The 56450-nt window shown below is 61.8% G+C and carries 55 protein-coding genes, 3 pseudogenes and 1 riboswitch (1 of these 59 running past the window's edge); of the genes and pseudogenes, 36 read left to right on the top strand and 22 right to left on the bottom strand.

All coding sequences use genetic code 11. The features are described 5' to 3' along the window. From QZ964_RS01725 to QZ964_RS01715, 3 genes are all read right to left on the bottom strand, one after another. Positions 1–1942 carry the 5' portion of an efflux RND transporter permease subunit gene (locus tag QZ964_RS01725; RefSeq protein ID WP_292528263.1) on the bottom strand. Its footprint begins 1295 nt before the window's first position, so only the first 1942 of its 3237 coding nucleotides appear in the window; the start codon lies at positions 1940–1942; its stop codon lies beyond the left edge, outside the window. Beyond that, the gene (locus tag QZ964_RS01720; protein WP_292528262.1) at positions 1939–2925 is read right to left on the bottom strand and encodes an efflux RND transporter periplasmic adaptor subunit; all 987 of its coding nucleotides are present in this window, start codon (positions 2923–2925) and stop codon (positions 1939–1941) included. The genes QZ964_RS01725 and QZ964_RS01720 overlap by 4 nt, the downstream gene beginning before the upstream one ends. Before the next feature lie 110 nt (positions 2926–3035). Next, entirely contained in the window at positions 3036–3284 is a 249-nt protein-coding gene (locus tag QZ964_RS01715; protein WP_292528260.1) for a high-potential iron-sulfur protein, read from the bottom strand. A gap of 188 nt (positions 3285–3472) precedes the next feature. Here QZ964_RS01715 and QZ964_RS01710 point away from each other — a divergent pair, with 188 nt between their 5' ends. The 12 genes from QZ964_RS01710 to xth all read left to right on the top strand — a co-directional run bounded on the left by QZ964_RS01710 (position 3473) and on the right by xth (position 12782). Continuing rightward, a complete protein-coding gene (locus tag QZ964_RS01710) occupies positions 3473–3832 on the top strand; it encodes a helix-turn-helix transcriptional regulator (RefSeq protein WP_292528259.1) in 360 nt (119 codons plus the stop codon). Between the two features lie 9 nt (positions 3833–3841). Continuing rightward, the gene (locus QZ964_RS01705; protein WP_292528258.1) at positions 3842–4042 is read left to right on the top strand and encodes a DUF2892 domain-containing protein; all 201 of its coding nucleotides are present in this window, start codon (positions 3842–3844) and stop codon (positions 4040–4042) included. Between the two features lie 83 nt (positions 4043–4125). Beyond that, entirely contained in the window at positions 4126–4797 is a 672-nt protein-coding gene (locus tag QZ964_RS01700) for a Crp/Fnr family transcriptional regulator (protein ID WP_292528257.1), read from the top strand. A gap of 96 nt (positions 4798–4893) precedes the next feature. After that, positions 4894–6177, top strand: coding sequence for an FAD-dependent oxidoreductase (locus QZ964_RS01695; protein ID WP_292528256.1), 1284 nt, complete (start codon positions 4894–4896; stop codon positions 6175–6177). A gap of 37 nt (positions 6178–6214) precedes the next feature. Next, positions 6215–6373 carry a cytochrome oxidase putative small subunit CydP gene (gene cydP / locus QZ964_RS01690; protein WP_292528254.1) on the top strand — a complete coding sequence of 53 codons (159 nt, stop codon included), beginning with the start codon at positions 6215–6217 and terminating at the stop codon, positions 6371–6373. Between the two features lie 20 nt (positions 6374–6393). After that, the gene (locus QZ964_RS01685) at positions 6394–7965 is read left to right on the top strand and encodes a cytochrome ubiquinol oxidase subunit I (protein WP_292528252.1); all 1572 of its coding nucleotides are present in this window, start codon (positions 6394–6396) and stop codon (positions 7963–7965) included. Between the two features lie 15 nt (positions 7966–7980). After that, positions 7981–9120, top strand: a complete 1140-nt coding sequence (gene cydB / locus QZ964_RS01680) for a cytochrome d ubiquinol oxidase subunit II (protein WP_292528250.1) — start codon at positions 7981–7983, stop codon at positions 9118–9120. Positions 9121–9137: 17 nt separating this feature from the next. Next, on the top strand, positions 9138–9242 hold the full coding sequence (cydX, locus tag QZ964_RS01675) for a cytochrome bd-I oxidase subunit CydX (RefSeq protein WP_292528249.1): 105 nt from the start codon (positions 9138–9140) through the stop codon (positions 9240–9242). A gap of 86 nt (positions 9243–9328) precedes the next feature. After that, positions 9329–9514, top strand: a complete 186-nt coding sequence (locus QZ964_RS01670) for a DUF2892 domain-containing protein (RefSeq protein WP_292528248.1) — start codon at positions 9329–9331, stop codon at positions 9512–9514. 115 nt (positions 9515–9629) lie between these two features. Next, a complete protein-coding gene (locus QZ964_RS01665) occupies positions 9630–11240 on the top strand; it encodes a sulfite exporter TauE/SafE family protein (protein ID WP_292528246.1) in 1611 nt (536 codons plus the stop codon). 67 nt (positions 11241–11307) lie between these two features. After that, on the top strand, positions 11308–11853 hold the full coding sequence (locus tag QZ964_RS01660) for a hypothetical protein (protein ID WP_292528244.1): 546 nt from the start codon (positions 11308–11310) through the stop codon (positions 11851–11853). A gap of 143 nt (positions 11854–11996) precedes the next feature. After that, on the top strand, positions 11997–12782 hold the full coding sequence (xth, locus tag QZ964_RS01655; protein WP_292528283.1) for an exodeoxyribonuclease III: 786 nt from the start codon (positions 11997–11999) through the stop codon (positions 12780–12782). On the opposite strand, the gene QZ964_RS01650 is transcribed toward xth, so the two are convergent. After that, complete coding sequence (locus tag QZ964_RS01650; RefSeq protein WP_292528243.1) at positions 12761–13576, bottom strand: sulfite exporter TauE/SafE family protein; 816 nt, start codon at positions 13574–13576, stop codon at positions 12761–12763. The two genes, xth and QZ964_RS01650, sit on opposite strands and share 22 nt — an antisense overlap. Positions 13577–13694: 118 nt before the next feature. Between QZ964_RS01650 and QZ964_RS01645 the strand changes: the two genes are divergently transcribed. Next, entirely contained in the window at positions 13695–14582 is an 888-nt protein-coding gene (locus tag QZ964_RS01645) for an MBL fold metallo-hydrolase (protein ID WP_292528241.1), read from the top strand. Between the two features lie 5 nt (positions 14583–14587). Here the strand turns inward: QZ964_RS01645 and QZ964_RS01640 are convergent, their stop codons facing one another. Beyond that, positions 14588–15475 carry a tetratricopeptide repeat protein gene (locus QZ964_RS01640; RefSeq protein WP_292528240.1) on the bottom strand — a complete coding sequence of 296 codons (888 nt, stop codon included), beginning with the start codon at positions 15473–15475 and terminating at the stop codon, positions 14588–14590. A gap of 393 nt (positions 15476–15868) precedes the next feature. Between QZ964_RS01640 and QZ964_RS01635 the strand changes: the two genes are divergently transcribed. From QZ964_RS01635 to QZ964_RS01585, 11 genes are all read left to right on the top strand, one after another. Next, entirely contained in the window at positions 15869–16246 is a 378-nt protein-coding gene (locus QZ964_RS01635) for a cytochrome c (RefSeq protein WP_292528239.1), read from the top strand. 47 nt (positions 16247–16293) lie between these two features. Further along, positions 16294–16926, top strand: a complete 633-nt coding sequence (gene queE / locus QZ964_RS01630; RefSeq protein WP_292528237.1) for a 7-carboxy-7-deazaguanine synthase — start codon at positions 16294–16296, stop codon at positions 16924–16926. A 3-nt stretch (positions 16927–16929) separates the two neighbouring features. Continuing rightward, a complete protein-coding gene (locus tag QZ964_RS01625; protein ID WP_292528235.1) occupies positions 16930–17307 on the top strand; it encodes a 6-carboxytetrahydropterin synthase in 378 nt (125 codons plus the stop codon). Positions 17308–17482: 175 nt separating this feature from the next. Beyond that, positions 17483–19444 carry an acyl CoA:acetate/3-ketoacid CoA transferase gene (locus QZ964_RS01620; protein WP_292528233.1) on the top strand — a complete coding sequence of 654 codons (1962 nt, stop codon included), beginning with the start codon at positions 17483–17485 and terminating at the stop codon, positions 19442–19444. A gap of 655 nt (positions 19445–20099) precedes the next feature. Then, positions 20100–21110 (top strand): metalloregulator ArsR/SmtB family transcription factor, encoded by a 1011-nt coding sequence (locus tag QZ964_RS01615; RefSeq protein ID WP_292528231.1) that lies wholly within the window; start codon positions 20100–20102, stop codon positions 21108–21110. Then, positions 21110–22009, top strand: a complete 900-nt coding sequence (gene metF / locus QZ964_RS01610) for a methylenetetrahydrofolate reductase [NAD(P)H] (protein ID WP_292528229.1) — start codon at positions 21110–21112, stop codon at positions 22007–22009. The genes QZ964_RS01615 and metF overlap by 1 nt, the downstream gene beginning before the upstream one ends. After that, complete coding sequence (metH, locus tag QZ964_RS01605) at positions 22006–25728, top strand: methionine synthase (protein ID WP_292528228.1); 3723 nt, start codon at positions 22006–22008, stop codon at positions 25726–25728. The genes metF and metH overlap by 4 nt, the downstream gene beginning before the upstream one ends. A 150-nt stretch (positions 25729–25878) precedes the next feature. Beyond that, positions 25879–26310: a DUF1810 domain-containing protein gene (locus tag QZ964_RS01600; RefSeq protein WP_292528227.1), complete on the top strand. Its 432-nt coding sequence runs from the start codon at positions 25879–25881 to the stop codon at positions 26308–26310. A gap of 47 nt (positions 26311–26357) precedes the next feature. Continuing rightward, the gene (locus QZ964_RS01595) at positions 26358–28451 is read left to right on the top strand and encodes a carbon starvation CstA family protein (protein ID WP_292528225.1); all 2094 of its coding nucleotides are present in this window, start codon (positions 26358–26360) and stop codon (positions 28449–28451) included. Then, complete coding sequence (locus tag QZ964_RS01590) at positions 28417–28644, top strand: YbdD/YjiX family protein (protein WP_292528224.1); 228 nt, start codon at positions 28417–28419, stop codon at positions 28642–28644. The genes QZ964_RS01595 and QZ964_RS01590 overlap by 35 nt, the downstream gene beginning before the upstream one ends. A gap of 145 nt (positions 28645–28789) precedes the next feature. Then, positions 28790–29638 carry a uracil-DNA glycosylase gene (locus tag QZ964_RS01585; RefSeq protein WP_292528223.1) on the top strand — a complete coding sequence of 283 codons (849 nt, stop codon included), beginning with the start codon at positions 28790–28792 and terminating at the stop codon, positions 29636–29638. A 117-nt stretch (positions 29639–29755) separates the two neighbouring features. Here QZ964_RS01585 and ispG read toward each other — a convergent pair whose 3' ends face one another. The 7 genes from ispG to QZ964_RS01550 form a co-directional block, all read right to left on the bottom strand. Beyond that, entirely contained in the window at positions 29756–31054 is a 1299-nt protein-coding gene (ispG, locus tag QZ964_RS01580) for a flavodoxin-dependent (E)-4-hydroxy-3-methylbut-2-enyl-diphosphate synthase (RefSeq protein WP_292528221.1), read from the bottom strand. An 80-nt stretch (positions 31055–31134) separates the two neighbouring features. After that, complete coding sequence (locus tag QZ964_RS01575; RefSeq protein WP_292528219.1) at positions 31135–31548, bottom strand: VOC family protein; 414 nt, start codon at positions 31546–31548, stop codon at positions 31135–31137. Positions 31549–31598: 50 nt separating this feature from the next. Then, a complete protein-coding gene (locus tag QZ964_RS01570) occupies positions 31599–32441 on the bottom strand; it encodes an SDR family NAD(P)-dependent oxidoreductase (RefSeq protein WP_367119191.1) in 843 nt (280 codons plus the stop codon). A 5-nt stretch (positions 32442–32446) separates the two neighbouring features. Then, positions 32447–33817, bottom strand: a complete 1371-nt coding sequence (locus QZ964_RS01565; RefSeq protein ID WP_292528217.1) for a thiamine phosphate synthase — start codon at positions 33815–33817, stop codon at positions 32447–32449. A gap of 14 nt (positions 33818–33831) precedes the next feature. Next, the gene (locus QZ964_RS01560; protein ID WP_292528216.1) at positions 33832–34620 is read right to left on the bottom strand and encodes a thiazole synthase; all 789 of its coding nucleotides are present in this window, start codon (positions 34618–34620) and stop codon (positions 33832–33834) included. Between the two features lie 9 nt (positions 34621–34629). Continuing rightward, positions 34630–34773: a sulfur carrier protein ThiS gene (thiS, locus tag QZ964_RS01555; RefSeq protein ID WP_292528215.1), complete on the bottom strand. Its 144-nt coding sequence runs from the start codon at positions 34771–34773 to the stop codon at positions 34630–34632. Then, positions 34748–35806, bottom strand: a complete 1059-nt coding sequence (locus tag QZ964_RS01550) for an FAD-dependent oxidoreductase (RefSeq protein WP_292528214.1) — start codon at positions 35804–35806, stop codon at positions 34748–34750. The genes thiS and QZ964_RS01550 overlap by 26 nt, the downstream gene beginning before the upstream one ends. Positions 35807–35823: 17 nt before the next feature. Next, positions 35824–35946, bottom strand: a riboswitch (TPP riboswitch). Positions 35947–36121: 175 nt separating this feature from the next. Between QZ964_RS01550 and QZ964_RS01545 the strand changes: the two genes are divergently transcribed. Then, a complete protein-coding gene (locus QZ964_RS01545) occupies positions 36122–36727 on the top strand; it encodes a hypothetical protein (protein WP_292528213.1) in 606 nt (201 codons plus the stop codon). Between the two features lie 15 nt (positions 36728–36742). Here the strand turns inward: QZ964_RS01545 and QZ964_RS01540 are convergent, their stop codons facing one another. Both QZ964_RS01540 and QZ964_RS01535 read right to left on the bottom strand, forming a co-directional pair. Beyond that, positions 36743–37126, bottom strand: coding sequence for a cell division protein ZapA (locus tag QZ964_RS01540; protein ID WP_292528211.1), 384 nt, complete (start codon positions 37124–37126; stop codon positions 36743–36745). Position 37127: 1 nt separating this feature from the next. Next, positions 37128–37451 (bottom strand): DUF4164 family protein, encoded by a 324-nt coding sequence (locus QZ964_RS01535; RefSeq protein WP_292528209.1) that lies wholly within the window; start codon positions 37449–37451, stop codon positions 37128–37130. Positions 37452–37680: 229 nt separating this feature from the next. Here QZ964_RS01535 and gap point away from each other — a divergent pair, with 229 nt between their 5' ends. Together gap and pgk are read left to right on the top strand one after the other, a co-directional pair. Next, positions 37681–38688 carry a type I glyceraldehyde-3-phosphate dehydrogenase gene (gap, locus tag QZ964_RS01530; RefSeq protein WP_292528207.1) on the top strand — a complete coding sequence of 336 codons (1008 nt, stop codon included), beginning with the start codon at positions 37681–37683 and terminating at the stop codon, positions 38686–38688. A 72-nt stretch (positions 38689–38760) separates the two neighbouring features. Next, positions 38761–39954, top strand: coding sequence for a phosphoglycerate kinase (pgk, locus tag QZ964_RS01525; RefSeq protein ID WP_292528206.1), 1194 nt, complete (start codon positions 38761–38763; stop codon positions 39952–39954). Positions 39955–40053: 99 nt separating this feature from the next. On the opposite strand, the gene QZ964_RS01520 is transcribed toward pgk, so the two are convergent. Further along, positions 40054–40338: a PsiF family protein gene (locus QZ964_RS01520; RefSeq protein WP_292528205.1), complete on the bottom strand. Its 285-nt coding sequence runs from the start codon at positions 40336–40338 to the stop codon at positions 40054–40056. Between the two features lie 32 nt (positions 40339–40370). Next, positions 40371–40535, bottom strand: coding sequence for a hypothetical protein (locus QZ964_RS01515; protein WP_292528203.1), 165 nt, complete (start codon positions 40533–40535; stop codon positions 40371–40373). 656 nt (positions 40536–41191) lie between these two features. Here QZ964_RS01515 and QZ964_RS01510 point away from each other — a divergent pair. After that, positions 41192–41960, top strand: a pseudogene (locus tag QZ964_RS01510) (IS630 family transposase); the annotation flags it as partial. Positions 41961–42197: 237 nt separating this feature from the next. On the opposite strand, the gene QZ964_RS01505 reads toward QZ964_RS01510, so the two are convergent. The 4 genes from QZ964_RS01505 to QZ964_RS01490 form a co-directional block, all read right to left on the bottom strand. Continuing rightward, on the bottom strand, positions 42198–43808 hold the full coding sequence (locus QZ964_RS01505) for an outer membrane beta-barrel protein (protein ID WP_292528201.1): 1611 nt from the start codon (positions 43806–43808) through the stop codon (positions 42198–42200). A gap of 330 nt (positions 43809–44138) precedes the next feature. Continuing rightward, on the bottom strand, positions 44139–45125 hold the full coding sequence (locus tag QZ964_RS01500; RefSeq protein WP_292528200.1) for an HAD family hydrolase: 987 nt from the start codon (positions 45123–45125) through the stop codon (positions 44139–44141). Positions 45126–45158: 33 nt separating this feature from the next. Next, on the bottom strand, positions 45159–45536 hold the full coding sequence (locus QZ964_RS01495; protein WP_292528198.1) for a DUF4345 domain-containing protein: 378 nt from the start codon (positions 45534–45536) through the stop codon (positions 45159–45161). A 76-nt stretch (positions 45537–45612) separates the two neighbouring features. Beyond that, positions 45613–47172: an arylsulfatase gene (locus QZ964_RS01490; RefSeq protein ID WP_292528197.1), complete on the bottom strand. Its 1560-nt coding sequence runs from the start codon at positions 47170–47172 to the stop codon at positions 45613–45615. 200 nt (positions 47173–47372) lie between these two features. On the opposite strand from QZ964_RS01490, the gene QZ964_RS01485 reads away from it, so the two are divergent. Both QZ964_RS01485 and QZ964_RS01480 read left to right on the top strand, forming a co-directional pair. Further along, positions 47373–49691 (top strand): tetratricopeptide repeat protein, encoded by a 2319-nt coding sequence (locus QZ964_RS01485; protein WP_292528195.1) that lies wholly within the window; start codon positions 47373–47375, stop codon positions 49689–49691. Between the two features lie 429 nt (positions 49692–50120). Continuing rightward, complete coding sequence (locus tag QZ964_RS01480) at positions 50121–50651, top strand: YcxB family protein (RefSeq protein ID WP_292528193.1); 531 nt, start codon at positions 50121–50123, stop codon at positions 50649–50651. Positions 50652–50682: 31 nt separating this feature from the next. Here QZ964_RS01480 and QZ964_RS01475 read toward each other — a convergent pair. Beyond that, positions 50683–51348: pseudogene (locus tag QZ964_RS01475) on the bottom strand (IS6 family transposase). A 115-nt stretch (positions 51349–51463) separates the two neighbouring features. Further along, positions 51464–51628 (bottom strand): DUF2905 domain-containing protein, encoded by a 165-nt coding sequence (locus tag QZ964_RS01470; RefSeq protein WP_367119190.1) that lies wholly within the window; start codon positions 51626–51628, stop codon positions 51464–51466. Positions 51629–51831: 203 nt separating this feature from the next. Here QZ964_RS01470 and QZ964_RS01465 point away from each other — a divergent pair, with 203 nt between their 5' ends. The 6 genes and pseudogenes from QZ964_RS01465 to QZ964_RS01440 form a co-directional block, all read left to right on the top strand. After that, positions 51832–52206: a hypothetical protein gene (locus tag QZ964_RS01465; RefSeq protein WP_292528192.1), complete on the top strand. Its 375-nt coding sequence runs from the start codon at positions 51832–51834 to the stop codon at positions 52204–52206. 285 nt (positions 52207–52491) lie between these two features. Further along, positions 52492–52989 (top strand): MarR family transcriptional regulator, encoded by a 498-nt coding sequence (locus tag QZ964_RS01460; RefSeq protein ID WP_292528190.1) that lies wholly within the window; start codon positions 52492–52494, stop codon positions 52987–52989. A gap of 561 nt (positions 52990–53550) precedes the next feature. Beyond that, positions 53551–53798 (top strand): annotated as a pseudogene (locus tag QZ964_RS01455) (hypothetical protein); the annotation flags it as partial. Positions 53799–55183: 1385 nt separating this feature from the next. Continuing rightward, positions 55184–55489 carry a hypothetical protein gene (locus QZ964_RS01450; RefSeq protein WP_292528188.1) on the top strand — a complete coding sequence of 102 codons (306 nt, stop codon included), beginning with the start codon at positions 55184–55186 and terminating at the stop codon, positions 55487–55489. A 54-nt stretch (positions 55490–55543) separates the two neighbouring features. After that, a complete protein-coding gene (locus QZ964_RS01445) occupies positions 55544–56206 on the top strand; it encodes a hypothetical protein (RefSeq protein ID WP_292528186.1) in 663 nt (220 codons plus the stop codon). A 97-nt stretch (positions 56207–56303) separates the two neighbouring features. After that, a partial coding sequence (locus QZ964_RS01440; RefSeq protein WP_292528282.1) for a transposase occupies positions 56304–56450 on the top strand: 147 nt, incomplete at its 3' end.

The raw sequence follows: 56450 nt of genomic DNA, 5'->3' as shown, positions 1-56450 counted from the left end.
GCGCCCTGCGCATATAGTAATGCCGCACCAGACCGTTAAAGTTGAACGGCGCGGCCGTCCCCGCATAGGACTGAACCGAGGTCAGCTCGGGAATGTCCTTCAGGCGCTCGGCCGCCGCCGTCAGCACCCGATCCGTTTCTTCAAGCGAAGCGCCGCGCGGCAAATCGACGACCACCGCGATCTCAGACTTGTTGTCGAACGGCAGGAGCTTCACGCGCACCGTCTTCGTCACGAAAAGCCCCATGGAGAGAAGCGTCGCGAGACCGACGCCGATCAGAAACCGTTGTGACCGCTTTCGACCTTTCAGCAAGGGCGTCGCGACGCGGACGTAGAAATTGCCCATGGCGCCGCGTTCATGCGCATGGTCGTCGCCGTCGCCGCGCTCCTGCTCGAAACGCTTACCGGCGATCTTGAGCAAGAGCCATGGCGTAATCGTCATGGCGACGAAAAAGGAAAACACCATGGCGAGCGAAGCGTTCGCGGGAATGGGGCTCATATAGGGCCCCATCAGACCCGAGACGAACATCATCGGTAGTAGCGCCGCGACGATGGTGAGCGTCGCGACGATGGTCGGATTGCCGACTTCAGCGACTGCTTCGACGGCCGTGTCGATCAGGCTGCGCGAGCCGCGCATATGCCAGTGGCGCACGATGTTTTCGACGACGACGATCGCGTCGTCGACCAGAATGCCGATGGAGAAGATCAGCGCAAATAGGCTGACGCGATTGATGGTATAGCCCATCAGCCATGAGGCGAAGAGCGTGAGCAGGATGGTCGTCGGGATGATGACGAAGACGACGACGCCCTCGCGCCATCCCACCATCACCACGATGAGCGCGACGATCGAGACGGTCGCCAGCGCCAGATGGAAGAGCAGTTCATTGGCTTTTTCGGTGGCGGTCTCGCCATAGTCGCGCGTGACCGCGATTTCGATGTCGTCGGGGACGATGCGGCCTTTGACCGCCTCGAGACGATGCATGATCTCATCGGCGACGATGACGGCGTTGGCGCCCTTGCGCTTAGCGATGGCGATACTGACGGCGGGATGCTTATCGAGACCGCCCGCTGCGTTACGGGTCATCGTCCAACTGCGCCGGTCGGGTTCGGCGGCGCCGACCCGCACGTCGGCGACGTCCTTCACATAGACCGGCCGTCCATCCCTAGTGGTGAGCAGCAGCAGCCCGACGTCGGGCACGCCTTGAAGGGTCTGGCCAGCGACGACAGGCACAGCGTGATTATCTTCGCGAAACGCGCCGACCAGGAAAGAACGGTTGGCGTTGGTCAGCTTGTCGATGAGCTGGTTGAGCGTCACGCCATATTGCGACAGGCGCTCAGGATCGGGCTCGACGCGGATCTGGTTGGGACTGCCGCCGACGATATAACTCAGGCCGACGTCGTTGACCTTGGTGAGGTCGTGCTGCAATTCCTCTGCGACCTGATACAGACCATTGTCAGTCCATCGATCGGCGCGCTCGGGCTTAGCGGATAGCGTCAGCACGACGATCGCGACGTCGTCGATGCCGCGGCCGACGATCAGCGGCTCGGGAATGCCCTTCGGCAATTCGCCGATATTGGCGCGTATCTTGTCGTGGATGCGCAGCACCGCGTTGTCTTGCGGCGTGCCGACGAAGAAGCGCGCCGTGACCACCACATTGTCGTCGCGCGTCTGCGAATAGACGTGTTCGACGCCGTTGACCCCCTTGATGATGTCTTCAAGCGGGCGGGTGATGAGTTCAATTGCGTCTTCCGCCTTATAGCCGTTCGCCGACACCATGATGTCGACCATCGGCACGGAGATCTGTGGCTCCTCTTCGCGCGGGAGCGAGCGCAAAGCGATCAGCCCGACGAGAATCGAGGCGATCAGCAGCAGCGGCGTCAGCGGCGAATTGATGAAGGCGCGCGTCAGCGTTCCCGAAATGCCCGGGCGAAACTCTTCGCTCATGGCGTCGAAACCACGTCGCCGTCGTGAAGACCGGAAAGTATCTCGACGCCGTCGCCGCGCGGCTCGCCCAGCTGCACGACGATCTCCTCGCCGGAGGCGAGGCGGACAAAATCCACGCCGGCGCGACGATAGACCGCGGCGCGCGGAATGATGATCGTGTCGCGCTTGCCGGTCGTGACGTAAACGCGCGCCCGTTCGCCGACGAAATAATCGCCAAGGCCCTCGACGTCGACGTCGGCGATGACGCGGCCGCCCTGAATTTCGGGATAGACGATGCGCACGCGCCCTTGCTTGCGTTCGCCGCCCGCTTCTTCATGCAGGCCGCGCGCCCCGATCTCGACCTTGTCGCCGGCGCGCATGAAGCGCGCGTGGCGCTCGGGCAATTGCAGACGCAAAATATATTTGTCTTCGGCGATCGTCGCGATGGTTTCGCCAGGCATCACCACGCGGCCGATGGAAGCCGGAATGGTGAGAACGCGTCCCGGTCCCGGCGCGCGCACCGAGCCCTCAGCCGCCTGTTGTTCGATCACGCTGCGATCGGAGCGCAGCGCCGCAAGATTTCGTTCGCCGACATCGAGTGCGGTTTTCGCCTGGTCGAAGAGCGCCTTGGTATAGACTCCGCGCCGAAACAGCTCCTGCGCACGGCCGAAATCGGCCTGCGCCTTGTCGCGCTGCGCCTGCTGCGATTGAATGCGCTGATCGAGGGCCTGCATTTGCAGGAAGAGTTTCTGATCGACGACCGAGGCGATTTCGGCGCCGCCGGCGACGTCATCCCCCTCTTTAATCTTGAGCGCGCTCACCGTGCCGCCGATGCGCGCCCGCGCGGTCAATTGATGCGCAGGCTCGACCGAAGCGACGACGGCCTTGACGTCGTCCACCGGCGCGACGCGGACCGTGACCTCTCCGGCATTCGCGCCCAAGGCATATGCCAGCGCTGCGAGGAGCGCCGTCGGCGCGAGATATGAGCGGCCCATCTGTCTCATGGGCTCAGTTATATGCGCAAAACATAAATTAGCAATAGCGAATTTAATGTCTGACGTCGGTATGCAAAGAGGGGCGCACCGCCCCTCCTGGTTCGCAACCTGACTGACAGTCAGCCCCAAAGATTGCACCAGCCGCGCGCGCTGACGGGACCGCTCACTACGCTGCAACCCGAGGGCGGGTTGAACCAGGAGCAGTTGGCGCAGCTTTGCCGGCCGTTCGGCGCCCCGCGATAGGCGGCGGCGGCTTTGCTCGATTTCGCATGCGCTGAGGAAGGAGCGCCAAGACAGGCGCCAGCCCCCGCCGCCGCGCCCAATATCAAAAGCAATGAGCGACGCGTCGGCGCGCAAAATTCAACCATCTTCGCCTCCCTGGCCAATTCGCCCGATCCTGGACGATTCGTTTAAATTAGTTTTCCTTAATATACCGAGCGCCGCCTTCGGAATGAATGCGACATATCGCTCTTGGCGACTTTGCTGTTGGCGGCTTGCTGTTACGCCCGCGCGGGCTTGCTTGACATTTATATTCAATAATCGTAATTTAGATATCATGAATGTAAAACTGCTAGAGCTCGCGCCGAAAGCTGCGGAAGCCGAAAGCTTTCTCAAGGCCCTGGCCAACCGCCATCGGCTGATGGTGCTATGCCAGCTGCACGGCGGCGAGCTGTCGGTGACGAAGCTGCAGGAGGCGATCGGTCTCAGCCAGTCGTCGCTCTCGCAGCATCTTGCGCGGTTGCGCGAGGACAAGCTTGTCAAGACCCGCCGCGAGTCGCAAACGATCTACTATTCCCTGGCCGACGGCAACGTCTCGCGGATCATTGGGCTGCTCTATGAAATGTTTTGCGCCGAGCAGTGCGGCAAGCCGGCTAAACCGCGCGCACGGGCCAAATTGAAGGAACTCACGCCATGAGCATTCGTCATGAGCATTGATCGCATTGTTATGGCCTTCGCCGGGACCATGGTCCTCCTCAGTCTGCTCTTGGCCCAGTTGTTTAGTCCGTGGTGGCTCTTGCTCACCGCTTTCGTCGGCGTCAATCTGCTGCAGGCGGCCTTCACCGGCCTCTGCCCATTGGCGATTGCGCTGAAGCGCTACGGCGCCAAATCAGGCGCGGCCTTCTAGACGTCATCGACATACAGCTGCGTGCGTTAGCCATGCGCGGCGCGCTCAAGTGAAGACTTTGGATCGTTAGCGACGAAGGGCAGATGATGCCGTCCGATTGGGTCGACGAAACGCCCTCCTTGCGCAGCCTCGACGCCGCGACGAAGGCGCTCCTGCGCGACGCGGCCGTGCGCAAGCACATACCGCGCGGCGCCGTGCTGTTTCGGCCCGGCGATCAATGCGCGCAATTTCCGCTGATCGTTTCAGGCTCGGTGCGCGTGCAGCGGGTGACCGAATCGGGGCGCGAGATCGTGCTCTACCGCGTTGGCGCGAATGAAACCTGCATCCTGACCACGGCCTCGCTGATTTCGGACGACGCCTATGCCGCCGAAGGCGTCGCCGAGACCGACGTTGTCGCCTATGTCGTGCCGGCCGATCGCTTCAGCGCGCTGATGAATGTGTCCCAAGATTTTCGCGCGCTGGTGTTCGATGGTTACGGCAAGCGGCTCGCCGAGCTGATGTCGCGCATCGAGGAGATCGTCTGCACGCGCATCAACGTCCGGTTAGCTGAACGTCTGCTCGCGCTGCGCGACGCGCGCGACAAGATCGCCGCCACACAGCAGGCGCTCGCCGCCGATCTTGGCACGGCGCGCGAGGTAATCGGCCGCACGCTGAAGACCTTTGAGCGCTCAGGCTGGGTGAAATTGTCGCGCGGCGGCGCTGAAATCGTCAATCTCGCGGCATTGCGCTCGCTCTGCGACGCACAGCGTGACTAAGTCGCGGACACGCGCGCTACGATCACGCATCTCAGTGTTAGCAGCGCACCGTCAGCGCAAAAAAACTGTACGCGCAACGCGCGGGGAGGAACGTAAATGGCTCATATCGTCATCATGGGCGCGGGGATCGGCGGCGTCGCCGCAGCGATCGAAGTTCGTGAGGGACTTGCAAAGCAGCATCAGGTAACGGTCGTCTCCGAACTTGAGAACTTTCAGTTCACGCCGTCCAATCCCTGGCTCGCCGTGCAGTGGCGCAAACCCGAGGAGCTCAAGGTTCCACTCGCGCCGGTGTTCAAGCGAAAGAACATCGCGTTCATCCCCGTTGGCGCGAAGCGCGTTCTGCCTGACGAAAATCGGCTTGAGCTGACGAATGGCGAGAGCGTCACCTATGATTATCTCGTCATTGCGACTGGTCCGAAGCTCGCCTTCGAAGAAGTGCCAGGGCTCGGGCCTCACGGCGGCCATACGCATTCGATCTGCACGCTGCAGCATGCCGAGACCGCATCGAAAGCCTATGAAGAATTCTGCAAGGATCCCGGCCCGATCATCATCGGCGCGGCGCCCGGCGTCTCCTGCTTCGGTCCGGCCTATGAATACGCCATGATCCTTTCGACCGATCTGCGCCGGCGTGGCATACGCCACAAGGTGCCGATGACCTATATCACCTCGGAGCCTTATATCGGCCATCTGGGGCTAGGCGGCGTCGGCGATACGAAGGGGATGCTTGAATCGGCGTTCCGAGATCGCGACATCAAGTGGATCGTCAACGCCAAGACGACCGCGATCGAACCTGGGCTTCTCAAATGCGCCGAGCTTGACGACCTGGGGCAGGTCAAGAAAGAGCACGAAGTGGCCTTCAAATTCGCGATGATGATGCCGGCGTTCAAAGGCGTTGACGCGCTTACGGGCGTCGAGGGGCTTGTCAATCCGCGCGGTTTCGTCATCATCGACAAAAATCAGCGCAATCCCAAATACCCGAATGTCTTTGGCGTCGGCGTGTGCGTCGCGATCCCGCCTGTCGAGGCGACGCCGGTGCCGACCGGCACGCCGAAGACCGGCTATATGATCGAGTCGATGGTGACGGCGACGGCGCATAACATCGCCGCGCTGATCGCGGGGCGCGACGCGAAAGAAGAAGGCACGTGGAACGCGGTTTGCTTGGCGGATTTCGGCGACAGGGGAGTCGCCTTCGTCGCGAAGCCGCAAATTCCGCCGCGTAACGTCAACTGGTCGAGCGAGGGACGGTGGGTGCATCTCGCCAAGGTCGCTTATGAAAAATACTTCCTTCGCAAGGTCCGCAAGGGACAGAGCGAGCCCGTGTACGAGCGTTACATCATGAAGCTGCTCGGCATCGAACGGTTGCGACGAGCCTTGTCATAAAGGGCGCGGGCGGCCATGCAATGCTGGGGGAGAGTCCATGCGGATACGACCCTTGGGGCGCGAGATCGTCGTTGCGCTTGCTTTCAAGCTTGTGGCGCTCATCGCGCTCTATGTCCTGTTCTTCGGTCCTGCCCATCGCATCAAGGTGACGCCGGCTGAGATGGCGGAAGCGCTTTCCGTCGCGGCGCCGCGCTGACATCCGTCAGGAGTTTCCAAATGTTCGAACTCGACGTCGTCACGCTCTCGCGCCTGCAATTTGCGCTGACGGCGATGTATCACTTCCTGTTCGTGCCGCTGACGCTCGGCCTCGCGTTGCTGCTCGCCATCATGGAAAGCGTCTATGTGATGACAGGGCGCGTCGTCTGGCGCGAGGCGACGCAATTCTGGGGCACGCTGTTTGGCATCAACTTCGCCATGGGCGTCGCCACCGGCGTCACCATGGAGTTCCAGTTCGGCACCAATTGGGCCTATTACTCGCATTATGTCGGCGACATTTTCGGCGCGCCGCTGGCCATCGAAGGTCTGATGGCGTTCTTTCTAGAGGCGACCTTCGTCGGGCTGTTCTTCTTCGGCTGGAAGCGCTTAAGCAAGGTGCAGCATCTCGTCGTCACCTGGCTCGTGGCGCTCGGCGCCAATTTTTCGGCGCTGTGGATTCTCGTCGCCAACGCCTGGATGCAGAACCCGGTCGGCGCCGCGTTCAATCCACAAACGATGCGCATGGAACTCACCTCTTTCGCCGAGGTATTGTTCAATCCGGTTGCCCAGTCGAAATTCGTTCACACGGTCAGCGCCGGCTATGTCACCGGCGCGATGTTCGTCATGTCGATCGGCGCCTATTACATATTGAACCGTCGTCACCTTGCTATCGCCCGGCGCTCGCTAACCGTCGCCGCAAGTTTCGGGCTGGCTTCCGCGCTCTCGGTTGTCGTGCTCGGCGATGAGAGCGGCTACACGGCGGGCGAGAACCAGAAGATGAAGATCGCCGCGATCGAGGCGATGTGGGAGACGGAGCCCCCGCCGGCGTCCTTTACGGTCTTCGGCTTTCCCGATCTCAAGAGCGAGACGACGAAAGACGAGATCCGAATCCCCTGGGTTCTGGGGCTGATCGCAACGCGTTCGCTCGACAAGCCTGTAGAAGGCGTGAAGGCTCTTGTCGAACGGGCCGAGACTCGCATCCGCAACGGCATGGCCGGCTATCAGTGGCTTGCGAAAGAAGGCGGCCGTCCCAACGCCGCGGTTCCGCCGGAACTCGAAGCCTCTATGCGCGACGTCGGCCATTCGCTGCTCGTCAAGCGCATCAGGCCCGATATCGAGAATGCGACCAACGCGCAGATTCATGAAGCTGCGCTTACGACGATTCCCGACGTGCCGGTGCTTTTCTGGTCGTTCCGCATCATGGTGGCGCTGGGGTTCTATTTCATCGCGCTGTTCGCCGTCGCGTTCTATCTGTCGAGCAAGCGCCGCTGCGGGAAGCCATGGTTCCTGCGCCTGACGATGTATAGCCTGCCGCTGCCCTGGGTCGCCGCCGAACTCGGCTGGATCGTCGCCGAATATGGACGGCAGCCGTGGATCATCGACGCGACGATGCCGACCTTCCTCGGCGTCTCGAATGTCCCTGCGTCGAATGTCGCGGCGAGCCTAGCTGCCTTCGTCCTGTTCTACAGCGCGCTCGCTATCATCGATGTCGCGCTGATCGTCAAATATGTCCGCATCGGCCCGCAGTCGGAAGAGCCTCACTCCTCGGGCGCGCCGGCGCTTCCGGCGCCGGCGTCGGCCAAAAACCTCTAAAGAAAGGCCGATGCAATGCTCGACTATATGACGCTTCGTCTCATCTGGTGGGCGCTGCTTGGCGTACTGCTCGCGGGCTTCGCCGTCCTCGACGGTTTCGACATTGGCGTCGCCATGCTGCATCCCTTCATCGCCCGCAGCGACGCGCAGCGGCGTGTGACGCTGAACACGATCGGTCCCGTCTGGGAGGGCAATCAAGTCTGGTTCATTCTCGGAGGCGGCGCCGTCTTCGCCGCTTGGCCGCCGCTCTATGCGGTGTCCTTCTCCGGATTTTATCTCGCGATGCTGCTTGTCCTCATCGGCTTCATCCTGCGGCCCGTCGCCATCGTATTTCGCGGCAAGAGGGAAGAACGCGGCTGGCGCGAGACCTGGGACTGGCTGTTCTTCGTTTCGGGCGTTGTCCCCGCGCTGATCTTCGGCGTCGCCTTTGGCAACCTTCTGCAGGGCGTTCCCTTTCATTTCGATCAGACGCTGCGCGCGACCTATGAGGGCGGCCTTCTCGGCCTCCTCAATCCCTTCGCTTTGCTCTGCGGCATCGTCAGTGTGACGATGCTCGCAATGCAGGGCGCCGCTTGGCTCAGCGTGAAGAGCGAGGGCGATGTCGCCGTCCGCGCCCGCCGATATGGCGCAATCGCCGCGATCCTGCTTGTTCTGCTGATCTCGGTGGCGGGACTATGGACGTTGTTCGGCGTCGAAGGCTATCGGATCGCCGGCGCGATCGACTACGCGGGTCCCTCCAATCCGCTGGCGAAGACAGTGACGCGGGAAGCCGGCGCCTGGCTCGACAACTACCGCGCATATCGCTGGATGATCGCCGCGCCCGCCGCCGCTTATGCGGGCGCGCTTGTTGCGGCGCTGGCTTTCGCCTTCGCGGCAAGAAGGATCGCGCTTCTCGCCAGCAGCCTGTCGGTCGCCGGGGTTGCGGCGATGGCGGGCTTCAGCATGTTCCCCTTCCTGCTGCCGTCGTCCACTCAGCCGAGCCAAAGCCTGACGGTTTGGGACGCCTCGTCCAGCAAAGCGACTCTTTCGCTCATGCTTGTGGCGGTGATCGTTTTTCTGCCGATCGTTCTCGCCTACACGAGTTGGGTCTACTACGTGCTGCGCGGCGCAGTGAGCGAGGCGGCGATCCGTCGCGGCGACGACTATTATTATTAAGCGGGAGGAAGCGCGGCATGTGGTATTTTTCCTGGATATTGGGGCTGGGGCTCGCCTGCGCCTTCGCCATCCTCAACGCCATGTGGCTCGAACTCGACGACGACGACGACAGGCAAAAATAGACGGCCGCGCGTTAAGCGACATAGTCGCTGAGAGCGTTCACGCAAAGCGATAGGCTCGCATGGCCGCATCAGGAAGGGAGACAGTCATGGAAGCCAATATCGGAAAGACCGATCGGATCATCCGCATCGTCGCCGGCCTCTTGTTGCTCAGTCTCGTCTTTGTCGGTCCGCAAACGCTGTGGGGTCTCGTCGGGCTGATCCCGCTGGCGACGGCCTTCATCAACTTCTGCCCTGCCTACAAGCTTCTAGGCATGGATACGCTCGGCAAATAGTTCGGGGAAAGAGCTTGCAAAATTCGCGCGCCGGCCACGGCGCGGGTAAGATCGCAAATGCGGCCGGCGCTGTGCTGGGCGCGATTCGACGCCGGCGGCGAGCGTTAAATCATAGATGAACCAAACGGCGATCACCTTTCACGCGCGCGGCATGCATTGCCACGGCTGCGAACATGTCATCGAAGCGGCGATCAGAAAGCTCGCCGGGGTGCGTAGCGTCTCGGCGAGCTATCCGACGGAAACGATCGTCGTTGACTATGACGCCGATGCGACGAATTTCAGCGCAATCCGCGAGAGTGTCGAGCAGAACGGCTATCGCGTCGTTCTGACCGAAGACGCGCAGCGCCGGCGTTCGCCTTTCATCAGATTGGCGATCATCGTCGCGGCGCTCGCCGGACTCGCCGCGCTTATCCTCTTCGACACGCGTTGGATCAGCGCTGACGGCGAACCCGACATCGCCCAGCATATGAGTCTTGGTCTGCTCTTCCTTTTGGGGCTGCTGACCGGGTTCCACTGTGTGGGAATGTGTGGCGGCTTTGTCGTCAGCTACGTAACTGCCGATGCGCGCGCCGGGCGCTCGTCTTTCGTCTCGCACCTCGCCTATGGCGCGGGAAAAACTTTGTCTTACGCGACGATCGGCGCCGCCTTCGGCTGGCTCGGCGCCTTCATCGCGTTCACGCCGATGTTGCGCGGCCTTGCGGGAGCTGCGGCAGGCGCGTTCCTCATCGTTTTTGGGCTCAATATGCTCGGCCTGTTCGCGCCGCTGCGCCGCTTTCGGTTCGGCCTGCCGCGACCGCTCCAGAACTGGGTGAACCGAGAGGCGAGCGGACGTCACCGGCCTTTCGTGATCGGCCTGCTCAACGGGCTGATGATCGCCTGCGGTCCGTTGCAGGCGATGTATGTGATGGCGGCGGGAACGGGCAGCCCGGTCGAAGGCGCGAAGACGTTGTTCGTCTTTGGTCTGGGGACCTTGCCGGTGATGCTCGCCTTCGGCGCCTTGACGACGGTGCTTTCAAGCGCCGTGACCCACCGCCTGCTGACGGCCTCGGGCGTGATTGTCGTCGCGCTCGGCGCGGTGATGATCAATCGCGGACTGATCCTCACCGGCTCGGGCGCCGATCTCGCGTCGCTGATGACGAGCTGGCGGCGCCCCGCCCCCGTTGAACTTCCGCAGTCGCAAGAGGCCCCCACCGCACCGAAGACGCAAACGATCGAGATGGAGGCCAATGGCCTTGGCTTTACGCCCAACCGCTTCACGCTGCTGCGCGGCGTGCCGGTGAAATGGGTGATCAACGCGACGGAAGTGACAAATTGCAACCATCGGATTGTCGTTCCATCCTTGAAACTCGAATTTGACATCAAGCCAGGACGGCAGACCATCGAATTCACGCCGGAAAAGGCAGGCGTCATTCCGTGGAGCTGCTGGATGGGCATGTTGCGCGGCGAGTTCGTCGTCGCCGACACGCCGCTGGCGACCGCCTCTCAGCAAACCGAACCTGTCGCCGCGGGCGTTCCGTGCGCGCCCCATTCCACGCAGAGCGCGCCGGCATCCGCCGCAGCACCAACCTATGCCGTGCGACGCGGCGATACGCTGCGCGCCATCGCAAAGCGGCTCTATGGCGACAAAAAGCGCTGGCGCGACATCGCCGCCGCCAATCCGTCGCTCAATCATAAGAAGTTGCGCCAAGGGCAAATCATCAATCTGCCCGCCGGCGCGCAGCCGTGACGATTCGTCTCGCGCGCGGCGCCGCGTCGCGCGCTACGCTTGCCGCGGTCAAAAGGAGGGGGAGGCCATGAGCAGAAGATTGCTTTTCGCCGCGGCTTGCGGGCTGACATTCTTCGCCGCCGCCGCAATCGCCGGCGACGACGACCATCGCGAGCATATGAAGCATATGGACATGGACCATATGAAAATGTCGCCGAAAATGAGCGACACGCGCCAGGAGGTCGATCTTCCGTCGCCGATGCGCGCGCACATGCTCTCCCATATGCGCGGCCACGCCGAGGCCGTCGCCGAAATTCTTGCGGCGCTCGCCAAAGGCGACGGCGCGGCGGCCGCAAAGATCGCCGATGCGCGTCTCAGCCTGGCGTCTCCTGGCGCGGCCGCGTGCAAGCCGAACGCCAAGAGCGGCGAACTAGGCGAAATGCCGGCGATGATGGCTTCGCACATGCCCGACGAGATGCGCGGGCTTGGCCTGACGATGCATGAGCAGGCGAGCAAATTCGCGCAGGAGGCGGCGAAGATCGGGCCCGGCGGCGACATGCGGCCGGCGCTTGCCGAATTGTCGCAAGTCATGCAAGCCTGCAACGCCTGTCACGCCGCCTATCGCCTCGACTAGCGCGGGCGTGCGGCGCTAGAGCGCGCTCGCGAAAAAGTGGACGCCGGTTTTTCGCGCAAAGCGCGCTCTAAATTTATGTGAACGATCACGTCATCTGGATTTGGGCGAATTCGCCCAAATCCAGCGTGATCTGGGAGCCGGCCGTGCGCATCGTGACTTGGAACGTCAATTCCGTCAGGCAGCGACTCGCGCCGCTTCTCGCTTTCCTGCGCGACGCGGCGCCAGACGTCGTTTGTCTGCAGGAAACGAAGTGCGAGGATCACGCTTTTCCTCGGCTCGAAATCGAAGACGCCGGATATAATGTCGCCGTCCACGGGCAGAAGGGCTTCAACGGCGTCGCGCTGCTTTCGAAATCGCCGCTTCAGGACCTGACCCTCGGCCTGCCCGGTTTCGACGGCGAGGCGCAATCGCGCTACATCGAGGCGATCATCGAAGACGGCGCCGGCGGCGTCATGCGCGTCGCCTCCATCTACGCGCCGAACGGAAATCCGCCGCATACGCAGAAGTATTCTTATAAGCTTGCCTTCATGGAGAGCCTGACGCGCCATGCGGAGGCGCTGCTGCGGCTTGAAGAGCCGACGGTTCTCGCCGGCGACTACAATGTCATTCCGGAAGCGCGCGACGTCTATGAAGCGTCGGCATGGATTGGCGACGCATTATTTCTTCCGCAGACGCGGGCCGCCTATCAGCGCCTGATCAATCTCGGCTACGCCGATGCGCTGCGCGCCACGTCGGACGAAGGCGGGCTCTATACATTTTGGGATTATCAGGCCGGCGCCTGGCAGAAGAACAAGGGTCTGCGCATCGATCACCTGCTGCTCTCGCCGCGCGCCGCCGACCGGCTGGCGGACGTGGAAATCGTCAAATCGATGCGCGCCGGCGACAAGCCCTCCGATCACGTCGCGATCTACGCCGATTTCGCCGCATAGTCGAGAATGCCGAGGTCGGCGCCGCTGCGCCAGAGCACGTATAGCGCGACCGCCAATATGACCGTCGCGAAGACCGCGTTCAACGCGCCGCGCATTTTTGACAGGCGTCGCGCAACCGCGGCGCCGACAAGACCGCCGAATGCGCCGCCGATCACCAGCGTTCCGGCGAGCTCCCAATCCACCAGGCCTGAATAGGCGTAGTTCGCCGCCGTCGTCACCGCGAAGGCGGCGACCGCGACAAGCGACGAGCCGATGGCGTTGAGGATCGGCATGTCGGACGCGAACATCAGCCCCGGCACGATCAGGAAGCCGCCGCCGATGCCGAAGAAGCCGGAAAGCGCGCCGGCGGTCAGGCCGGCGCCGACGAGCCGGGGGAAATTCTCGCGATTGAGCCTGACGCCCGGATAGCCCGGCGCGCCCCGGCGGCGAAGCATCAGATAGGATACGACGATCATCAACAATGCGAAGAGCGCGAGCAGCTTCTCGCCATTCATGATCTTGCCGAGAGTCGATCCGGCGAATGCGCCGGCGATCCCGAAAAGCGCAAAGATCGACGCGCAGCGCCATTTGATCGTGCGCGCCCGCGTATGGTTGGCGAGGCTCATCAGCGCGTTGACCGCGACCGCCGCCGCGCTTGAGCCGATCGCGACATGCGGATTTGGAACGCCGACGAAATAGACGAGAAGCGGCACGGCCAGAACGGAGCCGCCGCCGCCGACAAGACCAAGCGTAAGGCCGACGAGGCCCCCGGAAATCAAACCGAGCACGGCCTCGAGGGGCAGAGCCGTCAGCATGTCGCGCGTTCCTCATACAATATTAGATATTGCTTATTTAGGTATATCGCATATATACGATGCGGCGCAAGCCCGAAGAACCGGGAAGCGCTTGAGCGCAGCAATGAAGGAGAGAGCGATGCCGCAAGCGCCGTCGGTGAAGGGCTTTTTCGACGAGGCAACCAGCACGATCACTTATCTTGTCAGCGACCCCGCCACGAAGCGGGCGGCGATCGTCGATCCCGTGCTCGACTACGACCCAGCGAGCGGCGTCGCCGATTCGCATTCGATCGACGCAATCCTCGCCGAGGCGGCGCGCGAAGGCTTATCAATCGACTGGGCGCTCGAAACTCACGCGCACGCCGACCATATTTCCGCCGCCCAGATCGTCAAGGCGGCGACGGGCGCCAAGATCGGCATCGGCGAACACATCGACAAAGTCCAGAAGCTGTTCAAGCCGGTTTTCGACGCGCAGGATGTAGAGGCTGACGGCGGCGGCTTCGATCGCCTCTTCAAAGACGGCGAGCGGTTCAAGATCGGCGAGATCGAATGCGAAGCGATCTATACGCCCGGCCACACGCCGGCCGACGTGTCATATAAGATCGGCGACGCCGTCTTCGTCGGAGACACGCTGTTCATGCCCGACTATGGGACGGCCCGAGCGGATTTCCCGGGCGGCGACGCACATGCGCTTTACCGGTCGATCCGCCGCATTCTTTCGCTCCCCCCGCAGACGCGGCTCTTCATGTGTCACGATTACAAAGCGCCTGGACGGGATGTCTACGCCTGGGAGACGACGGTCGGCGAAGAGCGCGCCGAAAATGTGCAGATCAAGGACGGCGTCAGCGAAGAAGAATTCGTCGGTGGTCGACAGAAGCGGGACAAGGCGCTTGACGCGCCGCAGCTGCTGCTGCCCTCGATTCAGGTCAACATTCGCGCCGGCAAGTTTCCGCCGCCGCACGCGAACGGCGGACGTTTCTTGACGATTCCGGTAAAGCTCAAAGGCGCAGCGGCGCGCGCCGGCTGACGAATTCAGTTGCGTTCGCGAAGATAGCCCTCGAGCATGGCACCCGCCGTCCTGCGGTCGGCTTCGCTCGCGGAATTCAGCGCTTCGGCGTGCAAATCGACGATCCATCGATCGCCGGCCGCGCCGCCTGCCGCGTCTCGCGCCAGCGTCAGATACATCAGCCCGCGCGCGCGCTCCGGCTCGCCATTCGCCTCGCCGGTGAACATCATCCGGCCGAGCAGCGCCTGCGCCTGCGGGTGCCCCTTGCGCGCCGCCAGCTCCAGCCAGTTCACGCCCTGCCGGAGGTTCTTCTTCACCCCGGCGCCTTCGAGATACATGCGCGCCAGATCGTACTGCGCGTCAGCGTTGCCGAAATAGGTCGCAGCATAGCGGAACAGATCGAAGGCGCGGTCGAGATCGGGCTTGATCTTTGCGCCTGGCACGCCGTCGCGCAGATAAACGCCGACGGCGACAAAGGCGCTTGCCGCCATCGACCGTTCGCGCGGATCAGGTTCGTCGTCGGCGTAATGATCGACAATTTGCGAGAAATATTCATAGGCCTTGGCGTCGTCGCGAACGACTCCGTCGCCCTCGGCGTACATCCGGCCCAGCTTCCATTGCGCCAGCGGCTCGCCGCCCTCGGCGGCGTAGCGCAGCGCGGCGACGGAGGTCGCCGGGTCGCCGGCATGGTAGCTTTCCAGACCCGCGCGCAACGCCGCGCGGGGATCCTTGAACATCGGGAGAGGCTGTGAGCCGGCCTTCGCGGTCGCGCGCGGCGAATCCAGCGCGGGCGCAGGCGCCGCAAAGGCCGTCAGGAGCAAGCCCAGGCTCGTCGCCAAAAGGCATATCGGCAACGTCACCCGCCCGCTGCGCCGAGAGGTTGACATCAGCCCCTTATGAATAGCAGCGACCATAATGCTCCGACTTTCCTCAACCTGAAGGACGCCCGACGTCTCAAGGCCGTACGCCAGCCGCCACCGCTGATCAGCGAGAGGGAAAGAAGGAACCTGCGGCCGAAAGCGAAATCTTTCGGCGCTTGTCTCCGCATCTCGAATGAGCTTGTGACACAAGCACCTTAGCTCAGCTTTTGTGTCTGAAAAGGGGCTAGCGTAATGTCAGCTGCGGGGCAGCCGCTAATCTATTTAAGTGTTGCAATCGGATCACATAGCTGTTGCAGAAATGCCGCGCCGGCTCTCGGCGCGCGCGTCCTCCTGACGCAAGCTTCCGTCCAGGCGCGGCATATCCCCCGGCTCGCGCTTGTGCTTTCATGCGAGTCGAATCGACCGCTCGCGTTTCAAGGAAACCACATGCAGCTTCGACGCCTGACGCTCGCAACGGCGCTCGCCGCAGGCAGCGCAATATTCGCAACCTTCGCCCTTGCGGCCGGGGACGCCCCTCGCGGCGAGGTGATCGCGAAGCGGTGGTGCGCGTCGTGCCATGTGGTGACGTCGGACCAGGCCAGCGCCTCTGCCGACGCCCCATCCTTCTTCGACATCGCCCAGCGTCGGACGGACAAGAAGAAGCTGAGCCATTTTCTGATGGATCCGCATCCGCCGATGCCCGACATGCATCTGTCGCGCAAGGAGATCGACGACATCGTCTCCTATATCCGCAGTCTCGACCCGCGCCCGCAGCCGCCGCTCGAGCCCGACGGGAAGGACAACGAGCTTCCCAAGAAGGGGTAAGCGCCGGTCTCGCTTTACGCCGCAAGGCGTCCGCGCTAGAGCGGGCAATGGCCTATATCGTCAAGGAAGCCTTTAAAACGCTGCAGGGGGAAGGCGTTAACGCGGGCCGCGCCGCAGTCTTCTGCCGCTTCGCCGGCTGCAATCTGTGGAGCGGGCGCGAAGAGGATCGCGCCGCTGCGCAATGCCAGTTTTGCGATACCGACTTTATCGGCTTCGAAGGCGAAGGCGGCGGCAAGTTCGCGGACGCGGCGGCGCTTGCCCAACATCTGGCTTGGCTGTGGGGCGAGGCCCGCGAGCGGCGCTTCGCGGTGCTGACTGGCGGCGAGCCGATGTTGCAGATCGACGAGGCGCTGATCGCCGCGCTTCACGCGCAAGGGTTCGAGATCGCCATTGAGACGAACGGCACGCTGCCCGTCATCCCGGAGATCGACTGGATCTGCGTGTCGCCCAAGGCCGGCGCCCCGCTGGCGCAGACGAGCGGCGCGGAGTTGAAGCTCGTCTTCCCTCAGCAAGGGGGCGACCCCGCCGCCTATGAGCGCCTCGACTTCGAGCATTTTCTGCTGCAGCCCATGGACGGGCCGAATGTTTCGCGCAATACGGAGGCCGCGGTCAGCTATTGCCTGGCGCATCCGCGCTGGCGTCTGTCTGTGCAAACCCACAAGGCGATCGGGGTGAAGTGAGAAGTGTCGACGTTCGAGATCTTTCGCGAATTCTATTTCGAGGCGGCGCACGCCCTTTATGATCCCGAGGCTCCGGAGGGCGGCAAATACCGCAATCTCCATGGCCATTCCTTTCGCGTCCGCGTCACTTTGCGCGGCGAACGTACGTTTGAAGAGGAATGGGTGATGGACCTCGGCAAGCTTGGCCGCAGGCTGGCGGCGCTGCGTGAACGCCTCGATCACTCTTTTCTCAACGACCTCGAAGGGCTGGGAAAGCCGACGCTCGAAAACCTCTGCGCCTATATCTGGCGCGACCTCGCGCCCGAACTGCCGGGCCTTGCCGAGGTCGGCGTCTTTCGGGACAGCTGTTTCGAAGGGTGTGTGTACCGCGGCACCTGGTAGGCTGTTTTTCTCGCGCTGCAGCGGGGTTGCGGCCCGATCCGCGGCGCATCGCCGCTATTGCGCAAGGGCGACGCGGTCTCTACGCTTGAGCGCTCATTTTGTGCAAAACGCCCACCGAGGCGGCGGCGACGACAGTCCGCACCAAAAAGAGTGGGGAGCGAGGGATCCTGAGGATATGGCGAACAACAAAGTCATTACCGCCGACGAGGCGATTGCGCTCATTCGCGACAATGACGTCGTAACCACCACGGGCTTTGTCCAGAGCTGCATTCCCGAAGCCCTGCACGCCGCTTTGGAGAAGCGCTTCGTCGAGAGCCAGCATCCGCGCGACCTCACGCTGATCATGACGGCCGGCGCCGGCGACTCCAAGGGTCTCGGCACGGGGCGCTTCCATCACGAGGGGCTGCTGCGCCGGGTGATCGCCGCCAATTTCGGCCGCATGCCGAAAGTCGCTCAGGCGGCGCAGGAAAACAAAATCTGCGGCTACAATCTCCCGCAGGGAGTCATCTCGCAGCTCTACCGCGCCTGCGCCGCAGGCCAGCCGGGGCTCTTCTCCAAGGTCGGCCTTTACACCTATGTCGATCCGCGCTTTGGCGGCGGCAAGGTGAACGACCGCACCAAGGAGGACATGGTCAAATATCACAACATCATGGGCGAGGAGTGGCTCTTTTATATCGCCACCAAGATCGACGTCGCGTTCATTCGCGGCACCTCGGCCGATCCTTCCGGCAATATTTCGATGGAGCGCGAAGCGCTCGTCCTCGACAATCTCGCTCAGGCCATGGCGGCCCATAACAATGGCGGCCTCGTCATCGCGCAGGTCGAGCGCATTGTCGAACAGGGTTCGATCAAGCCGAAGGACGTGCATATCCCGGGCATTCTCGTCTCGGCCGTCGTCGTCGCCGATCCGCCGGAAATGCACCGCATGAACTACGGCGTGATCCACAATCCGGCGCTTGCGGGCGAAGTCCGCGTGCCGGTCGAAAAATTCGCCAAAATGCCGCTCGACGAGCGCAAGGTCATCGCGCGCCGCGCCAGTTTCGAGCTGCCGCCGAACGGCGTGGTGAATCTCGGCGTCGGCGCGCCGGAAGGCATCGCCGCCGTCGCCAACGAAGAAAAGATGACGCCCTACATCACGCTGACAACGGAAGCCGGGGCCATCGGCGGCGTGCTCGCTTCAGGTTCGAGCTTCGGCGCCGCGACCAACGCCGACGCGATCATTCAGCAAAACCAGCAGTTCGACTTCTATGATGGCGGCGGTCTCGACATGACCTGCCTCGGCATGGCCGAGTGCGACCTGCAGGGCAACGTCAACACCTCGAAATTCGGGGGACGCCTCAATGGCTGCGGCGGCTTCATCAACATCAGCCAGAACGCGCGCCTCGTCGTTTACGCCGGCACCTTCACCAATGGCGGACTGCGCGTGGAAATCGCCGACGGCAAGGTGAACATTCTGCAGGAAGGCCGGAACAAGAAGTTCCTCAACGCCGTCGAGCAGATCACCTTCTCCGGCAAATTCGCGCAAAAGCGCAAGCAGCCGGTCTATTACGTCACCGAACGCTGCGTATTCAAGCTCGTCGACAAGGGCCTTGAACTGATCGAGTTCGCGCCGGGGATCGATATCGACAAGGACATCCTCGCGCATATGGACTTCAAGCCGATCATCGAACACCCCGAATTGATGGACAAGCGCATCTTCATCGACGAGCCGATGGGGCTGCTGGGCGACCTCATCAATCTCAACATGTCCGATCGCGTTACCTATGATGCGGACCGCAACATTCTGTTCGTCAATCTCGAAGGCTGGCACGCCCGCACCAAGAAGGACATCGACGATCTGCGCAAGACGCTGATCGAGGCGTCGGAAAAAGTCGGGAAGCGCGTCAACTCCGTCGTCAATCATGACGGCTGGAAAATCAACGAAGCGCTTTACGACGATTACGCCGAAATGATCGACGATATGAGCCAGCACTACTATCTGACGACAACCCGTTATGCGACGAGCGCCTTCGCGCGCTTGAAGATGAAAGAGGCGCTGTCCAAGCGCGGTTTGCAGCCGCATGTCTTCGAGCGGCGCGAGGCTGCCGAGAGCTTCCTCGAAGTCGTCAGCAAGGAAGAAGAGAAGGCGCCGGCGTAAGCCGGCGGCTGCGGACGGCGTGTGATCACGCTGCTTTTGGGCCGGAATCGCCCAAATGCAGATCATGTGATCGATCTTAAAGGCTTAGAACTCCTTCGGGCTCAGCTTTTCGCGAGCAGCGCTCTAACCGCGTCGGCGGCGCCGCCCGTCCGCTCAAATTAAATCGGTCGGCTCAAAATAAATCAGGCCCCGTGGCGCGGAGGCTCACGGGGCCGTTTGCTCCTCGAGCGGAAGCAAGTCTGGATTGTCCAGTCTGGGTTCGGGCACCCGACGCTTGGCCTTCGCTACGGCCGCCCGGCAGGATGTCGGAATATTTGGGGGATGGACGGATCAAGCAGCTGCTCTTGCCCGCCCAGTGACCGGAACCAAACGCCGGTCAACGGTCTGACCCGGTGGCGTCATGCTCCTCTCGCAACGATGTTGCTCGGTTCGGCCTGACAACAGGGGCGTGTAGGCCGGTCCTGGATCGCAATCGCCTCGAGGTCCCGCCCGAGCGAGCCTGCCGATCATGCTGTCCGATCGACAGGTGCGATGCAGGTGAAAGCATGAACCCGCTTTCCCATCCGGTCAAGCGCCACGTCGCCGAAAACGCTCACGTCAGTTGCGCCCCGATGATTTGACGTATATAGATATCTTTATGTCTAACGGAGATACCATGAAGCCCGCGGCTAAATTGTCCCTCGAACCGACGCTTGCGGCGCTGAACGCCGCTGGAGAGGAGACGCGCCTGCGGCTCCTGGCGTTGCTCGCCCAATCCGAGCTGACGGTGAGCGAGGTCGTGGCGATCCTGGGCCAATCTCAGCCGCGCGTCTCTCGCCATCTCAGGCTTCTCGTCGAGGCGGGCCTGATCGAGCGCCGTCGCGAAGGAGCCTGGGCCTTCTTCCGCCTGTCGCCGGCCGGACCTGCCGGGGCCCTTGCGCGCGCAATTGTCGGCTGGCTCGAGGCAGACGACGCCCTTCTCGCCGGCGACCGCGCCCGGCTCGCGCAGGTGCGCCAGGCTCGCGCCGAGAACGCCGCCCGCTATTTCGCCGCCCACGCCGCGGAGTGGGACCACATTCGCGCGCTGCACGTTCCCGAGGAGCGCGTCGAAGAGGCGATGCGCGACGTCGTCGGCGACGCGCCGGTGCGCAACCTTCTCGATCTCGGCGCCGGCGCCGGCCGGATGCTGGAGCTCTTCGCCCCCCTGGCGGAACGCGCCGTCGGCGTCGATCTGTCCTCCGCCATGCTTGGCGTCGCGCGCGGCCGCCTGGAAGAAACCGGATTCAGCAATGTGCAGCTGCGCCAGGGCGACATTTATGCGCTGCCGATCGAGCGCAACTCCATCGACCTCGCGGTCATGCATCAGGTTTTGCATTTTCTTGACGATCCCGGCCGCGCCCTGCGCGAGGCGGCGCGGGTGCTCGCGCCCGGCGGCCGGTTGCTCGTCGTCGACTTTGCGCCCCACCACGAAGAGACGCTGCGCGACAACCACGCGCATCGCCGGCTCGGCTTCTCCGACGCTGAAATCACCGGATTGCTGGCGCAGGCGGGACTCGAAGTCGTTCAGCGTCGCGAACTCGCGCCCGACGCAAATGAAGGCGCCAAGCTCACCGTTTCGCTGTGGCTCGCGCGCGATCCGCGCGTCATCGCCGATCCTATTCCCGCAACTTCTTACGAGACAGCCTGATGTTTAACGCCCTTCATCCTACGGCGTCGCAGAATCAATATGCGATCTCCTACGAATTCTTTCCGCCCAAGACGCCGGAGATGGAGACCCAGCTCTGGCAGACGATCAGTCGGCTTGCGGCGCTGAAGCCGCATTTCGTTTCCGTCACCTATGGGGCCGGCGGCACCACCCGCGAGCGCACCCATTCGATCGTCGCGCGCATTGTGCGCGAAACCGAAATGAAGCCTGCCGCGCATCTCACCTGCGTTTCCGCCGCGCGCGAGGAAATCGACGCGATCCTGCGCGACTATTGGGACGCGGGCGTTCGGCATATTGTGGCGCTGCGCGGCGATCCGCCGACCGGCGTGGGCTCCAGATTTGAGGCGCATCCGAAAGGCTACGCGACGTCAACCGATCTCGTGAGCGGCATCCGCCGGATCGGCGACTTCGAGATTTCGGTCTCGACCTATCCCGAAGGCCATCCGGAAAGCGCGTCGATCGAGCAGGATCTCGACGCGCTTCAGGCGAAGGCCGACGCCGGCGCGACCCGCGCCATCACGCAATTCTTTTTCGACAATGACGTCTACTTCAGATTCCTCGACAAGGCGCACGGGCGAGGGATCGCCATTCCGATCGTGCCCGGCATCATGCCGATCCGTAATTTCAAGCAGGTCGCGGGCTTTGCGCAAAAGGCGGGAGCAAGCGTTCCGCGTTGGCTCGCCGAGCGCTTCGACGGACTGGACGACGACCCTGAGACCCGCGCGCTCATCGCCGCGACGACGGCGGTCGAACAGGTGATGAGCCTGGCGCGCGCCGGCGTCAACGAATTCCATTTCTACACCAATAATCGCGCCGACCTCGTATTCGCCATTTGCCATTTGCTTGGCGTGCGTCCCGTTCGTGAAAGGGCCATCGCATGATGTTCGACAAAGCTTACGGCCCGAATATCCTGGAGGCTTTGGAAGCGGCGGCGTCGCGCCGCATTCTCATTCTTGACGGCGCGATGGGCACGATGATCCAGCGCCACAAATTCGAGGAAGCCGATTTCCGCGGCGCGCGTTTCAACGACCACGGCAAAGACCTGCGCGGCAACAATGACCTGCTGACGCTGACCCAGCCCGACGCGATCAGGGCGATCCATGTCGCCTATCTTGAGGCCGGCGCCGACATCATCGAGACCAACACGTTTTCATCGACGACCATCGCTCAAGCCGACTACGGGCTCGAGCATCTCGCTTTCGAACTCAATCGCGAGGGCGCGCGGCTGGCGCGCGCGGCAGCCGATGAAGTCGCGGCGAAGTCCGGCGTGCACCGTTTCGTCGCCGGCTCGCTTGGCCCAACCAATCGCACCGCGTCGATTTCTCCCGACGTGTCTAACCCGGGCTTCCGCGCCGTCACCTTCGACGAGCTGCGGGCGGCCTATAAGGAAGCCGCGCTCGGCCTCATTGAGGGCGGCGCCGACATCCTGCTCGTCGAAACCGTCTTCGACACGCTGAACGCCAAGGCCGCGCTCTATGCGCTTGAAGACGCGTTCGATGAGGTTGGCAGCCGCTTTCCAATCATGATTTCGGGCACGATCACCGATCTCTCGGGCAGGACTCTGTCCGGTCAGACGGCGGTCGCCTTCTGGAATTCGGTGGCGCACACCAAGCCCTTTTCGATCGGTTTCAACTGCGCGCTCGGCGCGCGCGAAATGCGCCAGCACATCGCCGATATCGGCCGCGTCGCCGACACGCTCGTCTGCGCTTTCCCTAATGCCGGCCTTCCGAATGAATTCGGGCTTTATGACGAAAGCCCGGAATATATGGCGGAACTCGTCGGCGAATTCGCGACCGCCGGTCTCGTCAATGTTCTTGGCGGCTGCTGCGGAACGACGCCGGACCATATCGCCGCGATCGCCGGCGCCGTGAAAGGCGTCGCCCCGCGCGCGATTCCGGCGATCGAGCCGATGCTGCGTCTCTCTGGCTTGGAGCCCTTCACGCTGACGAAGGACATTCCCTTCGTCAACGTCGGCGAGCGCACCAACGTCACCGGTTCGGCGAAGTTCCGCAAGCTCATCACCAATGGCGACTATGCCGCGGCGCTCGACGTCGCGCGCGATCAGGTGGCGAATGGCGCGCAGGTCATCGACGTCAATATGGACGAAGGCCTGCTCGATTCCGAGCGCGCCATGGTGGAATTCCTCAATCTCGTCGCCGCCGAACCCGACATCGCCCGCGTGCCGGTAATGGTCGATTCCTCAAAATTCGCCGTGATCGAAGCCGGCCTGAAATGTCTGCAGGGCAAGGGGGTCGTCAATTCGATCTCGATGAAGGAAGGCGAAGAGAAATTCATCGCCGACGCGCAAAAGGTGCGCCGCTACGGCGCGGCCGTTGTGGTCATGGCCTTCGATGAAAAGGGCCAGGCCGACACGCTCAAACGCAAGACCGAGATTTGCGAGCGGGCTTATAAAATCTTGACTGAAAACGTCGGCTTTCCGCCTCAGGACATCATCTTCGATCCCAATATTTTCGCGGTCGCGACCGGCATTGAGGAGCATGAAAACTACGGCGTCGATTTCATCGAAGCCACACGCGTCATCAAGCGCGATCTGCCGCATGTGCATGTGTCGGGGGGCGTGTCGAACCTCTCCTTCTCATTCCGCGGCAATGAGCCCGTGCGCGAGGCGATGCATTCGGTGTTCCTCTATCACGCCATTCAGGCGGGCATGGATATGGGCATCGTCAACGCCGGCCAGCTTGCGGTCTATGGCGAGATTGATCCCGAGCTGCGCGAGCTTTGCGAAGACGTGGTCTTGAACCGCCGCAAGGACTCGACCGAGCGACTCGTCGAACTCGCTGAGAATTTCAAGGGCGCGGCCGGCAAGACACAGGAGCGGGACGCCGCCTGGCGCAACAACACCGTTGAGAAGCGTCTTGAATATGCGCTCGTCAACGGCGTCACCGATTACGTCGAAACGGACGTGGAAGAGGCGCGTCAGCGCTCGACGCGGCCGCTCGACGTGATCGAAGGACCGTTGATGACCGGCATGAATGTCGTCGGCGATCTCTTCGGCTCAGGCAAGATGTTTCTGCCGCAGGTCGTCAAATCGGCGCGCGTCATGAAACAGGCGGTCGCGTATCTCATGCCCTTCATGGAGGCCGACAAGAGCGAGCGCTCCACTGCCGGCAAAATCCTTCTAGCTACGGTGAAGGGCGACGTGCACGACATCGGCAAGAACATCGTCGGCGTCGTGCTCGGCTGCAATAATTTCGAGGTGATCGACCTTGGCGTCATGACGCCTGCCGCGAAAATTCTCGAGACGGCGAAGAGAGAGAAGGTCGACCTCATCGGTCTTTCAGGCCTCATCACGCCGTCGCTCGATGAAATGTGCTTCGTCGCCTCTGAGCTTGAGCGCGAAGGCCTCGACACGCCGTTGCTCATCGGCGGCGCGACGACGAGTCGTGTGCATACGGCGGTGAAGATCAGTCCCAACTATCGTCGCGGCCAGGCGGTCTATGTCACCGATGCGAGCCGCGCGGTCGGCGTCGCGCAGGCGCTCGTCTCCGACAAGACGCGCCCCGATTATGTCGCGCAAACGCGCGCCGAATATGAGCGTGTCGCCGACGCCCATGCGCGCGCGCAAGCCGATAAACTGCGCGTGCCGCTCACGCAGGCGCGCGCCAACGCCTATAAAATCGATTGGGCGGGCTTTGAGCCCGTTCGCCCGTCCTTTACCGGCGCGCGCGCCTTTGCGAGCTATGACGTCGGCGAACTGGTTCCCTACATCGACTGGACGCCTTTCTTCCAGACCTGGGAATTCAAGGGCCGCTATCCGTCGCTGCTCGACGATCCGGAGCGCGGCGAAGCGGCGCGCACGCTTTACGAAGACGCCCGCGCTATGCTGAAGCGGATTGTCGAGGAGCGCTGGTTCACGCCGAAAGCCGTCATCGGCTTCTGGCCAGCGAATTCCATCGGCGACGACATCGCGCTCTACAACGGCGAGTCGCGCAACGAGCGGATCGCGACGCTGCACACGCTGCGCCAGCAATTGCAGAAGCGCGACGGCAAGGCCAATCTCGCGCTGGCTGATTTCGTCGCGCCGAAGGAAAGCGGCAAGGCGGATTATGTCGGCGCCTTCGTCGTGACCGCCGGCGCGGAAGAAGAGAAGATCGCGGCGCGCTACGCCCGCGCCAACGACGACTATGGCTCGATCATGGTCAAGGCGCTGGCCGACCGCATCGCTGAAGCCTTCGCCGAGCGCATGCATGAGCGTGTGCGCAAAGAGTTCTGGGGCTATGCGCATGAAGAAGATTTCTCGCCCGAGGCGCTGCACGCCGAGCCCTATGCCGGCATCCGCCCGGCGCCCGGCTATCCGGCGCAGCCCGACCACACCGAAAAGGCGACGCTGTTCGAGCTGCTCAATGTCGAAAAACGCACGGGCGTAAAGCTCACCGAAAGTTTCGCCATGACGCCGGCGGCGACCGTCAGCGGTCTTTATCTCGCGCATCCTTCCGCGCATTATTTTGGCGTCGCCAAGATCGAGCGCGATCAGGTTGAGGATTACGCACGCCGCAAGGGCATGGAGGCGCGCGAAGCCGAACGCTGGCTCGCGCCGATTTTGAACTACGCGCCTTTGGCGGCGGAAGCGGCGGAGTGACGCGGAATTCCCCGTCATTCCCGGCAGGCCGTAGGCCTGACCGGGAATCCAGAGTCCATTCAAGAGTGCTGACTAATTTCTGGATTCCCGATCGCTTCGCTTGAAGCGAAGTGTCGGGAATGACATGGGGGCTGTTCAAACGGAGCTGGCATGACGGGCGCCTCGCACGATCCATACGATCTTGAGCGCTTCGTCGCGGCGCAGGAGCCGGTTTACGAAAAAGTTCGAGCGGAATTAGAGGAAGGCCACAAGCGCAGTCACTGGATGTGGTTCGTCTTTCCGCAGCTCGAAGGGCTTGGCGCGAGCGCCATGGCGCGGCGTTACGCCATTCATTCGCTGGCCGAGGCGGCGGCCTATCTCGCGCATCCTCTGTTGGGCGTCCGGCTCAAGGAGTGCGTTGGAGTCATCAATCGGGTCGAAGGCCGCAGCGCATATGAGATATTCGGCCATCCCGACGATCTGAAGTTTCATTCGTCGATGACGCTTTTTGCGGCGGCGGCGCCGCAAGAGCCGCTTTTTCCCGAGGCTCTGCGCAAATACTTCGACGGCCGCCGCGATCCCTTGACCCTCACGAAATTATAAGTTTCGTTGAGCCGCCGCGCCGGGCGTCGGCGCAATCCGGGGGCCTTATGTCGATCACAAACATCGCCGACCGCCGTCACACGTTGAAGCTGCTTCCCTGGGCGCTCGTGTTCGCCCTCGTGCTGTTCTCGCTTTACACGCTCGCGGTCTCGCGCGGCGAGAACGTCAACGCCATGTGGCTCGTCACGGCGGCGATCGGCACCTACGCCATCGGCTATCGCTTCTATTCGCGCTTCATCGCCGAGCGGGTGCTGGGGCTCGATGTGCGTCGGCGCACGCCCGCGCTTCGCCGCAACGACGGGCTCGATTATGTGCCGACCGACAAATGGGTGCTGTTTGGCCACCATTTCGCGGCCATCGCCGGCGCCGGACCGCTCGTCGGGCCCGTGCTCGCGGCGCAAATGGGTTATCTGCCGGGAACATTGTGGCTGTTGACCGGCGTCATCTTCGCCGGCGCCGTGCAGGATTTTCTCGTCCTGTTCATTTCGACGCGGCGCGACGGGCGTTCGCTCGGCGATCTCATCAAGACCGAGATGGGCCGCGTGCCCGGCGTCATCGCCATGATCGGCATTCTGACGATCATGATCATTCTGCTCGCGGTGCTGGCGCTCGTCGTCGTCAAGGCGCTCGCCGACAGTCCCTGGGGCGCGTTCACCGTTTTCGCGACGCTGCCGATCGCGGTCTTCATGGGCGTCTACGGCCGCTATCTGCGGCCCGGCCGCATCGGCGAAATGTCGGCGATCGGCTTCGTTCTGCTGCTGTTGAGCATCGCCTTCGGGCGCACCGTGTCGGAGAGCGCGCTTCTCGCGCCATTCTTCACCTTCAAGGGCGAGACGCTCGCCTTCATGCTCATCGGCTATGGCTTCGTGGCTTCGGTTTTGCCGGTGTGGCTGTTGCTGGCGCCGCGCGACTATCTGTCGACCTTCCTCAAGATCGGCACGATACTGTCGCTGGCGATCGGCATTTTCATCGTCTGGCCAGACCTCCAGATGCCGGCGATCAGTCGCTTCATCGACGGCACGGGGCCGGTCTTCGCCGGCAGCGTCTTTCCGTTTCTGTTCATCACTATCGCCTGCGGCGCAGTGTCGGGCTTTCACGCGCTCGTGTCCTCCGGCACCACGCCGAAAATGATCGCCGACGAGACCCAGACTCGCTTCATCGGCTATGGCGCGATGCTGATGGAATCCTTCGTCGCGATCATGGCGCTGATCGCCGCGAGCGTTCTGGAGCCCGGCGTCTATTTCGCGATGAACAGCGCGCCGGCGCTGATCGGTGCGACCCCGGACTCCGCTGCGGCCGCCATCTCCTCCTGGGGCTTTGCGGTGACGCCGGAAACGCTGTCCGGCGTCGCCGCGGAAGTCGGCGAGAAGACGATCTTGTCGCGCACCGGCGGCGCGCCGACGCTCGCCGTCGGCATGGCGCATATTCTCTCGTCCGCCATCGGCGGCTCGGCTGCAAAATCTTTCTGGTATCATTTCGCCATTCTCTTCGAGGCGCTGTTCATCCTCACCACGATCGACGCCGGCACGCGCGTCGCGCGTTTCATGATCCAGGATCTCTTCGGCGCCTTCTTCCCCGCCTTCGGCAACACAAGGGCCTGGGCGCCGAACCTCGCCGCGACCGCTATCGCGGTGAGCGGCTGGGGTTATTTCCTCTACCAGGGGGTGATTGATCCGCTCGGCGGCATCAACACGCTATGGCCTTTGTTCGGCATCGCTAACCAGATGCTCGCAGCGATCGCGCTGACGCTGTGCGTCGTTGTGCTCTATCGGATGAAGCGCGAACGCTATGCCTTTGTCGCCATCGCGCCGACGGCGTGGCTCTATATCTGCACGCTGACGGCGGCGTTCGAAAAGATCTTTCACGAAGATCCGCGCATCGGCTTTCTGGCGCATGCCAGAAAATTCGCAGCCGCCGCCGATAAGGATCAGTTGCTGGCGCCCGCGAAGACGCTCGCCGAAATGCAGCGCGTCATCTTCAACGACTATGTCGACGCGACGCTTTGCGCCATCTATGTCACGCTGGTTCTGGCGATGCTCGGCTTCGCCATCCGCGCCATTCACGCCGCGCGCGCCGCGCAACATGTCACCACGCGGGAGACCGAGGATGAATTGCACGATCTGCAGCCTGCCCGGGCTTGATCTCAATCGCCTCGCGCGGAAGCTGCGCGACGGCGCGAGACTGATGGTCGGCCACGGCGATTACGACGCCTATGTCGCGCATGTTGGCGCGCAACACGACGGCGCGCCGATCATGACGCGCGACGAATTTTTCCGCGCCCGCGAGAATGCGCGTTTTGGCGCAAGCGGCGAACGCGCGTTTCGCTGCTGTTGATCCTGCCGTAAGGCGCACGCCACCCTCCCCTTGAAGGGGGAGGTCTGCGGTAGTGACAAACAAATCGCTTAAACTCTTCACCCCACCCCGAAACGCTTCGCAGTTCAGCCCTCCCCCTCAAGCGGAGGGCGGGGTAAGGTGCATCATGTCTTCCCCGCCGGAAACGTGCGCCGCGCTTCTCGCGCTTCTCGACTGGTATGTCGAGAGCGGCGTCGACCTCGCGCTCGATGAGGCGCCGCACGACCGCTACGCAGACGGCGCGCGCGCGAGCGTTGCATCGCTCGCCGAACCAGCCGACCCGGTGGCGACGCCCTTGCCGCAGCCGTCAGCCGCCGAACGCCCGCGCCGCGCAGCGGCGCCGATCGTCGCGCCCGACGAGGCCGTTCGCGCCGCGGAGGAAGAAGCGGCGAACGCGCGCGATCTCGATGACCTCGCCGCGCGTCTCGCCGATTTTCCGCATGCGCCGTTTCGCGACATGGCCCAGCATTTTCTTTTCGGCGCCGGCGCTCCGAGCGCTCGGCTTGTCGCTTTCGACGCCGCGCCAAGCGCGACCGAAGAAGCAAGCGGCGAAGCCTTCAGCGGGCTCTCGGCGAAACTCCTCGACAATATGCTCGCGGCGATCGGGCTCGATCGCGCAAGCGCCTCGCTCGCCTATGTCTCGCCATGGCGACCACCCGGCGACAAAGCATTGACGCCGCATGAAATGGCGATCTTCGCGCCTTTCGCGCGCCGCAGGGTCGAACTGGCGCGTCCCGAAGTTATTTTGTTGTTCGGCGACGCGCCGGCGCGGGTCATGCTCACGACGAAGGAGCCGGTCGGCAAGCTGCGCGGCAAGACGTTTGAAGCGCGCTGCAGCGCGCATATCGCGCGCGCCTTCGTATTTTCCAGTCTCGACGCGATGCTAAAAAGCGCGGCGCTGAAGCCCGCCGCCTGGCGCGATCTGCGAAGGGCCGCTGAGGCGCTGGAATCGGCGTCAAACGGCGCGCAGCTTTGACATTTCGCGCGTCATGCCCGCGCTTGTCGCGGGCATCCACGTCGTCATCGCGTGACTTTGCATGGATGGCCGGGACAAAAGCCCGGCCATGACGCGCGAGAGAGACGAGGGGTTTGCCTACTCTGCCGCTTCGCCCTTCTCGCCGCCGGCGAAGCGGCGAATGACGTAATCGTCGACGATTCGGGTGAACTCTTCAGCGATGCCCTCGCCGCGCAATGTCATCGCCTTCTTGCCGTCGATGAAGACGGGCGCCGCCGGCGTTTCGCCCGTGCCAGGCAGCGAAATGCCGATGTCGGCATGTTTCGACTCGCCGGGCCCGTTCACGATGCAGCCCATCACCGCGACATTGAGCGTCTCGACGCCAGGATAGTGCATGCGCCAGACCGCCATGCGCTCGCGGATATGCGCCTGGATGTCGCGCGCCAGTTCCTGAAACACCGTCGAAGTGGTGCGCCCGCAGCCGGGGCAGGCCGCGACGAGCGGCACGAAGGTGCGAAAGCCCATGGTCTGCAGAATTTCCTGGGCGACGCGCACTTCGAGCGCGCGGTCGCCGCCGGGTTCGGGCGTCAACGACACGCGGATCGTGTCGCCGATCCCGTCCTGCAGCAGCACGCCAAGCGCGGCCGCGGACGCGACGACGCCCTTCGAGCCCATGCCGGCCTCGGTGAGCCCGAGATGCAGCGCGTAGTCGCTGCGCGCCGCGAGCATGCGATAGACCGCGATGAGATCCTGCACCGCCGAGACTTTGGCGGAAATGACGATGCGGTTCTTGGAGAGGCCGATCTCCTCGGCGCGCCGGGCCGACATCAGCGCCGAGCGGACCAGCGCCTCACGGGTCACGGCGCGCGCGTCGAGCGGCCGGTCCGAGGCGTGGTTCAGATCCATGAGATAGGTCAGGAGCTCCTGATCGAGCGAGCCCCAATTGGCGCCGATCCGCACCGCCTTGCCATGCTTGGCGGCGAGCTCGACGATCGAGGCGAATTGCTTGTCCCGCTTCTCCTTGAAGCCGACATTGCCCGGATTGATGCGGTATTTGGCGAGCGCCTCGCCGCAGGCGGGATGATCGGCGAGAAGCTTGTGGCCGATGTAGTGGAAATCGCCAACGAGCGGGACGTGGCATCCCTTCTGGGCGAGCTTTTCGAAAATGTGCGGCACTGCCGCCGCCGCCTCGTCGCGGTCAACGGTGATGCGCACCAGCTCCGACCCCTGCTGCGCCAGCGCCAGAACCTGCGTCACGGTCGATTCGATATCCGCCGTATCGGTGTTGGTCATGGACTGCACGACGATCGGCGCGCCGCCGCCCACCACCACGGCGGCGTCGCCGGCGCCGATCGCGACCGGGCAGGTGCGATGGCGGGGCGCCGGCTCAGCGGCGACCGGATCGGGCAGGCGGGTCTCTTGAGCGGCTTCGTTCATAGGGTCGCTTTGGCGGTCGTTCGGACGCCGATAGGTCGCCTGTAACGGGTTTGAGGTCAAGCGCCCCCGCTCTGCCACGCTTACGCGGTCGGTTCGGGTTTCGGCGTCATCCAGGCGACAAAAGCGCCGCCCGGCTCCTGCAGCACCGCCATACGGCCGACCCCGGGAATGTCGAAGGCGTCCTTGCAGATCGTGGCGCCGGCGACCTTGGCCTTCTGCAGCCGCGCGTCCACGTCGTCGACGCCGATATAGGTCAGCCAGCGCTCCAGCACGCCCTCGAATTCCGGGCCTTTCGTCTCGAATATGCCGCCGACGCGCGCGCCCTCCGAGCTGATGATCCAGTACCTGAAACCTTCCATCGGCATCGCCTCGAAACTCCATCCGAGACATTGGCCGTAGAATTTCTTGGCCCGCTCGACGTCGTGGACATTGAACTCGTTCCAGCAGACGACGCCGTGTTTGGGCGCCGCCTCACATTCATTGGCGTTCGGCATGGCCTTTTCCTCTTCTGTTCCAGCCGGTCGAGAGAGACCGCCGACGTCCATTATTTCGGCAACAGCCCCAGCCGGCGCGCCATCAGCCAGTCGACGAGCCGGGCCGGCAAAAGGCTGCGCAACGTATAGTCAGTAAAGCGATTCCGGACGACGGGAATACGAACGGGCGGGCGCGGCGCCGTCAGCGCCCGCAACACGGCCTCGGCCACGACCTCCGGCCCGGGAGCGCGGCGGCCTGCTTCGACGAGCCATTTCAGCATTCCCCTGCCCGGCGCCGAATAGGCCGTGCCTTCGAGCATGGCGAGATCAGTCTGCGCCGCCTTGTCCCAGATCGGCGTCGCGATCATCCCCGGTTCGATCAGGATCAAGTCGACGCCATAGACCATCAGCTCCCGGCGCAGCGCGTCCGACATGCCCTCGAGCCCGAATTTCGAGGCGTTGTAAGCGCCCAGAAACGGCGCGGCGACGCGTCCCGCGACCGAGCTCATATTGACGATTCGCCCCGGCGGCCCCGTTCGTGCGGCGCCCGCGCCAAGCAGCGGCGCGAAGGCCTGAATGACCTGAAGCTGGCCGATCAGATTGACTTCGATCTGGCGCCGCAAATCCTCGATCGGCAAATGCAGCAGCGGGCCGGGAACGGCGATCCCGGCGTTGTTGACGAGACCAGCGAGCATTCTGCTCCCCAACCGAGCCTCGACGGCATTTGCGGCCGCCGCAATGGCACCGGCGTCGGTCACGTCGAAGATCAGCGGGATGATTGCTGCGCCGTGCTGCGCAGCAATTGTGGCGGCGTCAGCTTCTTTTCGCACTGCAGCAAAAACCATATAATCTTTTTGTACCAATAGTTTGATGCAGGCTGCGCCGATTCCCGTCGCGGCGCCCGTCACGACCACAGCCTTCAAACTCTTTCTCCCAATGCGGCGACGAGACGAGCGAGCGCCACGCGCGTTTCGCCGTCGGCGCGGCCGTCGACCTTCGCGCGGCGGAAATGACGCTGAAACGCCTCGACCGCATGGACCGTCTGCGCGTCATAGACGCCGGTCGCTTCGACGCCGTAGCCGTAAGCGGCGAGGTCGCGCTGGAGCGAAGCGACTTTGGCGCCCTCGTCGCCGAGCGAGACCGTCGTTGCGCCTTTGGACAAAGCGTTCTCGACAATGCGCCCCACGCCCCGGCGGGCGAGTTCCTCCCAAGGAAAGAACTCGCCCGGATCGCGCTTGCGGCCGGGGGCGATGTCTGAATGCGCCAGCACGCGCTCAGCGGAAATCGCGTGGCGCTGGCAGATGTCGCGGGCGAGCATCGCCGTAGCCTCGATTTGCGCCGCCGGATAGGGGCGGGGGTCGAGGTAGCCGGGATGAACGATTTCGATGCCGATCGACGCGGAATTCATGTCGGTCTCGCCGGCCCAGAAGCTTATTCCCGCATGCCAGGCGCGCCGCGACTCGGGCACGAGCTGCAGAACGCGGCCATCCTCCTCGACGACATAATGCGCCGAGACCTCCGAGCGGGGGTTGCAGAGCAAAGCGAGCGCCGATTCCCCGGTTTGCATCCCCGTATAATGGAGCACCAGCGACGAGATCGGCCGCAGACGCGCGCCATGATTGGGCGAAGGGCATATTCTCGCGCCGGCGTAGTCCGGCTCGAAGAAGCCTTCGCCGTCGCGCCAGGGTTGGGTGGCGGATATCCATTCGTGCGTGCGCGTCTCCGGTGCGGCGCTGCGCAAGATGTCGGTGACGACGCAGGCGCTGTCCGCCCCCGCGGCGAGGGCGGCGACGGCGCGTTCCGGCGTCAGTCCGCCGATCGCGACCAGAGGCGTCTCGCCGATTTGCGCCTTCCAGGCGCCGAGCCGGGCGAGCCCCTGCGGCGCAAATTCCATCTGTTTCAAAAGCGTCGGATAGATCGGCCCGAGCGCGACATAGTCGGCGGCGATGGACAGCGCCCGGTCGCGTTCGGCTTCGTCATGGGTCGAAACGCCGATCCTGACGCCGGCGCGGCGCAGCGCCGCAACATCGGCCCCGTCGAGATCGCCCTGGCCGAGATGGACGAAATCGCAGCCTTCGTCGATCGCGAGCCGCCAATAATCGTTGACGACGAGCTGCGCCCCGTACTGCGCGCAGATGTCCCGAGCTGCCGCAATTTGCGCGCGCGCCGCCGGCTCATCCCGATCCTTCACGCGCAGCTGCACGAGCTTGACGCCTTGCGGCAACAGCCGGGTCAGCCAAGCCGCATCGTCGACGATGAGATAGAAGGGATCGAGCTTCAGCGCCGCCACTGCCCCAGTGCCCCTCAGGCCAGTCTGTCGAAGGGACGGCCGATGACGGGCGTCGACGGCTCCGCCATGTCGCGCGGGGTCATCGGCTCGGCGAGGAAGCCCTCCCGGCCCGCTTCGATCGCGAGGGCGAAGGCGTGCGCCATCCGGACGGGGTCGCCGGCGCGCGAAACCGCGGTGTTGAGCAGCACCGCGTCGTAACCCATCTCCATGACCAACGCGGCGTGGGACGGCGCGCCGATCCCAGCGTCGACGATGAGCGGCGTGTCGGGGAAATGCGCGCGCAGCGCCCTTAGTGCGAAAACGTCGTTGACGCCGCGCCCGGAGCCGATCGGCGCGGCCCAAGGCATCAGCACGCGACAGCCGGCGTCCAGCAGCCTTTCCGCGACGACGAGATCGTCGGTCGTATAGGGGAAGACCTTGAAGCCGTCGTCGGCGAGAATGCGCGCCGCCTCGACAAGTCCGAAGACGTCGGGCTGGAGCGTGTCTTCTTCGCCAATGACTTCGAGCTTGATCCAGTCGGTCGCGAAGACCTCTCGCGCCATTTGCGCCGTCGCGATCGCCTCCCTGGCGGTGCGGCAGCCGGCGGTATTGGGGAGAGCCCGTACGCCGATGTCGCGGATCAGGCTCCAGAACGCCTCGCCCGCCCGCGCTCCGCCGGCCTCGCGTCGCAGCGAGACGGTAACGACTTCACAATTTGACGCGCGAATGGCCTCGGCGAGGAGCGCCGGCGACGGATAGCGCGCCGTCCCGAGCAGCAGCCGCGAAGACAGCGCGACGTCGTAAAGCCTCATGGAGTCATTCATCAGGCGCGCTCACCCGCCCTGTCTCGGCGTCACGATCTCGACAGCGTCGCCCTCGCGAATCGGCGTCTCGGCCCGGTCCTTGGCGCGCACAAATTCCTGGTTCAAGGCGGTACCCACCGTCTTTTCGTCATAACCCAGTTCCTGCAGCAGCATTTGCAATGTCGTGGCGCGGACGTCCTGCGGTCGCCCGTTGATTTGAATGAGCATCCATCACCTCTGGGAAATACCCGTCGTTCACGACGACCTCAGCAGCGCGGCGCGCCAATGCCGGCGCGAGCAGGAACCCGTGGCGGTAGAGCCCATTGATATAGAGTGTGCGATCCCGTTTCAAAAGACGTGGCAGATTGTCGGCGAACGCCGGCCGCAGGTCCGACCCGGTCTCGACGATCTCGGCCTCGGCGAAGGCCGGATGGATGGCGAAAGCCGAATTGACGAGTTCTACGAGAGAGCGCGCGGTGACCCGCCCGCGCTCCTCATTCTCGATCATCGTCGCGCCGACCATGAACACTCCCTCGCCGCGCGGAACGACGTAAACCGGCCGGCGCGGGTGCAGCATGCGCACCGGACGCGCGAGGGCGATCTCTTGGCTGCGCAACATCAGCATTTCGCCTCTAACGCCGCGAAGTCCGCTCAGCGCGTCGCGCGCCGCGAAGCCGCGGCAATCGACGGTCCAGTCCGGAGTGGTCGCCAGCCCCGCTCCGTCCTGCCCAAAATGGAAATCGACATTCGGCATTTGCGCGAGACGCTCGGTCAGCGCGGCCATCGCGGCGCGGGGATCGAGATGCGCTTCTTTGGGAAAAAACAACGCCGCCTCGAAACGCCCGGCGATATCCGGCTCGAGCGCAGCAATTCCAATTGCGTCCAGCGTTTCGAAATGGCGGGTGCGCCGCGCGAAGTCGAAAAGCTCGACGCGCTCGCGCCGGGGCGCCACGACAAGGCTGCCGGCGACCGTCGCGACGCCGATGTCGCGCGACCAGAAGTCGAGAGCTTCTTCGCCCAGCGTCGCCACCAGGGGTTCGGCGTTTTCCAGTTCGCACCAGGGCGCGATCATGCCGCCGGCGAAGCGCGAGCACCCTAGGCCCGGCGCCGGTTCGCGCTCGACGATGTCGACGTCAACGCCCTTGTGCGCAAGCGCGTAGGCGGCGCAAAGGCCGGCGACGCCGGCGCCGATCACGCGGGCGCGCATCAACGGCGCCCATCTACGAATTTTGCCGTCACCATCCCTCCGCCAGTCTCAACTGGATCAGGTTCGAAGGGTCGCCGCGCCCGCGCCTCGCGACGCGTCTGCGGCCTCTCAGCCCCAAAGCGGCGACCCTCGATCGCGACGCCCGGCGGGGCTCCCCCGGCGCGCTCAGGCTCGCGCGAAACCGCCGCGGCAGTCAAGCGCTGCGCTGGGCTCTCTTAAATCCGCTTCCGCACGCCGGCACTTGCCAGAAATTAGTCGATAGACCAGTTTGAGCAAGAAAAGCGCATGGAAAGGCGCTGCATAGGGAGAGAAATCATGAATTTCCGTCGCAAAACGGCCAGCAGCACGCGCAGGACCTTGGCCCTGCTTGGCCTGCTCGCCTCCACAATCTGGCTTGGCGCAACATTCGTCGCGCCCGCCGCTGCGACGCAGCTTGGTCAATATTTTCCCCTTCCGAATTCGCTAAGCATGAGCGGCGTTCCCCGCGACGCGCTCCTGAAAATTCAGTCGAAATGGCTGCAGAACGGCCTCGACAATCTCAAGAAGGCGCATGGAGAAGCCGAAGCGGCGCTGGAAAAGGCGAAGTCCGGCGCGGCCGACCAGGCCGCCGCCGCGGAAGAAAACCTCAAGAAAATCGATGGGATGATTGCGGAGACTCAGGAAGAACTAGCGCTTTCCGACAACAATGATTCGTCGCATGAGATTCAAGCCGAGCGCAAACGCAAGTTGCTGCTTCATCTCAATCAATGGATCAATGAACTCAATCGCCTCGCGACGGAGCAGATGAAGATCGCGATCATGAAGGACGGCGCCGAGGCGATGGCGGCGCAAAATCGCAATTATCAATTGTCCGAGCAGGCGGACAATCTAGAAAAAGCCAAGCGCGACCCGAGCTTCGAGGATTGGGGCACGACGAAGTAATCTTCAGCAGGCGTTCTAGAGAATATCGTCCACCGACGCGGCTGGCCTCGACAAATCGCCGTCGAGCTTTGCGAGCCGGCGCGTCGCGTCCTTGAGCGCCTCGGACGCCCGCGCCGACAAGGCGTCGTTCGCCTTGCGCGCGTCGTCGAGTTCGGCGCGCAAGGCGGCCACGTCCGCTTCCATGGCCCGCGCTTTGGCGCATGCGTCGGTCGTCTCGTCGGCCATGGCGAGCGCGGCCATCACGATAATGCGCTGCTCGCCGATCTCGCCGAAGTTCTCGCGCATCGACTCGATCTTGCCTTCCAGGTAACGCGCGAGCTCTTCGATGCGTTGCTCCTCGCCGTCCTCGCAGGACATGCGATAGGTGCGGCCGGCGATGACGACGACGACGGAGGCCATGTCAATCCTCGCGCGCCGGCGCGGCGACCGCCGCGCCGAGCGCGGCGGCGACGCCTTCGCTCGCGGTTTCGAGGCGCCGCAACACCTCGTCGCGACTTTTCTCTAATGCGTTCTGCCGCGCAAGCGCGGCGTCGAGGTCGAGCGCGAGGCGCGAACGGTCGTCCTGCATGATGGCGAGTTCTTCTTCGAGTTCGGCGCTGGTAAGCTCGTCTTCGAGTTTGGCGGCGACAGTGCGTTCCAATTGAGCGATCGCCATCTGCAACTCGGCGACGGCGGTCTCTACCCTCTTGGCGTTTTCGTCGTCGCGCTTATCTGAATGGTTCATCGCCGGTCGCAGGAATGGCAAGGCTTTTGGGCGTGGCGAACCCCGCCGAGCGATTCGCCTGCCAGCCTGTTCCTAGCATGATTCAGGCAATTCGAAACCGCTCCGAATGGCGCACCCTCGGCGCGTTGACAGGGGGGCGCGAGGTGCTATCACACGCCAGCCTCCAGAGCCCCGCAGGCTCCATGGGCGAGGGCCGCGTAGAGTTCCTGCGGCGCAAGGAGAATTCTCAATGACGGTGAGAGTGGCGATCAACGGTTTCGGGCGTATTGGCCGCAATATCCTGCGCTACATTATCGAGACGGGGCGCACGGACCTCGAAGTCGTCGCCATCAACGATCTCGGTCCGGTCGAAACCAATGCGCATCTGTTGCGATATGATTCGGTGCACGGCCGCTTTCCGTATGAAGTGAAAGTCGCCGGCGACACGGTCGACGTCGGCCGCGGCCCGATCAAGGTGACCGCCATCAAGAATCCGGCGGAGCTTCCATACAAGGACCTCGAGATCGACATCGCGCTCGAATGCACCGGCCTCTTCACCGCGCGCGACAAGGCGAAGCTGCTCCTCGACGCCGGCGCGAAGCGCGTGCTGGTCTCGGCGCCCGCCGACGGCGCCGACATAACGGTCGTCTATGGCGTCAATCACGACAAGATCACCAAGGATCATCTCGTCATCTCGAACGCCTCCTGCACGACGAACTGCCTCGCGCCGGTCGCCAAGGTGCTGCATGAGGCGATCGGCATCGACAAGGGGATCATGACGACGATCCACGCCTATACGGGCGATCAACCGACGCTCGACACGATGCACAAGGATCTCTACCGCGCCCGCGCGGCGGCGCTGTCAATGATTCCGACCTCGACCGGCGCGGCGAAGGCCGTCGGACTGGTGCTGCCCGAACTCAACGGCAGGCTCGACGGTTACGCCATTCGCGTGCCGACGCCCAATGTGTCGGCGGTCGATCTGAAGTTCCTGGCCAAGCGGGCGACGACGAAGGACGAGGTCCACGCCGCGATCAAGGCGGCCGCCGACGGTCCGCTCAAGGGCGTGCTCGGCTATACGAGCGAGAAGCTAGTGTCGATCGATTTCAACCACAATCCGCTCTCGTCCTGCTTCCATCTCGACCAGACCAAGGTCATGGACGGCAATCTCGTGTCGATCCTGTCGTGGTACGACAATGAATGGGGCTTCTCGGGTCGCATGACCGATGTGGCGAGCGCGATCGGAAAGCTTCTGTAAGCTTCACGCCAATATGCCGGCGCGGACCTGAAGCTCCGCGTCTCTTTTTCGAGCCGCGAATGGACGTTTCATATGACCGCCTTCCGCACTCTCGACGACGCCGACGTAAAGGGCAAGCGCGTGCTGTTGCGCGTCGATCTCAATGTGCCGATGGAGGATGGTCGCGTCACCGACGCGACGCGTATCGAGCGCGCGCTGCCGACGATCAACGAGATCGCTGAAAAAGGCGGCAGGGTCGTTCTGCTTTCGCATTTCGGCCGGCCGAAGGGCCAACGCGTCGACGAGGATTCGCTGCGTCAGGTCGTCCCGGCGCTTGAACATCTGCTCAAACGCAAGATCGCCTTCGCCGACGACTGCAAGGGAGAGGAGGCGGCGCGAGTCGTCGCCGGGCTCAAGGACGGCGACATTGCGCTGCTCGAGAACACCCGCTTCCACAAGGGCGAAGAAAAGAACGCCGCCGACTTTGCCGACGCGCTCGCCAAGAACGGCGATATTTTCGTCAGCGACGCCTTCTCCGCGGCGCATCGCGCCCACGCCTCGACCGAAGGAATAGCGCATCGGCTGCCGGCCTACGCCGGCCGCGCCATGCAGGCGGAACTCGAGGCGCTGCAATCGGCGCTCTCAAATCCCCAACGCCCGGTCATGGCGATCGTCGGCGGCGCGAAAGTGTCGACGAAGCTCGAACTCTTAGGCAATCTCGTCGCGAAGGTCGATTATCTCGTCATCGGCGGCGGCATGGCGAACACTTTCCTTGCGGCGCAGGGCAAGGCCGTCGGCAAGTCGCTGTGCGAACATGATCTCGCCGGGGCCGCGCGGGAGATTTTGGCCAAGGCGGAAAAGGCAGGCTGCAAAATCATATTGCCGATCGACGCTACGGTCGCGCAGAAATTCGAGGCACACGCGCCGTCGCGCATCGTCTCGGTCGATCATGTCGGCGACAACGACATGATCCTCGACGTCGGCCCGAAATCGATCAGCCAAATCGAGTCGCTTCTCGCCGAGTGCAAGACGCTGGTGTGGAACGGCCCGTTTGGCGCGTTTGAACTGCCGCCCTTCGACGAAGGCACGAACGCCGTCGCGCAGACGGCGGCGAGACTCGCCGTCGAGGGCAAGCTGCTCGCGATCGCCGGCGGCGGCGACACCGTGGCGGCGCTCAATCAGGCGCATGTCGCGCAGGAATTTTCCTATGTGTCGACGGCCGGCGGCGCCTTTCTCGAATGGCTCGAAGGCAAGACGCTGCCGGGCGTCGCCGCGCTCATGCGGTAGTCGTCCGGCTCGAAGCATTCGATCGCAATATCCCCACCCATTGGTCGCGTCGCGTTCAGCCGCGCAGCGCTGGAACGCGTGTTCGGCAACGCCTGCGTATTATTGAGCGTTCGGCCGCGCGGTCGCGTCCTTGATGCATTTCTTCTTGAAGCTCGCCTTGGCGGCGCCCGCCAGTTTCTTCTCGCCCGCGGCGGCTTCGCAAGATGCGGCGGCGGCGTCTCTCTCGCACTTCTTCATGAAGCTGTTCAGCGCCGAGCCATGCAGCTTTTTTTCGGTCGCCCGGGCGGCGCAGTCCGGCGCGGCCGGCGCCGTTTGCGCAACGGCAGCGGCGGACCATGCAACCCCGGCGGCGAAGATCATATAGGCCATTGTCCGTCTCAACATATTCTTGTCCTCAGATGCGCGCGCCGACACGGCTAAAAGAGCCAAAGCAGCGCGACCAGCGACGCCATGCCGATGGCGTCAAACACTATGCCCTCCCAGGTCGGTCCGATCCAAGTTCCCAGCGTGAGAAGGCCAACGCCAGCGACGAGGGCAATAAATGATCCCTGGATTCCGCGGCGAGTCGGGGGTTCGGCCATGAGTCCTCTCCATCATTGCGAGATGGCGATAGGCGGCCTCCCAGCGTCGCTGTCGTAAATCCGCGGACGCCTCCATTGTTAAGAAACCCGCGATCCTAATCCCGGCGGCGGGCAAGCGACAGAAAATCGCCCGCCGCTAGCTAGAACGGAGGGCGGCAAGCGCTCGCTTAGTTAGGAGCGCATCTGGAAAGGGCAAGCGTCGGCGCGCGCGCTCATCGACGGGCGTCCCAGCGGCGTCGTTATGAGACGAATGAAATTTCAATAACTTCTTCTAAAACAGTGGCGGGCCGCGCCGGACGAAAATGAGCACTACTGCTACGCTATAGCACGATAAGTCGATGGGCTTCGAAAAGCGGAGAGCGCAATCGGCACTTCTGCGCCGTTTTCACGCTGACGAACGGGGGAGAAGCGCCATGTGTGGACGGCGCTCCCTTGGCAAAGTCTTTTTGGACTTCTGCAATGCTGGTCAGCGCGGCCATATGTTCGACCTGTTGGTGCGGCGCTCATGTCCGCTGGCTGGCCATAATGCCTTCCGTGAAGACGGGTCCCGACCAAAAGCACGCGCTTCGAAGCGCTCTGGCGCAAGTGGGTTTTCTCGTCTTCCGGTTTCGACCGGTGGGATGCGTTATAACCAATCCCATTGAGCATGACTCGGGATGGCTTTCCAAATCAGCTTTGGATTGATTCAACATGGCGAACGAAGGAGGTTTGCCATGCCCATACCGCTTCGGGCTGATTTTGATGCGCAGGTAACGCGTGCCGCCGCCAAGCGATCGAAGGACGGTTCGCAGGCGCGACGGCTTCTGCCGCTGGCGGCGATTTACGACGCGGCGACGCGAACCGAAGCGGCGAAGGTCGGCGGCGTGACGCTGCAGATCCTTCGCGACTGGGTGGTGAAGTGAAGTTCAACGTGCAAGGCCCGGACGGCCTGGTCGACCGCAAAGCGCCGGGGCAGCCATCCCGGCTCAACAACGCGCATCGAGCGGCTCTCGCCGCGATCATTGAGAGCGGGCCGACTCTGGCGATCCACGGCGTCGTGCGTTGGCGAATTATCGATCTCTGCCAGTGGCTGTTCGAAGAGTTCCGCGTCTCGGTCGCCAAGCAAACCTTGAGTCGGGAACTGCGAGCCATGGGCTATCGCAAGCTTTCCGCCCGTCCGCGCCATCATACGCAAGCCGACGACGCAATCGAAGATCTTAAAAAAGTTTCCCGGCGCGTGTGGCGGACATCGCCAAGGACAAAGGCGTCGATCCGGCCAATATAGAAATCTGGTTCGCCGATGAGGCGCGCATCGGCCAGAAAAACAAGATCACCCGGCGTTGGGCGCGTCGCGGAACACGCCCATCGGCGCCGCATGACCAGCGCACCGCCTCGACCTATATTTTTGGCGCGATTTGCCCGAAGGACGGCAAGGGCGCCGCGCTCGGCGGAGAGCCGTCCACAACATCATAAGCGGACTTTACGGCGCCTGTCGGGCAGCATGAACCTCATGAAGTCGCGTTGGGGTTTTCAGAATAAATGAGGAGCTTCAACGCAAGGTCGCCCGGCAAGCCTTTGGCGACAATCGTCCATTAGATCGCAGCAATATCATGAGTGCCGACGACAACAGTTCAATTCGGCGGCGAGTCCTAAGCGTCATAGGCGGCGTGGGGCGCGCTGGCTCTAAAAGCGCATGCCCACGCCTGTAACCGGGCCGTGAATGATGGCGTTGAGGCCATTTTCTCGACCATTTGCCCAAGTTGAGTAGTCAATGCCCACCGCGCGATAGCCGATCAGGCTGGTGAACTTCAGGCCCCTGAATTCAAAATCTCGGCTGTAGCCGCCATAGAACTGCCAGCCGAATTTGCTGCCGGCGCCGAAGCCGCCGATGTCGCCGCGCATCCGAAACTCCTCGCCGGGCGCGAATTCATGGCGGACTTGTAGCCCGACAACCGGATCGACCCATTGAATCCTGCCGGACCTTGCGGTGGCACGCGCGCCGACGACCTCAAGGTCCAGGAGCTGGGAGTTGGCGACGCCAAGAGCATTCATGGTGAGATCCAAGCCGAGATAGCCGTAGCGTAGCCCGGCGTAAGCGTCGAGCGCGGTGGATGAACTCGGCGCGCCCAGGAATTTCCACCGGGCGAGTTCGTAAGCGACGCCCGCTTCACCTATGGCGAGAGTTTGCCTCAAACGGCCACCCGCGCTGACCGCGATGGCGATATCCGCGACCGGCGAACGCAGCTTCAGAGTCGAACCGGCAAAGCGCAGCCGCGCCCATGCGAAGTCGCCATAAAAGGACAAGGGTCCGTTGCTCAATTCCACGCGCCCCATAAAAGCGAAGGGGAAAGAGCTGCTCTTCGTGAATGCGTCGATAATCGTCGTATCGGTTCCGATCGCATCGTTGCGTGCGATCAACGAACCATTCGTATTGATCGCCCACAAGTAGGGCAGCGCCAATATGCGCCAATCGGCAAACGCGGACTGTTCCGCCGGCGCGATTTCCGGCGAAGCAAAAAGTGGCGTCGCCGCCGAGACGGAAGTCGGAGGGATGCTCCAGTCGAAACGGTAGTTGAACCCCATCCGCAGGAGGTGGCCGTTGAAGCGCGCCGAAACGCGCATGGCGTTGATGAGCTGCAGAGCGCCAGTTGTAACATCTGTAAACGCGAGCGGATTGGCGAAGAAAGCGGAACCCAGATCATAATAAAGATATTCAAGTTTGGCGCTCAGATTATGGCCCAGAGCCATCTCGCCGCCGCCCCCGATCGTCCAGCCGACGCGATTTTCATAGAGATCGCCCTTCGCGACATCCGCGATCAGAAGAGAAGGCGTCAGACTCTGCGCCAGCGCAGAGGTCACGTTGACGCCGCCGTAGGCGAGGCCGCCCGTCGCATAGACAAGAATTGTTGGCGTCACCGCATAGCCAAGGCGACTGCGAATGGTCCCAAAATATTCAAGACTGCGTCGGAGCGTGGCGCTTGTCACGGCGAAGCCGCCCGGCGCAGCAGTCACATTGGCGAGGCCGCCGCCGCCGCGCACGCCGGCGCCCTGAATGTTAGCCTCGAGGCCGGCGAGAAATTTCTCGGTGAATTGCCAATTGTAGCCAGCCTGGCCACCAAAGTAGTAGTCGTCGAGTCGCGCGCGGACCAAGCCTGAAGCGCCATGCGCCGACCCCGGGCCGAAACCGCCAGCTGTGACGTCAAACACATTCGCGGAAGCGACGGCGATTGGATCGCTACCCGTCCAGGCATGGCCGAAGTTCATGCCCATATAAAAGCCTGTCCATGTGAACACAGGCGGGGGCGCGACGGGCGATCCTTTTTTTCCCAGAAGGTCGGCCCCCAACGAGGGCGCTGTCAAACAGACAAGCGCGAGCGCGCTCGCCGCCAACAATCGAATTTTCACATCGCCTGCGAACATCGCCGAAAATCCCCCATCCTGCGAGCACATGCCGGGAGACGCTTGAGCGATACATAGCGACTCTCTTCAAATCACATTGTTAGAGCTTCGCGCCGGAGTGGGTCAAAAGCGCGCTTCTTCAGGCGCATAAAAAAATAATTGCGCCGCGTGGCACATGCGCAACGATGCGCGCTCAAGCTTTCAATGTTCGTCGACGCCGCCAAGTCAATGATGCGTCGTTGGAAAAATCGATTTCCAGTCGTTCTTCATGCTGACAAGGCTCCAGCCGCGTCTTTGCGCCTCATCTAAACCCCGGTCGAGACGGCCCACCGACGACTTGCGGTCGTAGGCGGCTTCGTGTTCGGCGTCGTCATGATGGATCAGAAGGCCAAAACACGGCCCGTCGCCCGCGGTCGTCCATTGCAGCATCTCGAAATCGCCGTCCGAATTGCCAAAAGCGGCAATTGGACGCCGTCCGATGAATTGATTTATGCCGACGGGCTTGCCTGCCTTGTCGTCGATGAAATTGATCTTCGCTTCGCGCCGCAACACTGGCTTGTCATTTACGACCTCAAACTTTGTCACGATCGTCGAGCCGATGACCTGCTCGGGCGGCACGCCATAAACGCGTTCGGCGAAGGCGCGGATGAATTCGACGCCGCCCCCCGAGACGATATAGGTCTTGAACCCGTTGGCGCGCAGATAGGCCAGTAGCTCCAGCATCGGCTGATAGACGAGCCGATCGTAACGCCTCTTGAATTGAGGATGGGTGGCGCTCGCCAGCCATTGCGCGACGATCGCCTGAAACTCTTCCGGCGTATTGCCGGCGTGGGTTGCGCCCAGTATCTCGGCTAGACCTTTTTCGCCGCCGGCCGCGACCGCTTTGAGATCCCCCGCGAGCGCAGCCTTGAAGGGCTGCTTCTTGCGCCATTCGGGATGTTGTGGCGCAAGGTGCTTGACGCGATCCAGCGCGAAGAAGAGTTGCGAGTAGGCTGGATATTCCGTCCACAGCGTCCCGTCATTGTCGAAAACTGCGATGCGGTCCTCGGGCTTGACATAGTCAGGTCCGGCCGCCTTGGTCGTCTTTTCGACGAATGCGACGATCGCCTGTTTGGCGGAACCTTCGTTCCAAGAAGGAAGAGCATCTTGCGCAGTGGCGGCGCCGGCGAGGAAGAGGAAAAAGAAGAATGTCGAAAGATGCAGACGCTTCATTGGGACCTCCTCCTTCACGGGTGGTCGCGCTGACTATTCAGGAAGCTGAAAAATCCAATATCCGAGCGGAACAAGGGTGAACTCCAAAAAGATATACAGCATCAGAAGTGACGAGGGGCGCCCGTCGGCTAACAGGCTGATCAATCGTCCTGTGACAAGGCCGCCGCAAAAAATTACCGTGCTCAATACCGCCACATTTCGATACGCGTCGCTAAACGCGGCGAAAAGCCAGAACAATCCGAATGCGAGATAAAGACCCATGACCGCCCTGAGAATATGCGCGAGATCAACGTCGAGCTCAGAAACGTCGAGGAACGTCCGCGCGAACCAATAGGGGGAAACGCCGTAAAGGAGCGCGATGATCGACACGCTGCAAAAGGCGAAGATGAGGTAGTATTTCTTTATATTCATTGCGCTCGCCGCACCAGCCGCAGGCTCGCGGCATAAAGCCGCCGCGCTTCTCGCGCGACGGCTTGTTAATTATTGGTCAGCGGCCGCCGCCTGCGGATTCGATCTGCTTCTGGATTTTCTCCAGATTAAAGGAGCCGGGTGTCTGGCTCGGCGGATAGTCCTTCATCGACTTCAAGAACTTCGCGGCGACCTGCTGCATCCCCACTACGACGAAAGCTCTCGATAGGAACCAGTCATTGTAGGTGTTCGAGTTGTGCTGCGCGCGTTCGAGCGGATCGCGTCGCAGATTGAATAGCAGCGGGACGCGCAGTTCTGTGAACGGTTCCCGCCACACCTCAAATGCCACACCGCGGTTTTCGAGAAACACGCCCTTCCAGTCACCATACCGCAAGGCCACGATCTGTCCGTCGTCATTTACATAAATGAACTCCGTGCGGGGACTCTCCTTTGTCTTGCCCGACAGATAGTCGACCATGTTATGGCCGTCGATCATGTTGTGATATTTGCGGCCTTCGAGCTTCACGCCCGCCGCGAGCTTCTCCTTGATGTCGTTGTCTCCGGCGACGGCCGCGAAGGTTGGCAACCAATCTTCATGCGCAACGATGCCATTAAGGGTCTCCCCCGCGGCGAAATGCCCTGGCCAGCGCACATAGGCCGGGAGGCGATAGGCGCCTTCCCAATTGGAATTCTTTTCGCTGCGGAAGATGGTCGTGCCCGAATCGGGCCAAGTGTTGTAGTGCGGGCCATTATCGGTCGAATAGTAAACGATGGTATTGTCGGCGATCCCAAGATCGTCCAAGAGCTTAAGCAATTCACCGACATGCGCGTCGTGCTCGACCATGCCGTCGCTATATTCATCCTGTCCCGAAATTCCGCGATGCTCCGCCTTCACATGGGTGCGGAAGTGCATGCGCGTGCCGTTCCACCATGTGAAGAACGGCTTCCCGGCTTTCACTTGACGCGTGATGAAGTCCTTGGCCGCCGCGATCGTCTCGTCGTCGACGGTCTCCATGCGTTTTTTGGTCAGCGGGCCGGTGTCTTCGATCTTCTGGCCGCCCCTGCCATCGGCGATCGCCTTGATGACGCCGCGCGGGCCGAACTTCTTGCGGAATTCCGGATTTTTCGGGTAGTCCTCGTTCTCTGGCTCCTCTTCGGCGTTAAGGTGGTAGAGATTGCCGAAAAATTCATCGAAACCATGCATCGTCGGCAGATGCTCGTCGCGATCACCCTGATGATTTTTGCCGAACTGACCGGTGGCGTAGCCTAGGCTCTTCATCACCGTGGCGATGGTGACATCCGTCTTTTGCCAGCCTTCCTTGGCGCCAGGGAGCCCGACCTTGGTCATGCCGGTGCGCACCGGCACATTGCCGCCGATGAAAGCCGCGCGTCCGGCGGTGCAGCTCTGCTGGCCGTAATAGTCCGTGAATGACAAGCCTTCCTTGGCGATGCGGTCTATATTCGGCGTCTTGTAGCCCATCATGCCACGATTGTTGGCGCTGATGTTCCACATGCCGATGTCGTCACCCCAGATGACGAGAATGTTCGGCTTCTTCGCGGCTTCGGCCGTGGCAGGGCCAACGGCGAAACCCACGGCGCCGATAGACAGAAATAAAATAAGATGGATAAGTCGATGCATGGCCGCAGCTCCCTTAGACACCACTTTTTTTGTTTTTGAGGGGTGAATGCACTGCCAATAAGACTAGTTTCGAACTTACGACTGTGTCAATCGAATGCTAATAATCAGAATAATTTCTTCGGTAGAGACAGTGACCCCGAACGCAAAGGAACGGCAGTTTGGGTAAGGGTGGACGCGAGCATCCTGCCCTTGGGAAGGCGATGAAGGCCGCGACACGTTTTGCGTCGTCGTCGGCGTGCGTCTGCGCGATATTCGGCCTGCTTGTCGCTGCTCCTTGTGACGTGGCTGCGCAAGAGAAATCATCCGCGCCATCCGTACCACTCTATGTTGGTTCCAAGAACTGCGCCGGATGTCATGCAGGGGAAACCGCCGCGTGGAAGAAATCGCATCACGCGGCCGCGATGACTGTCGCGACGCATGAAACCGTACACGGCGATTTCAACAACGCTATCGCCGAAAGCCACGGCTCTAAGGGCAGATTTTACCGAGAGGTAGAAAAGTTTCTTGTCGAGACCGAAGGACGCGATGGAAAGGCGAATCGCTTTGAGGTTAGTCACACATTCGGCGTCGAGCCGCTGCAGCAATATCTGGTGACCTTCCCGGATGGGAGGCTTCAGGCGCTGCCCTGGGCATGGGATACGCGACCGAAGGAAGCCGGCGGCCAGCGCTGGATCCACCTCTATCCCGATCGGCCCATGCCAGGCACCGATCCGCTGCATTGGACGCGCTATATGCAGAATTGGAATTTCATGTGCGCCGAATGCCACACGACAGGCCTGCATAAGAATTACGACGCCGCAAATGATCGCTTCAATACGAGCTTTTCGGAGGTCGGCGTCGGGTGTGAGAGTTGCCATGGTCCGGGGGCGGAACACGTGGCTTGGGCAAACAGCGGTCGTGATAGTCACGTCGCGAATAAGGGCTTCGCTGCGACACATGCGCGTCGAGAGCATGTCGATTGGGCACCTGATCCGAAGACGGCCAGTCCAAAACAATCGGCGTCGCGCCCAATCGGCGACGAGGTGGACCTTTGCGCGCATTGCCATTCGCGGCGGGGCCAAATCAGCGAAGACTGGCGCCCCGGCAGGCCGCTGACCGATACGCATACGCCGGCGCTGCTGACGCAAGAGCTCTTTGAAGACGACGGCCAGATGAAAGACGAAGTCTTCAACGATCATCCGTTCAAGCAAAGTTTGATGTACGCCAAGGGGGTTATTTGCAGCGATTGTCACAACCCGCATTCCGGCAAGCTGAAGGCCGCGCGGACGGAGGTCTGCTTGCAATGTCATCAAGCGGATCGCTTTTCGTCCGCAGCGCATACGGGACATCAGAGCGGCCCGAATGCGCCGGATTGTGTCTCATGCCACATGCGTTCCCGCACTTATATGGTTGTTGACGAACGCCACGATCACTCATTTCGCGTTCCCCGCCCTGACCTTTCCGTAACGCTCGGCGTGCCGAACACGTGCAATGCTTGCCACAAGGACAAACCGGCGGAATGGGCTGCTCAGGCGATCGAGCGGTGGCACGGACCCCACCGCAAGGGCTTCCAGAACTGGGCGGAGGCTTTCCACAAAGCGCGCTTGGGCGAACCTGTGGCGCGAGAATTGTTGCTGAAACTCGCGAATGATCCTGCGACGCCTGCGGTCGCGCGCGCGACCGCGATCAGCGAAGCGCAACGACTGCCGTCGATTTCCGTGGAGCAGGCGACGATCAAGGCGCTGAATGATGCCGATCCGCTGCTGCGCATCGCCGCCCTTCGCGCGCTCTTGCCCTCCTTGCCACCCGATCAACGCTGGCGTCGCGCCAATCCTCTGCTGTCTGACTCTGTTAAGGCCGTTCGTCTGGAAGCTGCCGTCGCATTAGCCGACCAAAGCGTTGAGGCGGTGTCCACGGAAGATCGCGCGCGATTGGAGGCCGCTTGGGCGGAATATGAGGCAAGTCAAAGATTGAACGCGGATCGCCCCGACGGGTGCGCCAATCTCGCTGGATTTCTGCTTCGGCGCGGCAAACCTACTGAAGCCGAGGCCGAATATCTCGCCGGTCTGAGGCTGGAGCCGTCGGCGACTCCGCTCTCCGTCAACTTGGCCGATCTCTATCGGGTGCAGGGAAAAGAAGCGGAATCCGAAAAGGCCCTGCGCGAAGCGATTGCGCTCTCTCCCGACGCTGCCGCCGCGCATCACGCCCTTGGATTGAGTCTCATTCGCCAGAAGCGATACCTCGAAGCGATATCGGAACTTGATCGCGCGACGGAATTGGCGCCTGGGGAATCGCGCTTCGCCTATGTCTATGTCGTAGCGCTGAATTCGCTCGATCGAGCGCAAGATGCGCGCGCCGCCCTCGACAAAGCATTGCGTCGTTTTCCCTTCGATCCGCAACTGTTGCAGTTGGAGCTTCAGGACGCGTTACAGGCTCAGGATACGAAGCGCGCGGCGCCAGTCGCGCGCACGCTCGCCGAGCTGGCGCCGGATGACGCGGAAATCGCGAGGCTGGCGGCGGCGCTGGAGAAACTTCGATGAGAGCCGGCAATAGGTCGTGACGCGCTTTTGGCTGCTCGAATACGCTAATGGGAAATAGTGCCGTCGATACGAACGGACCAGGGTAACGGTTGTCCCAGCTCACCGCTGCCGCTCACCATTTCGGTCCCACGACGACGATGGGGAACATTCGATTATTCCGTGTCCACAATGGCTGCGGACAATCCAATTCAGCCCCGCGCCCGATATGGCGTGACCATTCTCACATGGAGGAGGACCAACGTAAGCAGGCCTTTGCAGCTATCTGCGGGTGGACACGGAGGAAAATGGCGCAAGGTATGCAGAACGCGCCGATATCCGCTGGATTGGCTGCTCCTTGCCTGACATCAAATCATGCACAATTGTGTTGTGGCGGGCCTCCTATGATCGAGGGACCGCCAACATGGCTTTCACCTAACCAAGGCCCGCGTAATGATCGAGCGCTACGTCTTCCCACTCCGTTACGACGAAAAACTGATCCGAACCGCCGTCACCGGCTTCGTGATGCAGGCTTTGTTCCGCGAGAATGCGCTACGGACCTTTGTTCCGCTTGCGCTGATCGTTCTATCTTGCGCGATGCTGTTTTTCTCGGGCGAAGAAGAGATCAGCGTTAGCTTGTTCTTGGCGCTATTCGCGATTCTCGCAATCATCGTGGCGTCGGGTTGGCGTATGCATTTGCGGATGATGCGCGAGAAGGTCGAGGTCATGCGGGGACGTTGGCCGATGGCGCGTCTGCGCGACGATGGCCTCGTCGTCGATGGTCCCGGCCCCAGCTCGCTCCTGGAATGGCCGCAGATCAAGGCGATATGGCCGATCGAAGGCGCTTGGCTGCTGATCCTAACCACGAACCATTTTGTCACGCTACCACTCGCCAACGCGCCGCAGGAAGCGTTGGACTTCCTGCGTGCGCATGTCTCGCCGTTACCAATCGCGCGAGAGGGCATTGACACGTTAACACGCTGAGCTCGCGCGAAAGCGGCATTGAATTCTCGCTTCACGCCGCTGCAATCGTCGCGTCGCGCCGAGCGTTGTGCGCCTCGACGCGAAACTGCTGATGCGTTGGTCGGCAGATCAAGTGTCGTTGAACATTGAAAGCGTTGTAGATGGCGGCATGGAACGAAACAAAGCGTTGAGCTGACTTGCAGGGCTTAAAACGCCCCATTTTGCGCTGCCGTCATCGAACAGACTGATGCGAGTTCCTCCGCCCGGATCATGCCGACCCGAGAAGCAGATGGTCCGCAGCGCCGACCCGTAGGATCCGAGCTTGTCCGTGACAATCACGGGCGGGGAAAATCCTTGCTTCTTGAGTAATCTCCTCAGCGGCTTCAGCGCGGCGGCCTTGTCGCGCTTCGTTGGACCAAGACGTCAAGAACTTCGCCTTCGCTATCGACGGCCCGCCACATATACATGCGTTGCCCACCAATCGTGATTACCATCACGTCGAGATGCCACCGATCGTGAGGCTTCGGTCGAGCGCTGCGGAGGTTTTTGGCGATCGCTGACCCAAACTTCAAGACCCAGCGGGGATCGATTCATTACTGACTTCCAACCTCCTTCAGCCAGCAAATCCTCGACGTCACGATAGCGCAAGGTGAGCCGAAGATAGAGCCAAACTGCATGTTGGATGACGTTTTGGGTATTGCGAGCATTGAAAGGCGATGGGATCGCGTTAGCTTACCGTCGGCCACGTTATGTTGTCGGATTTCAGGAGGATAACATGAGTTGGCTCAAGGGTATTGTCGGTGGCGTCATCAGTGCTGAGGCGCTTTCTCTCATCAAGAGGTACATTGATAACCTTCAGCCGCGCCGCCGGACGACGGGGCACCCTCAGGCCCAGCAATCATAGGGACTAGCCCGCTTGCGAGTGGAGCATACAAGAGAAAGTTATCGCGCGTGATCCGGATGTCGCCCGGCAACTGACCCAGACCAAGCTTCGTCAGCCATGGCTAAAGAACACCGACGGCAACGAGCACAAGCCCAATGATAATCAACGTCCTGGGTATCGCGACCCCGTTTTTCCTGCCGCAAGAGCAGTTCGACGGGTGCTGATTAACGTCGTGTTGCACCGCTAGATGACGCCGAGGCCAATTTCGACGCATAAGGAACGTGTCGTTAGGCGGAGAGGCAGGGGATCGGAGTTAGGATGGCGGCCTATACATTTGAAATCGTCCGAGAAGGCCAGGCGCCTGTTACTGCCGACGTCCCCGGGTTGTCTGAGGAGCATCCCGTTTGGTGCCAAGTGGAAGTTCTTGCGCTTCGTATTGATAATGGCGACGGCGCGTTTATTTGCGTCAAAAATTTGAAAGGTCAGTGCGTGATCAGAGCCGGTGTATCGACTGCGCTTGCTTCGATTCAAGAGTGTCCCTACCAAAGCTGTTCGCTCAAAACCGTATTGCAGCGACGTCAGTCTAGCAGTCATTTGAAAGCTGATTTTGAATTCTCCTACATTCCATGTCCAAGACGAGGCAATTACTCCTGGAAATCCCGAAGCGGATTATCTGGCCCGAATGCATTTTAATTTCAGTGTATTTTTCTCAGTATGCCCCGAAATAGAACTTTAGCGGTGTTTGACGTTCCCCGGCAACGACGCCCATGAGGCAGAGCGACTCCTTCCCAAACGGATGGCTAGACCACATGCAGGTCTCGACCGTATTCGGATGAATGCCGCTAAGGTCACTTTCTATTCACCTCAACTCCGTCAATTCCTGATTCACGATCTTGTTTAAGCTGCAATTCAAGCGACGGCCTTAATGTCCGTCCCATAGACGAACGAGAATGCCTGGCATAATCAAGGGACTTGGCAATGAACCTGACAACGACTAGTCCGGCAGCCCGCGCTGCTGAAATCCTGCCGGCCTATACCAATACCATCCTGATGCTCGAGCGCCTGCATCGCCGATTGTTGGATGTCGTGACGGACGCTCTTGACCGGGCCAAGATCGTAGATGTCAACGCCGTCCAGGCCATCATGCTCTATAATATCGCGGACCAGGAACTCACCGTATCGGAGCTCAGGGCTCGCGACTATTACACCGGCTCGAACAGCTCCTATAATGTTAAGAAACTCGTTGAAGTCGGCTTCCTTCGCTACTCGAAATCCCGCATTGATCGTCGTACTGTCAAAATCAGCCTTGGGGAACGTGGTAAAGAAATTCACGAGCTTGTTCACAAAGCGTACCAAACGCATGCCGCGACGGTCGAGCACTTAGGCGGAATTCAAGAGGATGATTTTGTCGCCCTGAATCGCTCATTGGCGCGTCTGGATCGCTTTTGGAACGACCAGATTGAATACCGTCTTTGAACTCTCCGATCCGCCGATGGAAAACCAAAGACCGCGGCGCTCGTCCGCCACAATGGGTAAAGTCCATTATGGTGGAACGAAGGTGGACGCTTTCTCGGGTCCCCCGTTTGGAAGCTCGTCGAGAAGATAAAGGCCGCCTGAGGTTACGCCCGATTTATTTTCTTGCTGCAGATTGAAAATCCAGCCAACGACGCGTTTAGCGCGCACCAGTTCGCTTCGTCGAAAACGCGCCCACGGCCCGCGCGCTGAGAGCCCCAACAAGGCCTTGTTTTGAGAGTAGGCGAACCTCGCGTGGGAAATGCCACGAGCGGGACGGAGCGCGGTCTAGCGCAAAAAAGGGCTGATGATGATTCGCGGATTGATTGGTGTGGCTTTGCTGCTGAAAGGCTTCGACATAAGGGACGTCAATGGCGTTGAGGGTCAGGCGTTGTTGATTATTGGGGCTACCCTGGTGACGTTGAGCCTTGAGAGGGCGCGGCGTCGTAGCCTCTCGTCATGACGGCTGCTGTTCGCGTTTTGCCTTAATAGAAAGGTCGCTTCTAGCGACGTTCGGCTCGTTCCGTTGAGAACGCCATCAGACCAGCGGCTCTTACGCGCAACAATGCCTTGTTGGCTGGAAACGAGGTCGGAGCTGAAAACTGGGCGCTGCTCGCCTCCATCGTCGCGACGTGCAGTTGAACAACGTCGATCCCGTCGCTTACACCACCCAAACGCTGCAAGCGAAGCGCTTGAGTGCAGCAAACACGCTGCAGAGGATGTCATGGCGACGTTGTTGCAGTTACGTACGGCCCTCTTTCGCTAAGGCTTAAGGCCCGAAATGTTGAACGGGTCTCTGTGGAATTGACTCAAATTTTACCTAACAAAAATTTTGCCGGTAGACCTTTCGAACTGTCGAATAAAAATTACTTTTCGCAGGCAATTCACGAACGGCCCGGATTTGGCTGAAACGTTGAACAGGAATTTTTCCGTAAGGGTTCGAGACTGCGAGGAAGGATGTCACACGCGTACGTAATTGAGATCGAGCATGCGGCAGTGGGCCTGATCGTCCGCGAAGAAGGCTATCGCTTTTTCGCCAGTTCTCGATCTGCATGGGCCCTCAATTGCCAATCGATCAAGCGTCACGCCGCTCCATTCGATGGTCGTTGAGGCATGAGTGGGGATTCGAAACAGTGGAGTTTTGTAATGACCGCGCCGACCGCCACGGAATTAACCGAGCCGCAATCGCCCGAGCATGCATCCGAGGTCCTACTTCGCCACTATCAAGAGATTGGCATCTCGGCAGTGGTTGCCGCACTCAATGTGATAGCCGAGGCCGCACGATCAGAACATGCTCGATCCGTTATAAAAGCCCACACCTCGACACCTCGGTTCTTGGAGCCCGATGACCTTGCCGCTTGAGATACGCGGCGAAACTCTCATCCCCCAAAGGAGCGATAATGAGGTCTGATCGAACGCGGTTAGACAAATTTTTCTGTTCCCGCAGTACTCAATGCCAAGTTAAACCAAATAGAGCGCCCAACCAGTTTATTTCCAAGCAAAAGCATGAGCCGAAAATTCAGTGTCGGTGGTTCGATTCCGCCCTCTGGCGCCCAATCTTCGGTCGCTGGCGCATGGTTCTGGTGCGTCGGGCTCGGTTGCGCCCATCATGGCAGGATCGCTTTCGCCGCGCGCGTGATTGCTGAAACTCCGTTCATCGCGCTGGCGTAACGCACCGACTCGTCTGTTCGCCCTGCGGCTCGCGCGCCGTGAATCTGATGCCGACTGGCCGCCGTATCGGGCACAGCGGGAAGTTAACTTAATGTGCTGCATTCGCTGTGGCGGAGCAGTAGACGTGACGCCGCGGCGATCTACCTTTTCAGCGTAAACTTGAAATTATGGGAGGAAAAAATGAGCAGGGGTTTGAAGACCGCTTTGTTCGGGGCTCTTTGCGGAGCGTTTTTCTTTGCTGCGACTACGTCAGTTTCGGCGGGGCCAATGCGTCCCTCGCTCCCGCCGGAAGATTTTGGGTCGACGTCTTTCGTCCAGAAGGCCGGCAGAATTAGGCCAGGCGCAGCAGTCCACCCACCTGAGGGCAAGCGGTGCATAAAATGGACTCGGCGTTTTAGCTCGACCCACGGCTTGGGCCAGCGCCGCTGCGTGCACTGGAAATAGCGATAGTCGACTCGGGGACGATCATCGCCGGTCGCGCCAACGATTGGATGCCGCGCTTTCGCTCGAATGCCGGTGGTCCTTCGATTGGCGCGACGCGGGCGCTTGGATGGCGGGCGACAATCCGCATTTTTCATTGCTGCGCGCGCCGCCTGAGGACGCCTTGCAGGAATGGATCGTGTCGTCGCGCGTGAACCGCTCGGGCGTCGGCGATGATGATCAGGCGCTGATCGAACCTCGACGGCTTGGCGCATCGGAGCCGCGCTTTAGCGCGAACACCGGGCATTCCCGCTCGCCCTGCTTGGCTAAGCCCAGCGCTCAGCCGCTGGTCCGAAATGCGGACATGAACTAAATGCCCCGGACTGTTCCGGGGGCTGGCCAGTGCGGAAGATCGGAGCGCAAGTCTATGACTGACAAAGAATCTCACGATCCTCAGCCCGCGCCAACGCATCACCAGTTGGCGGAGTTGAAAGATAAAGCTGTTTGGGTCAAGGGCGGATTGGGTGTAGCGCTGTTTACCGCAATTGTGACGGCGGTTTTTCAGTTCGGGCAATGGTTTTACCAAGACCTATCCCGGAAGAAAGAGCAGGATATTGCGAATATTTTAGATGTCCAAAAATCTCTAAATGAATTTGTTTATCCAAGATTTTGGCGAAGCAAGCGCGTGATTGAGGCGATGGAAGAAAGCAGGCAAAATACAGATGTCCTCGGAATTCTGGCGGAATTCGATGGGCTCGAAGCTAAATGGCTTGACAACGAAGCCTATCTGAGAGCCCGTTTGCAATTTTATGTAGACAGCCCTGCCGGCAGGCAGGCGCAATTTAAGCGCGACAGTATCAGTCGTGAAAACCCCGAATGCGTTAACCCTGATGCTTTCGACAGAACCGGTGTTAATCGTGACAATGCGAGCGACGTCTTGCAGCTCCTGTCCCACTGTCAGTTTCTTGCCGGAGTAAGCGTTAAGAAATTGCGCAAGCTCGATGAGTGTCGGCAACTAACGGCGCTAGGCGAACAAAGAAAGGACTTCGAACAAAAGCTTGCTAACCCATCTTATTCAGCGAGGGGGTAATTTTGGGCTGGCGGATGTGGCGTAAGGCGTTGATTTAGCGTATGGATTAGTTGCTTACGCTGATCCCTCACGCCATCGCATCACAGCCACACCCGCCATGATTGAAGATAGCCTTCCGCCGTTTTCGTTTCCAGCCGTTGGCCGCAAGAAGATCACCGCCGCATTCGACGGCGGACGCATTACCTCGGACGCCGGCGTGATGTTGCTGGGGCAAGCCGAGCGCCGGCTGGGACTGGCGGACAAA

Origin of the sequence: Methylocystis sp., assembly GCF_021731785.1 — a bacterium.
Classification (GTDB): Bacteria; Pseudomonadota; Alphaproteobacteria; order Rhizobiales; family Beijerinckiaceae; genus Methylocystis.
The sequence above is the reverse complement of the archived record's forward strand: the minus strand, read 5'-3'. Positions and strand labels throughout refer to the sequence as shown.

What these genes read in the sequence shown, in the direction of transcription:
- QZ964_RS01720 (WP_292528262.1), bottom strand. Translation starts at nt 2,925, where the DNA reads ATGAGACAGATGGGCCGCTCATATCTCGCGCCGACGGCGCTCCTCGCA.
- QZ964_RS01715 (WP_292528260.1), bottom strand. Translation starts at nt 3,284, where the DNA reads ATGGTTGAATTTTGCGCGCCGACGCGTCGCTCATTGCTTTTGATATTG.
- QZ964_RS01710 (WP_292528259.1), top strand. Translation starts at nt 3,473, where the DNA reads ATGAATGTAAAACTGCTAGAGCTCGCGCCGAAAGCTGCGGAAGCCGAA.
- QZ964_RS01705 (WP_292528258.1), top strand. Translation starts at nt 3,842, where the DNA reads ATGAGCATTGATCGCATTGTTATGGCCTTCGCCGGGACCATGGTCCTC.
- QZ964_RS01700 (WP_292528257.1), top strand. Translation starts at nt 4,126, where the DNA reads ATGATGCCGTCCGATTGGGTCGACGAAACGCCCTCCTTGCGCAGCCTC.
- QZ964_RS01695 (WP_292528256.1), top strand. Translation starts at nt 4,894, where the DNA reads ATGGCTCATATCGTCATCATGGGCGCGGGGATCGGCGGCGTCGCCGCA.
- cydP (WP_292528254.1), top strand. Translation starts at nt 6,215, where the DNA reads ATGCGGATACGACCCTTGGGGCGCGAGATCGTCGTTGCGCTTGCTTTC.
- QZ964_RS01685 (WP_292528252.1), top strand. Translation starts at nt 6,394, where the DNA reads ATGTTCGAACTCGACGTCGTCACGCTCTCGCGCCTGCAATTTGCGCTG.
- cydB (WP_292528250.1), top strand. Translation starts at nt 7,981, where the DNA reads ATGCTCGACTATATGACGCTTCGTCTCATCTGGTGGGCGCTGCTTGGC.
- cydX (WP_292528249.1), top strand. Translation starts at nt 9,138, where the DNA reads ATGTGGTATTTTTCCTGGATATTGGGGCTGGGGCTCGCCTGCGCCTTC.
- QZ964_RS01670 (WP_292528248.1), top strand. Translation starts at nt 9,329, where the DNA reads ATGGAAGCCAATATCGGAAAGACCGATCGGATCATCCGCATCGTCGCC.
- QZ964_RS01665 (WP_292528246.1), top strand. Translation starts at nt 9,630, where the DNA reads ATGAACCAAACGGCGATCACCTTTCACGCGCGCGGCATGCATTGCCAC.
- QZ964_RS01660 (WP_292528244.1), top strand. Translation starts at nt 11,308, where the DNA reads ATGAGCAGAAGATTGCTTTTCGCCGCGGCTTGCGGGCTGACATTCTTC.
- QZ964_RS01650 (WP_292528243.1), bottom strand. Translation starts at nt 13,576, where the DNA reads ATGCTGACGGCTCTGCCCCTCGAGGCCGTGCTCGGTTTGATTTCCGGG.
- QZ964_RS01645 (WP_292528241.1), top strand. Translation starts at nt 13,695, where the DNA reads ATGCCGCAAGCGCCGTCGGTGAAGGGCTTTTTCGACGAGGCAACCAGC.
- QZ964_RS01640 (WP_292528240.1), bottom strand. Translation starts at nt 15,475, where the DNA reads ATGGTCGCTGCTATTCATAAGGGGCTGATGTCAACCTCTCGGCGCAGC.
- QZ964_RS01635 (WP_292528239.1), top strand. Translation starts at nt 15,869, where the DNA reads ATGCAGCTTCGACGCCTGACGCTCGCAACGGCGCTCGCCGCAGGCAGC.
- queE (WP_292528237.1), top strand. Translation starts at nt 16,294, where the DNA reads ATGGCCTATATCGTCAAGGAAGCCTTTAAAACGCTGCAGGGGGAAGGC.
- QZ964_RS01620 (WP_292528233.1), top strand. Translation starts at nt 17,483, where the DNA reads ATGGCGAACAACAAAGTCATTACCGCCGACGAGGCGATTGCGCTCATT.
- QZ964_RS01615 (WP_292528231.1), top strand. Translation starts at nt 20,100, where the DNA reads ATGAAGCCCGCGGCTAAATTGTCCCTCGAACCGACGCTTGCGGCGCTG.
- metF (WP_292528229.1), top strand. Translation starts at nt 21,110, where the DNA reads ATGTTTAACGCCCTTCATCCTACGGCGTCGCAGAATCAATATGCGATC.
- metH (WP_292528228.1), top strand. Translation starts at nt 22,006, where the DNA reads ATGATGTTCGACAAAGCTTACGGCCCGAATATCCTGGAGGCTTTGGAA.
- QZ964_RS01600 (WP_292528227.1), top strand. Translation starts at nt 25,879, where the DNA reads ATGACGGGCGCCTCGCACGATCCATACGATCTTGAGCGCTTCGTCGCG.
- QZ964_RS01595 (WP_292528225.1), top strand. Translation starts at nt 26,358, where the DNA reads ATGTCGATCACAAACATCGCCGACCGCCGTCACACGTTGAAGCTGCTT.
- QZ964_RS01590 (WP_292528224.1), top strand. Translation starts at nt 28,417, where the DNA reads ATGAATTGCACGATCTGCAGCCTGCCCGGGCTTGATCTCAATCGCCTC.
- QZ964_RS01585 (WP_292528223.1), top strand. Translation starts at nt 28,790, where the DNA reads ATGTCTTCCCCGCCGGAAACGTGCGCCGCGCTTCTCGCGCTTCTCGAC.
- ispG (WP_292528221.1), bottom strand. Translation starts at nt 31,054, where the DNA reads ATGAACGAAGCCGCTCAAGAGACCCGCCTGCCCGATCCGGTCGCCGCT.
- QZ964_RS01575 (WP_292528219.1), bottom strand. Translation starts at nt 31,548, where the DNA reads ATGCCGAACGCCAATGAATGTGAGGCGGCGCCCAAACACGGCGTCGTC.
- QZ964_RS01560 (WP_292528216.1), bottom strand. Translation starts at nt 34,620, where the DNA reads ATGAATGACTCCATGAGGCTTTACGACGTCGCGCTGTCTTCGCGGCTG.
- thiS (WP_292528215.1), bottom strand. Translation starts at nt 34,773, where the DNA reads ATGCTGCTGCAGGAACTGGGTTATGACGAAAAGACGGTGGGTACCGCC.
- QZ964_RS01550 (WP_292528214.1), bottom strand. Translation starts at nt 35,806, where the DNA reads ATGCGCGCCCGCGTGATCGGCGCCGGCGTCGCCGGCCTTTGCGCCGCC.
- QZ964_RS01545 (WP_292528213.1), top strand. Translation starts at nt 36,122, where the DNA reads ATGAATTTCCGTCGCAAAACGGCCAGCAGCACGCGCAGGACCTTGGCC.
- QZ964_RS01540 (WP_292528211.1), bottom strand. Translation starts at nt 37,126, where the DNA reads ATGGCCTCCGTCGTCGTCGTCATCGCCGGCCGCACCTATCGCATGTCC.
- QZ964_RS01535 (WP_292528209.1), bottom strand. Translation starts at nt 37,451, where the DNA reads ATGAACCATTCAGATAAGCGCGACGACGAAAACGCCAAGAGGGTAGAG.
- gap (WP_292528207.1), top strand. Translation starts at nt 37,681, where the DNA reads ATGACGGTGAGAGTGGCGATCAACGGTTTCGGGCGTATTGGCCGCAAT.
- pgk (WP_292528206.1), top strand. Translation starts at nt 38,761, where the DNA reads ATGACCGCCTTCCGCACTCTCGACGACGCCGACGTAAAGGGCAAGCGC.
- QZ964_RS01520 (WP_292528205.1), bottom strand. Translation starts at nt 40,338, where the DNA reads ATGTTGAGACGGACAATGGCCTATATGATCTTCGCCGCCGGGGTTGCA.
- QZ964_RS01515 (WP_292528203.1), bottom strand. Translation starts at nt 40,535, where the DNA reads ATGGCCGAACCCCCGACTCGCCGCGGAATCCAGGGATCATTTATTGCC.
- QZ964_RS01500 (WP_292528200.1), bottom strand. Translation starts at nt 45,125, where the DNA reads ATGAAGCGTCTGCATCTTTCGACATTCTTCTTTTTCCTCTTCCTCGCC.
- QZ964_RS01495 (WP_292528198.1), bottom strand. Translation starts at nt 45,536, where the DNA reads ATGAATATAAAGAAATACTACCTCATCTTCGCCTTTTGCAGCGTGTCG.
- QZ964_RS01490 (WP_292528197.1), bottom strand. Translation starts at nt 47,172, where the DNA reads ATGCATCGACTTATCCATCTTATTTTATTTCTGTCTATCGGCGCCGTG.
- QZ964_RS01485 (WP_292528195.1), top strand. Translation starts at nt 47,373, where the DNA reads ATGAAGGCCGCGACACGTTTTGCGTCGTCGTCGGCGTGCGTCTGCGCG.
- QZ964_RS01480 (WP_292528193.1), top strand. Translation starts at nt 50,121, where the DNA reads ATGATCGAGCGCTACGTCTTCCCACTCCGTTACGACGAAAAACTGATC.
- QZ964_RS01465 (WP_292528192.1), top strand. Translation starts at nt 51,832, where the DNA reads ATGGCGGCCTATACATTTGAAATCGTCCGAGAAGGCCAGGCGCCTGTT.
- QZ964_RS01460 (WP_292528190.1), top strand. Translation starts at nt 52,492, where the DNA reads ATGAACCTGACAACGACTAGTCCGGCAGCCCGCGCTGCTGAAATCCTG.
- QZ964_RS01445 (WP_292528186.1), top strand. Translation starts at nt 55,544, where the DNA reads ATGACTGACAAAGAATCTCACGATCCTCAGCCCGCGCCAACGCATCAC.